The organism is Janthinobacterium sp. GW821-FHT03C08 (assembly GCF_059420905.1).
This window is the reverse complement of sequence record NZ_JBWKUP010000014.1, coordinates 57,672-113,984: the sequence shown is the minus strand read 5'-3', so window position 1 is coordinate 113,984 and position 56,313 is coordinate 57,672. Positions and strand designations below refer to the sequence as shown.

Sequence of the window (56,313 nt, the reverse complement as noted above, 5' to 3'; positions counted from 1 at the left end):
CCTGTGGATCGCCGAAGACATCAGCTTTGCCGACCTGAAGGGCATCTACCTGAACTTCGTCAAGGCCTTCTTCGAGACGGACGACCTGCAGGTGCGCTTCCGCCCGTCGTACTTCCCGTTCACGGAACCGTCGGCCGAGATCGACATCGCCTTTGGCTCCGGTCCCTTGAAAGGCCGCTGGCTGGAAGTGTCGGGCGCCGGCCAGGTGCATCCGACCGTGGTGAAGAACTTCGGCCTCGATCCCGAGAAATTCATCGGTTTTGCTTTCGGCTCCGGCCTGGAACGCTTGACGATGCTGCGTTATGGCATCAACGACCTGCGCCTGTTCTACGAAGGCGATTTAAGGTTCCTGAAGCAATTCAACTAAGCGTTGTTCCGTTTGATTCATGGCGCTGGAGCGCCTGTGCGCTCGCGCTGTGAGCTTTGACCATTTGAAGGCTTGATTATGCAATTTTCCGAAAACTGGCTCCGTACCATGGTCGATCCGAAGATGACTTCGGACGAACTGGCCCATCTGCTGACCATGTCCGGTCTCGAAGTCGAGGACGTCGATCCCGTCGCGCCCCCGTTCTCGAACGTGGTGGTGGGCCTGGTCCTGGAGATGGAGAAACATCCGAACGCGGACCGCCTGAACGTGTGCCAGGTCGATGTGGGCACGGGCACCATGCTCAACATCGTCTGCGGCGCGCCGAACGTGCGCCCGGGCTTGAAAGTCGTGTGCGCCATGGCCGGCGCCGTGCTGCCGCCGGGCGCCGATGGCAAGCCGTTTGAAATCAAGGTGGGCCAGCTGCGCGGCGTCGAGTCGCAAGGCATGCTGTGCTCCGCGCGCGAATTGAAATTGTCGGAAGAAAACGCCGGCTTGATGGAATTGCCGGACGACGCGCCCATCGGCCAGAATTTCCGCGATTACTTTGCCTTGAACGACTTGAAATTCACCATCAAGTTGACGCCGAACAAGGCGGACTGCCTGTCCGTGCTGGGCGTGGCGCGCGAAGTGTCGGCCTTGACGGGCGTGCCCCTGAATGCGCCGCAATTTGGCACCGTGCCCGTCACCAGCGATGAAATCCTGCCCGTCAAAGTGAGCGCGCCGGACCTGTGCGGCCGTTTCACGGGCCGCGTCATCCGCGGCCTGAACGCCAAGGCAGCCACGCCGGACTGGATGAAGCAGCGCCTCGAGCGCAGCGGCCAGCGTCCGCTGTCGGCCCTGGTCGACATTTCCAACTATGTCATGCTGGAACTGGGCCGTCCCAGCCACGTGTTCGACCTGGCGAAGATCCACGGTAGCCTCGACGTGCGTTGGGGCAAGGCGGGCGAATCCGTCAAGCTGTTGAACGGCAACACCGTCGCCGTCGACGAGTGGATCGGCGTCATTGCCGATGAGCAGGAAATCGAATCCTTGGCCGGCATCATGGGCGGCGACGCCAGTTCCGTGTCGGACGATACGGACAGCATCTACCTGGAAGCGGCTTTCTGGTGGCCGAACGCGATCCAGGGCCGCGCGCGCCGTTTGAATTTCTCCACCGATGCGGCGCACCGCTTCGAGCGCGGTGTCGACTTCGCCACCACCGTCGAGCACATCGAGCGTATCACGGCCCTGATCGTGGAAATCTGCGGCACGCCAGCCACCACCGTCGGCCCCGTCGACGACCACGTGGTGAACCTGCCGCAACGCCAGCCCGTGACCATACGCACGGCGCGCGCGCAAAAAGTCATCGGCGTGCCCCTCAACGATGAGCTGATCGCCGACATCTTCACGCGCCTGGCGCTGCCGTTCACCCTGGCGGACGGCGTGTTTTCCGTGACGTCGCCCAGCTACCGTTTCGACATCGAGATCGAGGAAGACTTGATCGAGGAAGTGGCGCGCGTGTACGGCTTTGAAAACATCCCGACCCTGCCGCCCGTGGCAGCGAACGTGATGCAGATTGCACCAGAAAATACCCGCTCCTTGTTTGCGGTACGTCATGTGCTGGCCGACCTGGGATTCCAGGAAGTGGTTAACATGAGCTTTGTCGATATGGCATGGGAGCGCGATTTCTCGGGCAACACGCAGCCGATCAAATTGCAGAACCCGATCGCCAGCCAGATGAGCGTGATGCGTTCCTCGCTGATTGGCAGCCTGATCGCCAACGTGCGCTACAACCTGAACCGCAAGACGAACCGCGTGCGCATCTTCGAAGTGGGCGCCATCTACCAGCGCGACGACAGCGTGGAAAACGGCCCCCTGTCGGTAGCCGGCTACGCCCAGCCGAAACGCGTGGCGGCCATGGCCTACGGCGCCGTGGCGGAAGAGCAGTGGGGCCAGCCGTCCCGCACCGTCGATTTCTTCGACGTGAAGGCGGACCTGGAAGCGCTGTTCGCGCCGCTGGTCCTGCGTTTCAGCAAGGCGGAGCATCCGGCCCTGCATCCGGGCCGTTCGGCCAACGTGGAACTCGATGGCAAGGTCATCGGTTTCATCGGCGAATTGCACCCGCGCTGGATGCAGAAGTATGACTTGCCGCTGGCGCCCGTGGTGTTTGAAGTCGATGCCGCGGCCCTGACGCAACGCAAGGTGCCCGTGTACCAGGAAATCTCGAAATTCCCTGGCGCCAGCCGCGACCTGGCCGTGGTCGTCAAGCAATCGGTGGCCGTGCAGGATGTGCTCGACAGCTTCCACGCCGCCGCCAAGGCTAGCGCGGCAGCACGTATCGTGCAAGCCATTGTTTTATTTGATGAATATCGTGGAAAAGGGCTGGAAGCGGATGAAAAAAGCCTTGCTTTCCGGATTAGCTTGCAAGATACTCAAAACACCCTGCAAGACGATGTCGTCGATGGCCTGATGGCTGTCCTGATCGATGCCGCGAAGCAGGGCCACGACGCGAAACTGCGTTCGTAATTACCGGACTGGCCGTCGCCTTGGGTGACGGCCTTTCCGTCGTCAACCGTAGACGGGCCTGCCATGTGGCGGGTTCGGGCGCACAGAAAAGGCAGGGCAGGAAAATTAATAATAGCGACGTTGATTCCGCCGTACTGCAATCCGCACTGGCCGCCGATCTGCATCGGGCCATGCTGGTTGCCAAGGTGCGCCAGGAAGCGGAAAAAGATCTACCCACCTTGACCAAGGCGGAACTGGCCGAACTGCTGTTCGAACAGGTGGGACTGAACAAGCGCGAAGCAAAAGATATGGTCGAGACCTTTTTCGACGAGATCCGCAATGCGCTCGAGCGGGGCGAGGCCGTGAAATTGTCGGGCTTCGGCAACTTCCAGCTGCGCGACAAGCCGCAGCGGCCGGGCCGCAACCCGAAGACTGGCGAAGAGATTCCCATCACGGCACGCCGTGTCGTGACCTTTCATGCCAGCCAGAAGCTGAAGAGCATGGTCGAAGAGACCAGTCCGCTGGCCCGTGCTGCCTGAGTGAGTGGCGATGAACGAGCGCATCAGTAAAACCGAGTTGATCGCCTTGCCGCCCATTCCGGCGAAACGCTATTTCACGATCGGCGAGGTGAGCGAGCTGTGCGGCGTCAAACCGCATGTATTGCGCTACTGGGAGCAGGAGTTTTCCCAGCTCAAGCCGGTCAAGCGGCGCGGCAACCGCCGTTACTACCAGCACCACGAAGTGCTGCTGATACGGCGCATCCGCGAACTGCTGTATGAACAGGGTTTCACCATCAGCGGCGCGCGCAACAAGCTCGACAGCCGTGGTGCAGCGCATGCCGTCATCGACGATGTGCCGCTGTTGCCTGCCGCGCCAGTGCCGCCACAGGAAGCGCCGCTGGACCGCCGGTGGATACGCAATGAATTAATTGCGATTTTGAACTTGCTAAAATAAGATTTGTACCAATATAGGCCGGGTTGTGCGATACCGGCAGATTATACTGGGTGCTTGCAGCGCCGCTAACGTACGGCGCGCCGCATTTTGAATATAATGTTAATGTTGCGTTTTTGTTAGTAACGCTGAACCGGAGCAGCGTTCAGGTTCCGGTAGTCTTTCCCAGGCCAGGAAAATTTAAGGGGAAACAATGATACGCGTTGCCATTTGTGATGATCACCAAATAGTACGAGCTGGATTCAAACAGATTTTTTCGTCGTCAGGCGATTTCAGTGTCGTGGCGGAAGCCGGCACGGGGCGCGAGGCGCTCGATATCGCCCGCCGCGAGATATGCGACGTGCTGTTGCTCGATATCGCCATGCCCGACCAGAGCGGCATCGATACCTTGCGCACGATCCGCCAGGGCCAGCCGGAATTGCCCGTGCTGATCCTCAGCGGCTATCCTGCACAGCAATATGCGCTGAACCTGTTCAAGATGGGCGCCAATGGCTACCTGAACAAGGAATGCGAGGCGGACGAGCTGATGACGGCCGTGCGCACCGTGTTCCAGGGCCGCCGCTATGTCAGCTCCACCGTGGGCGAATTGTTGGCCCAGTCCTTCGACCGCGATACGAATGCCGCGCTGCATACGGAATTGTCGGACCGTGAGTTCCAGGTCTTCCTGCGCCTGGCGCGGGGCGCCACCGTGTCCGATATCGGCGTCGCCTTGTCGCTGAGCATCAAGACGGTGAGTACCTACCGTACGCGCATCATGGAAAAAATGGGCTTGCAATCCAACAGCGACTTGACCTATTACGCAATGAAAAACAATTTGCTTGACTAGCGCGGCGGTGCGATCATGGATTCATGATCGCCAGGCATGCCAGCCAGGCACAACTTGATGTTGTGCAGTGCAGCAGTTTGTGGCGAGGATTATAATTGGCCGGCGCCGGCGCTTTCTCCCGCGCCGAACCTTGCTAAGGATGCACATCAGGATGTATTTCACCGTTGAACCGGCCCCGAATCACCGCCTGCCCCTGTACAAGACGATACTGTGCATTGTTTGCGCCTTGCTGCTTGTACTCAATGGTTTCAGTCTCTTCCATAATCTGCAGTCGCTGAAGGGCACGAATGCCTTGCTCAGCCAGAGCGCCCGCGTGGCCGACCGCCTGCAATATCTGAACGTGCTCGTGCTCGATGCGGAAAGCAGCTTGCGCGGCTATTTCATTTCCGGCTCGGAAACCTACCTGGGACCGTCGAAAACGGCGGCCACGGAAATCGAGAATGAATTCAATGAGCTGCAGACCTTGCTGGCAGGCAGCCCCACGCAGCTGAAGAACCTGGCCCAGCTGAAAACCTTGATTCGCCGAAAGATGTCGATGTTGCAACAGTCGATCGAGGTCTACAAGCAGGGCGGGCTGGCAGAGATCGTCAATATCTCGCGCGTCACCGATGACCGCGCCACCATGGACGAGATCCGCCTGCAGGTGGTCATCATGACACGCGAACAGAATGAAGCGCTGTCGTCCGGCAGCGCCGCCTTTTACCACGAGTACCAGAAGGCCGTGCTGTTGGGCATCGGCATCAATGCGCTGGCCATCCTCGTGCTGATCATGTTTTACCAGCTGGTGCGGCGCAGCTTCCAGAACCGCGCGGCCGTCGAGTATGCCTTGCAAAATGCCAACGACACACTGGAATCGACGGTGACCAAGCGTACGGAGCAGCTATCCGTGCTGTCGCGGCATTTGATCAGCGTCAATGAAGTGGAGAAGGCGCGCCTGGCGCGCGAGCTGCACGACGAGCTGGGCGCCAACCTGACGTCCATCAGCATGGACCTGGGCGCGGTCACGCAGCAGCTGGCGCACGCACAGCCTGAACTGGCCGCGCAATTGCGCCGCGCCAAGGCGACCCTGCTGGAAACGGTGGAGTTGAAGCGGCGCATCGTCGAGGACCTGCGCCCCAGCTTGCTGGACAACCTGGGCCTGTGCGCCGCCATCGAAAGCTATTGCGAGGATTTTACGCGCATGAGTTCCGTGCGTTGCGATACGGACGTGGCCATCAATATCGACAACCGCGAAGCGACCCTGACGATTGCCCTGTTCCGCATCGTGCAGGAGTCGCTGACCAATATCCTGAAATATGCGCGCGCCGGCATGGTCAGCGTCACCCTGAAGCGCAACGAGCACGGCCTCGTGCTGCGCGTCATCGACGACGGCATCGGCATCACGGAAGAGGCGCTGCAAAAGCCTATGTCGCACGGCTTGCTGGGCATGCGCGAGCGGGCCCTGTTGCTGGGCGGCACCCTTACCGTGCGCCAGGGACCGGATGGCAAGGGTACGTGCGTGGAAGCCGTGATTCCCTTGCCGCTGACACCGGAGCCGGAAGAACTCGACGAAGACGCCAGCGTTTGAGTCGTGACGGGCAAAAAAATGGCCGGGCATGCAGCCCGGCCATTTTTTTATCCATGCCGCCCGGTCAGGGGCGGTCCCGCATCAGCAGCGCGACACGTCGCGCAGCAAACGGTCGTATTCCGTCTTGGCGACCTTGTAGCACTCGCCCGCGTAGCACTCGAGGCCGGCGCGGTCCAGTACCGTGATGTTGCCGCGGCGATAATGGATCAAGCCTTCTTCCTGCAGCTTGCCGGCGGCGGCCGTGATGCTTTCGCGGCGCACGCCCAGCATGATGGAGATCAGCTCCTGCGTCACTTTCAATTCGTTCGATGGCGAACGGTCCAGGCGGTCCAGCAGCCAGCGGCACAGTTTTTGCTCGATCGAGCTGTGGCGGCCGCCGACGGCGTTCTGCGCCATCTGGGCGAACAGGGCATTCGTGTAGCGCATCAGCAGCTGGGGCAGGGCGCCGCCTTGATTAAAGGCATCGCGCAGGCTTTGCGTCTTCAGGCGGTAGCCGTAGCCGGCGCTTTGCACGACGGCTGTGCACATGGCCCGTTCGCCTGCCAGCAGCGAGGCACCGGCCACGCCTTCATGGCCGACGACGGCGATTTCCGTCGTGGCGCCGTCTTCCATGACGTACAGCAGCGAAATGATGGCGGTGGTGGGGAAGTAGCTGTATTCCAGGTTGTTACCGTAGGCATACAGTTCCTTGCCGAAGGGCAGTTCCACCAGTTCCAGGTCCTGGAACAGCGATTCGAGCGCGGCGCGCGGCAAGGCGCCCAGCAATTCATTCTGTTGAGCACTACTGAGGCTGACCCGGGACGCAAGCTTGATCTCCCGGCCCGCCGCCGGCATGGCGCGTGGCAGCAACTGGTTCTTCTGGACCGGGGTGCTAAGTTGAGTATGGTTCATAGTATTCCTCGCAGGCTTTTTTACATCGGAGTGCGACTGCTGCGTTGCTGGCCGGAGCTGACGCCATCTCCATCGGTGAAGGGAGGCAACAGCGTTTTTTCCGGCCGCGCGGTGCAGATCGCGATGTAGCTACTTTAAAAGCTTATGTAAGTGGCGAACATAAGATTAGCAGTCGCCGCTTTGTAGTCTCTTTTGAGGTGGAATTGTAGTCCTTGTCCTACATGAGCACGGTTGCCTGTCAAGCCTTGCGCCGTTCCCCGCGATTTTGTGATATTACGCGCGGTTTATTGGCGCTCCACAGGCCTGCCGGACGCACGCTGGGCAGGCTGTCGCGCGCCGCCGGCGCCGCTGCCTGGCGCATGGCGGCGGCCCCATTGTCGCCCAGGCGGAAGCGGCTGACGGCCTGCGTCAGCGCCTCGCCTTCCTCGTGCAGGCGCAGCGAGCCGGCGCGGGCTTCGTCGACGAGGCCCGCGTTCTGGCGCGTCATGTCGTCGATCTGCGCCAGCGCCACGTTGATCTGCGCAATCTCGCCATTCTGCTCGGCGCCGGCGCTGCTGATGCGCCCGATGACCACGGCCACCTGCTGCACCGCGTCGACGACTTGCCGCATGGTGCTGCCCGCTGCGTTGACCAGGTCGCCGCCGGCGTCCACCGTGGCCACGGAATCGCCGATCAGGCGCTTGATCTGCTGCGCCGCTTCGCTGGAGCGCTGCGCCAGGCTGCGCACCTCGGCCGCCACGACGGCAAAGCCGCGCCCCTGTTCCCCCGCGCGCGCCGCTTCCACTGCCGCGTTCAGGGCCAGGATATTCGTCTGGAAGGCGATGCCGTTGATGACGCCGATGATGTCGACGATCTTGTGCGAGCTGGCCTTGATCGAGGCCATGGTCTCGACCACGGCGCTGACGGTTTCGCCGCCGCGCAGGGCCACTTCGGCGGCCGACGCCACCAGGGTGCGTCCCTGTCCTACGTGGGCTTCGTTGCGGCCCACGGTGGCCGTCAGCTCGCGCATGGAGTCCACGGTGGCGCCCAGCGCCTCCGACTGCGTGGCCGTATGGCCGGACAGGGCCGCGTTGCCCTGCGCGATATCGGCGCCGGCCGCCGCGATGACGGCTGCGCCGCCGCGGATTTCCTGCACCAGCGTGGCCAGGCCATGCGTCATGGCGCCAAAGTCGCGCACCAGGTCGCCGATCTCGTCGTGCGCCTGCGAGGTGATGCGCTGCGACAGGTCGCCCGCCGCCGCCGCGGCCACGGCCGTGCGCAACTGTCCTACATCGCGCGCAAAGGCGGCATAGAAGCCCGCGCACAGGTAGGCGGCGGCCAGCAGCACCAGCAGCATGGCGGCCAGGATCAGGGCGCGGCGCGCCTCGTCGCGCGCGATGCGCTCCCGCAGCAAGCCGTCCAGGGCATTGGCCGAGGCGCCGGCGAGCGCGTGCAGGGCATCGATGGCCTGCATGCCGGCCGCGTGGAATTGCGCGCCCGACGTCTGGTCGTAGGAGTTCGTCACTTCATTCTTCGTGCGTTCGAGGAAGGCCAGCGCGGCCGGCACGGCTTTCAGGGCTGGCTGCAGGCTGGCGGCCAGTTCCGGCTTGGCGGCGATGATTTCCGCATAGCGGGCCGGCAGGCGTTCCAGTTCGTGGCGCGCGATCAGCGCCGTGGCGTTGACCAGCTGGTCTTCATTGGCCTCGAACAGGCCCGTGTCGATGTAGGCGGCGCCGCGCCCGGCGATGTCGGCCAGGCTCTCGGCCAGGTCGGGCAGGGTGGCGGTAAACACGGCGCTCAGGTGGTTGGCGCCCGCATCCGGGTCCAGGCTCAGGTGCGAGCGGTCGGCCACCAGCTGGCCCAGCTTGCCCGCCTGGCGCAGCAGCGCCGTGTGCGCCGCGTAGCTGTCGCGCGCCGCCAGGCCCGCCTGCCGGCCCAGCAAGGCTTGCCACTGCTTGTTCAGTTCGGCCGCCTGCGGCAGGCCCGCGCCGGCCGGCAGGCGCGCCAGGGCGGCCAGAGAAGCCGTGATGCGCGGCGCCAGGGCCGCGTTGTCCATGCCCGCCTTGCCGCTCAGGCGCAAGTGTTCCAGGCCGCGCCGCTGCTGCAGCAGGCGCGTGGCCTCCTGCAACTGGCGCACATAGGCCACGCCCCGCTGCGCATCCTGCGCCTGCGCCAGCGACTTGCCCAGTTCCGAGATCAGCAGGGTGGTCGCCAGCGCCAGCGGCAGCAGGAAGACGAGGCAGACGAGCATGAACTTGGGCAGCAGGCGCAGGCGCTGCATGAGGCGGATGGCGGGGGTGAGGAGGATTTTCATCGGATTTCCAGGGTAGGGTGGCAACATTTCTGCAGCGCAATGTTGCCTGCGGATTGTGACCCCTTGATGAAGTGGCGGGTACGCAGGGCCGATTTTGCCGTCCGCCAGAGTGAAGCAGTTCACACGGAAGGCCGATCCTTCTGTAAAATCGAGGGTTTTTTGCGAGGGCCATATTATGGTCACCAATATGGCCAACGAGAACGACAGCAACACCCCCGATTCCACCGACAGCGCGGACAACGCCGCGGCATCCGTCAGCAGCAAGGCGCCGGCCGTGATCGCGCGCGAAGTGCAGCGCCGCCGCACCTTCGGCATCATTTCCCACCCGGATGCGGGCAAGACCACCTTGACGGAAAAGCTGCTGCTGTTCTCGGGCGCGATCCAGATGGCCGGTACCGTCAAGGCCCGCAAATCGGGCCGCCACGCGACGTCGGACTGGATGGAGATCGAGAAGCAGCGCGGCATTTCCGTCGCCTCCTCGGTGATGCAGTTCGAATTCCGCGACCACGTCGTCAACCTGCTCGACACCCCGGGCCACCAGGACTTCTCGGAAGATACCTACCGCGTGCTGACGGCCGTCGACTCGGCGCTGATGGTGATCGATGCGGCCAAGGGCGTGGAAGCGCAGACGATCAAGCTGCTGGCCGTCTGCCGCATGCGCAATACGCCCATCGTCACCTTCATGAACAAGATGGACCGCGAGACGCGCGATCCGCTGGAACTGCTCGACGAACTCGAATCGGTGCTGAAGATCCAGTGCGCGCCCGTCACCTGGCCGATCGGCATGGGCAAGAACTTCCGCGGCGTGTACCACCTGCTGAACGACGAGATCATGCTGTTCAAGGCCGGCGAGGAAAAGGCCGACGGCGCCTTTGAAATCATCAAGGGCATCGACAATCCGCGCCTGCAGGAGATGTTCCCGCTGGAGATGGATCAATTGCGCATGGAAGTGGAGCTGGTGCACGGCGCCTCGCATCCGTTCAACCTGGAGGAATTCCTCTCCGGCGTGCAGACGCCCGTGTTCTTCGGCTCGGCCATCAACAACTTCGGCGTGCGCGAGATCCTCTCCGCGCTGGTCGACTGGGCGCCGGCGCCGCGCGAGCGCGACGCCACCGTGCGTTCCGTCGATCCGACCGAGCAGCCGTTCACCGGCTTCGTCTTCAAGATCCAGGCCAACATGGACCCGGCCCACCGCGACCGCATCGCCTTCCTGCGCGTGTGCTCGGGACGTTTCGAGCGCGGCATGAAGGTCAAGCACCTGCGCCTGGGGCGCGAGATCAAGGTGTCGAACGTGGTGACGTTCATGGCGTCGTCGCGCGAACAGGTGGAAGAGGCGTACGCCGGCGACATCATCGGCTTGCCAAACCATGGCAACATGCAGATCGGCGACAGTTTTTCCGAAGGCGAGATGCTGACGTTTACGGGCATCCCGTACTTCGCGCCGGACTTCTTCCGCTCGGTGCGCATCCGTAATCCCTTGAAAATCAAGCAGTTGCACAAGGGCTTGCAGCAGCTGGGCGAAGAGGGCGCGGTACAGGTCTTCAAGCCCGTGCAGGGCGGCGAACTGGTGCTGGGCGCCGTCGGCGTGCTGCAGTTCGAGGTGGTCGCCAGCCGCCTGCTCAACGAATACGGCGTCGATGCCGTCTTCGAAGGCACCAGCATCAGCAGCGCGCGCTGGGTCAGCTGCGACGACAAGCGCATCCTGCAGGATTTCGAGAACGCGCTGGGCCACAACGTGGCCTACGATGCGGCCGGCAACATGGCCTACCTGGCCACGTCCGGCGTCAACCTGCGCCTGACGGAAGAGCGCTGGCCGAAGCTGAAGTTCCACGCCACGCGCGAGCATTCGGCGAAACTGGCTTGATGGACATGCACTAGGTGCGAGGGAGGGCGGAACCGGCGGTTCTGCCCTTTTTTTTACACCGGCAGGATCGTGCGCGTGCTCCAGTCGCGCCGCTCCAGCAGCAGCGCCGTCAGCTGCGCCGCGGTCATGGGGCGGGCGAAGAAGAAACCCTGCACGTTGTCGCAGCCCGCTTTGCGTAAGAATTCCACCTGCTGCAGCGTTTCCACGCCTTCGGCCACCACTTTCAGATGCAGGCTGTGCGCCATGGCGATGATGGCCGTGACGATGGCCTCGCCCTCGCCGGGCAGGTCGTGCACGAAGCTGCGGTCGATCTTCAGCTGGTCGATGGGCAGGCGCTTCAGGTAGGACATCGAGGAATAGCCGGTGCCGAAATCGTCGATCGACAGGTGGATGCCCGTGTCCTGCAGGCGCCGCATCAGTTCCACGTTGGCGTGGACATTGTCCATCAGGACCCCTTCCGTGATTTCCAGCTCCAGCAAGCCATGCGGCAGCTGCGTTTCGTGCAGGATGGCGTGGATGTCGTCCATCAGGCCCGGGTCGCGCGCCTGGCAGGCCGACAGGTTGACGGCCACGTGCTCCAGCGAGTCGAGCAGGCCCGCCTTGCACCAGCTGGCCGCCTGGCGGCAAGCGCTTTGCAGCACCCAGCGCCCCAGGTCGACGATGATGCCGCTTTCCTCGGCCACGGGGATGAATTCGGCGGGGCTCAGCTGCCCCATCTCGCGGCAGTGCCAGCGGATCAGCGCTTCCACGCCGACGATGCGGCCGCTGCGCAAGTCGATCTGCGGCTGGTAGTGCAGATACAGTTCCCCGTTCTGCAGCGCGCGGCGCAAATTGGCCTCCATGCGCAGGCGGCGCTGGGCGCGCAGCTCCATCTCGGACTGGAACACGGCGTAGCGGTTCTTGCCCTGGTGCTTGGCGTGGTACATGGCCGTATCGGCATTGCGCGTCAGGGTGGCCACGTCGTGCGCGTCGAACGGATACAGGCTCACGCCGATGCTGGCGCTGACGTACAGCTGGTGGCCTTCGAGGGCGAACGGCTCGGCCAGCACGGCGAGGATCTTGCGTGCCACGCTGGCCATTTCCGAGGCGTCGTCGGCCGGTTCGACGATGACGACGAATTCGTCGCCGCCGATGCGGCAGATGATGTCGGTGGTGCGCAGGATGGCCACCAGGCGCTCGGACACCAGTTTCAGCAGCTGGTCGCCGCAGTGGTGGCCCAGCGTGTCGTTGACCACCTTGAAATTGTCCAGGTCCAGCAGCAGCAAGCCCACGCTGCTGTCCTGGCGGTCGGCGCGCGCCAGCGCGTAGGCCAGCGCATCGTTGAACTCATGCCGGTTTGGCAACTGCGTGACGGGATCGACGTGGGCCAGGTAGTGCAAGTGGTTTTCCGCCTGCTGGGCGGCGAGGCGCGTGCGGCGCACCAGCAGGGCCGTCAGGCCGAAGGCGCACAGGCTGACGAGTAGGGTGAAGGCGGCGAAGTGCGCCAGGCTGCGGTATTGCTGCGCCAGGCTGGTGCGCAGGAGCAGCGCGCCCCCGCCAGGCAGGGGCTGGACGAAAGTAGCGTTGCCGGTCAGAAAATCTACCTGCATGCCCGCGTGCGGCGCGGCGGGCGCGGCACCGGCAGCGCTGCGCGCATAGCGGGCAAATGGCTGGCCTCCCGGCTGGTACAGCAGCGCCTGCTCAATGTGGGGGGCGGCGGCAAGGGCAGCCAGCGTTTGCTCTGCGGCAAGCAGATTGTCCTGGCGCAAGGCCAAGGTGGCTGCCGGGGCCAGCATGCCGGCCTGTATCTGCAGGTTGCGCTGCAGCGATGCTTGCAAGAAAAACCATTGGAACAGCACCAGCAGCAGGCTGGCGGCCGCCAGCATGGCCGCCGCGGCCAGCAGGTTCAGCCTGGCTACCTTGTCCCCGCGCAACTGTGCCGAGGGCAGCATCAACGGCGCCATCATGGCGCCCTTCCTTGCCGGCCCCGCCTGCCGCCGCCCCGTGTCATCCCGCCTAGCCCTGCCATACTTTACGTTCCAGTCTGATGAAAACCGATGTGAGCCGGAACTCTCAACGTTGTGTTAAGGCCGACATATTGTCATTTTGCAGCGTGAAAGTACAGGGGATGCAGCCATGCGCGTGCCACGGCGTCCGGATGGCCGGCAACACAACCACGGTTGCCGGAAAAAACGGCGGCGCCAGCCTGCGGTACGGACGTGTCTTTCTAATAATAATTCATCCTGATTTTAATCCTTTTTTTGGCAGCATGTTTTTCCCCCTCAAAAATATGCTCACCGTAAATACAATGCCGCATGGAATATCTCGCCCCGCCCTGCGGGAATGTGCGGGCATTGCCGCATTTTTTGGCGGAGATAAATATTACATTGCAAGTCATTGATTTTTATAAATTTTAATGGGGAATGTGCAAACGCTATGGCCTTGCTCCGCGAGTTCGTCCATAATCCGCTGATGATGGACGTCCTGATGCTGTTTGTTTTGTCTGTTGCGGCCAAGTCAGCTGCCGCCAGCAAAACCGGACGCCGCCCTAATGATCAATAGTGAGGATATCTTGGAAAAAATACCAAAAATTATTTTGTCGTCACAAGACCTGGAACGACTGGAAGCGTTGTTGTATGCCTTGGGAAATAATCTGTCGCCGGACAAGGCCGCTTTGCTCGATGAGCTGGGCCGCGCCGAGGTGCTGGAACCGCAGGAGATTCCACCGACCGTCGTGACGATGAATTCCACCGTGCGCTTCACGGTGGAAAACAAGGAAGAGTTTTGCCTGACGCTCGTGTATCCGAAGGACGTGGAAGGCCATGCCGACCGCATTTCCGTGCTGGCCCCGGTCGGCAGCGCGCTGCTGGGCTTGTCCGTGGGCGACAGCATCGCCTGGCCCATGCCCGGCGGCGTGGTGAAAGTGAAGATCGAGGAAATCGTTTATCAGCCTGAACGGGCCGGCGAATACCACCGCTAAGCAGTGATGGCGGACGGCGCCTGCCGTTCGCCTGCCAGGCCGTGTTGCCAATAGTCAACTATTGCGTTGCACGCGCACCACCAGCCATCCGGCCACGACTGTAAACGTGACGATGATGGCGACGATGATCCAGAAGCCCTGCGGATGCTGGGCCAGCGGAATCCCCCCCACGTTCATGCCCAGCATGCCGGCGATGATATTGATCGGCAAGGCCAGCACCGTGACGATGGTCAGCACGAACAGGCTGCGGCTGTTTTCCTCGTTGACCCTGGCGGCAATCTCTTCCTGCAGCAGCTTGATGCGTTCCTGCAGGGACGACATATCGCTGAGCACCACCGAAAATTCCTCCGTCGACTGGCGCAGTTCCAGGCTGTCGAGCTCCGATACCCAGGAAGGCGGGCGCTGCAGCAGGCGGAACAGGGCCGCCGGTTCCGGCGCCAGCAGGCGCTGCAGCCGTACCAGCACGCGGCGCATGGCGCCCAGGTCCTCGCGCTTCGGCACCAGGCGCCCGGCCAGCAAGTGATCCTCGATATCGTCGACCCGCGCCACGGCGTCGCGCACGATGTTGACCAGCACGTCGGCCTGGTCGCGCAGCAGGTGAATCAGCAGTTCCACCGACGAGCGGATCGGCTCGTGGTTCTTGATGACGGCCTGGCGCAGGCGCTCGATCGATTGCAGCGGCGCGCGCCGCGCCGTGATGACGAGGTTTTGCGCCACGCTGGCCCACATGGTGGAAATATCGGACGCTTCGAACGAAAAATTGTGCACCACATCGTTGACCACGGCGATCAGGGTGTTTTCCGCCTGTTCGATGCGCGTGGAGCGGGAACCCTGGTGCAGGGTTTCATAGAATTCGTCGGCCAGCTGCGTATGCGCCGTCAGCCATTTTTCGCTGGCCGCATGCGACAAATTGAAATGCAGCCAGACGAATTCGTGCGCCGGGTGGGCCGCGCCATCGGCCAGCCAGGCCAGGGCGGCAGAGGAGTCCAGCGCCAGCGGCTGCGCCGCGCGGCCAAACAGGAAGCCCCAGACGAGGCCCGAGGTGTCCGAACCGTAGGTAAAGCCGGCATTGTCCATCGCCATCGTGAATCTTTCTCGCGCAGTGTGATTGATCGTCGCGCGATTTTAATACACGGATGTGTCCGGAAAATGACAAGGCCACCGCGATGGGTGGCCTTGGCGGGGACTACAGCCGCGTATTAATTGCGATGGGGATTATCGGGACGGCGGTCGTCGCGGTTCGGGATGCCGTCGCCGTCGCGGTCATGGCGGTTGCCATTGTCGCGGTCATAGCGGTTGGGGATGCCGTCGCGGTCACGGTCGCCGTTCGGGCCCCGTGGCGACCAGCGGCCCTGCTCCATCTGCCAGCGGCCATCGCGCTGGTTCCAGGCGGGCGGCGCATACACATAGCCGGGACGTTCGGCGATCCACACGCCCGGGGTCCAGGCGTAGCGCTGGCTGCGCCATTCCCAGTGGCCGGGCGCCCAGATGTAGCCGTGGCGGGCGCGCGGGATGGCTTCGCGGCGCGGCGGCGGCGGGGCGATGCGGATCTCGTCATAGCGCACGGGCTGCACCTGCGCGGCGACCCAGCCGCCACGGTCCAGGCGCCAGCGGTTGTTCTCCTGTATCCAGGCGGCGCGGCGGTACTGGTTGCCGCCCCGTTCGCGCAGCCATTCGCCGCCTGTCCAGACGTGGCGCTGGCCGTTCCAGTTCCAGTAGCCGGGCGCCCAGACATAGCCGGCGCGCGGTGCGGGCACGCTTTCAAACCGTGGCGGAGGCGGGGCGTTGCCGACGACAATGCTGACGCCGAGCTGATTCTGTGCCATGGCGTGCACGGGCAGGAAGGCTGCGGTGCTGATGGCCAGCATGGCTGCTGCGTAGAGTGCGATGGGTTTCATGATGTGCTCCATTTCGGTGATTGCGTGAAATGGACTATAGGCGCTTGCGGGCGTGCTGATCGCCTTTGATTCAACTTATTACAATTGACACAATGCTGTGTGTCCGTGTATCCGCGGCAGATACAATGAGATGCAAATGGCGGCCTGGCGCGGCGGTCTTCAAACTGGCGCCAGGCGGCATAGGGTCAGCATGGACGGCTCACAGGGTGCTGGCGGTGGCGTTGCCCAGCAAGGCCTGGCGTTCCTCGATCAGCGAGATTTTCTTTTCCTGTTCCGTCAGGCGCTTGGCGCTGACGACGACGACGGGGATGGCGTTCGCCTGCGCCGTGGCGGCGGCCTTGGCGGTCGATGGCTGCATGAAGCTGGCGTAGCTGGCACCGCAGGCGATGGCGACGGCGACGGTGAAGATGGCTTCCATGTTTTTCAAGGCTTTCATGATGATTCCTTTCGGGTGGCGGGTGGCGATGTGTGTACTGTAGCTATGCGCATGCCGGCGCGCCATGCGCATGCGACCAGCCGTGGTTTTGGCGGGACGGCCTGCAAAAAAACGGCACTGAAATGCCGCTGCCCCGCTCCGGCGAGCCGACCGCTTGAATTGAGGCCTAAATAGCCCTGTATCCGGGCATATGAATGTAATTGCCGCATGGCATTATTTGACGCTGCACCATGCCGTGCCCATGCCGTGCGCGGCCAGTGCTGCGTCAGCTGTCCTGCTAGAATCGGCATGGCGGCACGCTCGCGTGCACAATCATTCTCATCAGGAGTCACACATGTTCCAATTGTTTGGTTTTGGCGGCGCCCGCTGTCCCCGTTGCGAGCACAGGAATGGCGCCGCCGCCAGCTACTGCGCGCAGTGCGGTCTGTCGCTGGGCGCGCCCGACAGCGATGCGGTGCTGCATGCCAACCAATGGCGCCTGGCCGACGAGCAGCTGGCCCTGTTCTTTGGCGTGCGCGAACTGTCTTCCCTGTTCGGCAGCGCCGCGCGCCGCCTGCAGGTGCCCGCCGAATCGCGTGCCTGGATCGTGCAGACGGATGCTTTCACCTTGATACCGCCCGGCGACTACGACAGCGCCGCCTTCTTTGCCCGCCTGCCGGCCCTGCTGCCGGCGCGTCCGGCCGAAGTGCTGATCGCCCGCGCCGATGCGCTCGGCCTCGAATTCGACTTGCCCGACCTGGCCAGCACGGAAATGCTCGGCGTCGCCGCTGCCCTGCGCATCGACGTCGCCCTGGGCCAGCCCGATGCGTTTGCGCGCCAGTTCATGCGCGCGCCGGGGGCCGTCACGCGCGCCCACCTGCACGCCTTGCTGCTGCCGTCCGTGCGCCAGATCGCGCTGGAATTCATCGGCAGCCGCGCGCTGCGCGAGATGGAGGCGCATGCCGACCTGCGTCCCGAATTGAACGAGCGCCTGCAGTCGGCGCTGATGCAGCGCCTGGCGCCGTCCGGCCTGGCCGTGGCGCGCGTGGAGACCCTCAGCCTGCGCCACGACAAGCGCGCAAGCGGTGCGGCAGAGAGCATCGGCACCCTTTGGCTGGGCGGCGTGCCGGCGCAGGAACTGGAACGGCACAGCCTGGAGCGCATGCAGCAGCTCGACCAGCTGTATGACGAGGAAGAGTGGCAGCGCATCCGCCGCGAGGAAATGGCGGCGCGCCACGCGCAGCGGCGCGCCGAGCTGCAGCAGGACGCCACGGTCGGGAAGGCCGAGCTGGGCCACCAGGAAGCGGAGCGCCTGCAGGCGCTGCGCGGGCGCCAGATCGACCTGTATGGCCGCATCCTGGAAGCGAAGTCGCGGCGCCAGGCGCTCGACCACGGCGCCGCGCTGGCGCTGGGCGAGCTGGAACAGGAACTGGCGCAGAAGGGCGCGCAGCGGGCCGACGAGGCTGCCAACTGGGAGCACGTGCGCGCGCTGGCCGCCATCAAGATGCGCAGCGAGCTGGAACTGTCGCAGCTGAACGGGCGCGAACAGATCCAGATGGCGCAGCAGCGCTTCACGCACCAGGTACATTTGCAGTCCATCGCGCAGCAGATCGAGAGCGCGCTGCTGATCGACGACGAGGCGGGCCGCCGCGCCCAGCTGGCGCGCCTGCGCCAGGCCGAGATGGAGGCGGCGCAGCGCGAGGCGCAGCTGGAAGCGGAACAGCACAAGGCCGCCTGGCAGGGCCTGATGCTGGCGAATGCGGCGCGCAAGCGCGAGGCGGAGCGGGTGCAGGAGTGGGAAGAGCAGATGCAGCTGGCGCGCCAGCGCGAACTGCTGCGCGCCGAGGCGCACAAGGACGAGGCGGCGCAGGTGCAGGCGGCGGAAATCGCCGAGAAGGTCGCGGCGCTGCGCCGCGGCGGCGCGCGCGAAGACGCCATCGCGCAGCAGGAAAAGCTGCTGCGCACCATCGAGGCAGACGGCGTGCACGCGCGCCAGCTGCAGCAGCAGGCGCACCTGGCGCAGCTCGACGCGCTGGCCGTCGAGGAACAGCGCCAGCAGCTGCGCCAGCTGGAACAGGAAGCGCAATGGCAGCGCGACTTGCTGGCCATGGCGCAGCAGCGCGAAAGCGATTACGCGCGCTGGAAGGGAGAATATGAAGCCTTGCTGGCGCAGCAGGCGCATGCGGCCGAACTGGCGCGCATCGACATCGACCGGATCGAGAAAATCGGCACCCTCAGCGACACGGGCAAGGTGGCCATGGCCCCCGGGCAGAACGCGGCCGCGCTGGCGCAGGTGCTCAGGGTGCAGCTGCAGGCGGGCATGAGCGCCGAGCAGATCCACGCCTTGGCGGCCCTGGCGGCGGCCGAGAACAGCATCGCGCCGCTGGAGGCCATGCGCATGGCGCAGGACAGCGTGGCGCAGGAGCGCGGCTACCTGGAAGGCCAGGCGGAGCGCGAACGGCGCCAGCAGCTGGACCTGATCAACCTGCAGAACGCGGCGCATGCGCATGGCCTGTCGGCGCAGGCGCAGGTGGGCGTGGCCGTGGCGCAGGCGCTGCAGCCGGCATTTGCAAGCGCCGCGCCGGCGCGCTGCAAGAACGGCCATGCGCTGCGCGCCGGGCATCCGGAAGACAAATTCTGCGCTGCTTGCGGCGTCCCCCTGCAGCCTTGATTGGGAAGCGTTTCGCCTTAGATGATGCAAAAAGCACGAGACAAGCTGCGTGAACTGCGCGCCCTGCATGACGACGGGTTGCTCAGCGAGCAGGAATTCGAACGCCGCAAGAACGCCATCCTCGACGCCGAGTATGCGCCGCCCGGCGCCGCTCCCGCGCCCGCGCCGCTGCCCGTGCGCCAGGGCACGGAGCTGGGCTTCATGGCGGGCCAGGAAATCGGCCCGCAAAACCGCCGCTACCGGCTCGAACGGCTGATCGGCACGGGCGGCATGGGGCAGGTATGGCAGGCCACGGACCTGGCCACGCATGCGGAGCTGGGCAGCAGCGAAATGGTGGCCCTGAAGATCCTGCCGCCGCAGCTGACGCAAAGCGCCACGCATGCCAAGCTGCTCATCGAGGAAGCCACCCAGGCGCGCAAGCTCGCGCATGAAAACATCGTGCGCGTCTACGAGTGGGCGCAGGACCCGGCCACGGCCAGCTATTTCATCATCATGGAATGCCTGGACGGCGAAGACCTGGAACATTACCTGGGCCGCCAGGGCGCGCTGCCGCTGGCCACCGTGCAGGAGCTGCTGCGGCCCGTGGCCGACGCCCTCTCGTATGCGTGGGAAAAGCACAAGCTGGTACACCGCGACATCAAGCCGGGCAACGTCTTCCTGACGGCCAGGGGCGACGTCAAGCTGCTCGACTACGGCATCGCCTCGCGCGTGCGCAATGCCGGCAGCAGCCTGGCGCTGGAAACGCCGAACGCGGGCACGCAGGGCTACCGCGCGCCCGAGGCGGGCGCGCACCAGCGCCAGCCCAGTCCGCGCCTGGACGTGTATGCGGTGGCCGTGATGATCTACCAGATGCTCGAAGGGCGCATGCCGTTCGACGACGCGCGCAGCGCCAGCTATCTGCCCTCGGCACCGCAGGCGCTCAACGCGCCGCAGTGGCAGCTGCTGCAGAACGGCTTTTCGCTGACGGCCGAACTGCGGCCGCAGTCCGTGCAAGCCTTGCTGGAGGGCTTGGAACGGGCCGCCGGCCCGTCGCCCGAGGAACTGGCGGAACAGGCGCGCCAGGATCAGGCACGCGTGGCGCAGCAGCAAAGACAGGCGGCGCTGGCGGCCGAGCAGGCGCGCGAGGAAGAACTCAAGCAGGCGCGCCAGCGCCAGGAAGAGCTGGACCAGCGCCGCAAGGCCGAGATCCAGGCGGCCGCGCTGGAAAAGCAGCGGCAGGACAAGCTGCGCCGCGAGCAGGAGGCGCAGCGCCATTTCGAGGCGGAAGAGGCGCGCAAGCTGCGCAAGGAAGCGTTGCGCGGCCAGCTGCGCGCGCGCCGCGAGGCCGATGCGGCCACCGCCTTGCAGGAGCACCAGGAATTGCAGCGCAAGGCCATCGTCGCCAAGGCGGAAGCAGCCTACCGCGCGGAGCAGGAGCGGGCGCGCCGTGAAGAGGCCAGCCGCGCCGCAGCGCAGCAGCAGGCGCCCGCGGCCCCGGCACCGGCTGCGGCAGCGGCGGCCGACCATGCGGAACCGGTGGCCAACGCCGAAGGTATCCTGCGCGACGACTTTCTCGACGGCGCGGGCCAGGGGCCGGAACTGGTGCTCATCCCCAGCGGCCGTTTCCAGATGGGCGCGCACGAGCAGGAGCACAAGGCCGCCCTGCAGGCCGGCTCGCAGCAGACCTGGCTGGACCGCGAGAAGCCGCAGCACTGGGTCGGCATCGAGCGCTCGTTCGCCCTGGCGCGCCACCCCGTCAGCGTGGGCGAATGGCGCGCCTTCGTGACGGCGACGGGCTGGGAAGCGGGCGGCGCGGAGACGGACTGGGATAATCCCGGTTTCGTGCAGACCGACCAGCACCCCGTCGTGGGCGTCAGCTGGAACGACGCGCAGCTGTACCTGGCCTGGATGAGCGAGCGCACAGGCCGGCAGTATCGCCTGCCCAGCGAAGCGGAATGGGAGTACGCCTGCCGCGCCGGCACGCGCACGGCCTTCAACGTGGGCGACACCATCAGCACGGAGCAGGCCAACTACGACGGCCTGTACGTCTACAACGGCGGCCCGCGCGGCGTCTACCGGGGCGGCACCAGCCCCCTGGGCACATTCGCGCCGAACTCCTGGGGCCTGTTCGACATGCATGGCAATGTGTGGGAGTGGGTGCAGGACGTGGTGCACGACAATTACGAAGGCGCGCCCGTCGATGGCAGCGCCTGGGAGGCGGGCAGCGACAGCAGCCGGCGCATCCTGCGCGGCGGCTCCTGGCTGTACCACCCGCGTTACCTGCGTTCGGCCCTGCGCAACGGCTTTTCCACCGTGCTGTCTAACGACATCGTGGGCTTCCGCGTGGCGCGCACGCTCGATTGATTTATTGTTAAATATGTCATCTTGACGGATACTCCATGCACCTTAACCGTGCCGGAGTGTCCGTGTTCAAACGCCGCCTGCTGTCCATCGTGTTCGCCTGCCTGCCCATCTGCGCCCTGGCCGGCGACCTGCCTGCCTACCCCTTCATCCATGCGACGGGTACGGCCTACAGCTTCTTCCTGCCGGACCTGGGCGAGATCGACTTCGAAGTCAGCGCCTTCGATCCCGCGCCGGAGGCGGCCACGGCCCTCGTGCAGACGCGCATCGCGCAAGTCAGGGCGCTCCTGCTGGAGCAGGGCCTGGCCGAGGCGGCGGCCGGCATCGAGGTGCGCGACGTGCGCAAGGAAATCCGCAAGGGCGCCGAGCAGGACCCCGCCAGCCCGCAGTACCTGATCAAGGCCGGCGTGCATATCAACGTGGCGGACCTGTCGAAGTGGTCCGCCGTCATGCGTCCGCTGCTGGCCATGCCCAATCTCGATGCGTTTGCCACCACCTTCGGCAGCACGCAGCGCGTCCGCCTGGAAGAGGAGCTGATGGGCGAAGCCGTCAAGGACGCGCAGCGCAAGGCCGACGCCATGGCGCGCAGCTTTGGCAAGCGCGTGGGCGCCGTGGCCGGCATCTCGTCGGAGCAGCTGAAAAACCTGGGCAATGCGGTGGGCCTGGTGCCGTCCGACCGCTACAGCCGCGCCAACAGCCGCGAGCGGCAAAACCCCGACGACATGCTGATCGTTACCAGCATCAAGATGGCGCAGACGGTCGATGCCTTGTTCCGCATCAAATAGCCAGGTACCCCGGGAGCGGGCTGCGCAAAGCGGGCAAACGGTGTAAATTGTGGCTTTCCACACGCACCAAGGAACGCCATGACCATCAAAGCCATCCGCGACCAGTCGCAGCCCATGCGCCACATCGTGCACGTGCGCGACCACATCATTTCCGCCGACGCCTCGGTGGAGGAGGGCGGCGGCGATGCCGGCCCGTCGCCGCACGACCTGTACGACGCGGCCCTGTCGGCCTGCAAGGCCCTCACCGTCGTCTGGTACGCCAAACACAAGGGCATCCCGCTCGAGCACGTGGAAGTGAGCACGGAGCGCGATGCCAGCGAGGAGCGCAAGGGCGTGTACCGTCTGGCCGCGACCCTGCACCTGACGGGCGAACTGACGGACGCGCAGCGGCAGGAATTGCTGGCCGCGGCCGGCAAATGCCCGCTGCACAAGCTGATGACGGCCGTGACGACCGAAGTGACGACGGTGCTGGCATGAGCGCGGCCATCCTGAAAAGCCACGAAAAGGACCTCGGCGGCGGCTTCGTCGTGCGGCGCCTGCTGCCTTCCGCATTAAAACAGGCCGTCGGCCCCTTCATCTTCTTCGACCATTTCGGCCCCATCGACGTGGCACCCGACGCCAACCACGACGTGCGCCCCCATCCGCATATCGGCCTGGCCACCGTCACCTATCTGTTCGAGGGCGCGATCGACCATCGCGACAGCATCGGCTCGTACCAGCGCATCGAACCGGGCGCCATCAACTGGATGACGGCCGGGCGCGGCATCGTGCATTCGGAGCGCACGCCGCACGACCTGGCCGGCCAGCCGCACCGCACGCATGGCTTGCAGCTGTGGGCCGCGCTGCCGAAGGCGCACGAGGAAGATGAACCGAGCTTCACGCACACGCCGCAGGCCGACATTCCCGTCGTGCCGCTCGATGGCGCCGTGGTCAAAGTGTTGATCGGCACGGCCTTTGGCCAGACCTCGCCCGTGCGCACCTACATGCAGACCGTGTACCTGGACGTGGAGCTGGAAGCCGGCAAGGCGCTGCGGCTGGAAGGCTTGCCGGCGGAAGCGGCCATCTATCCCATCAGCGGTGAGGTGCTGCTCGATGGCGTGGCGCTCGTGCCGCACACCATGGCCCTGCTTGAGGCGGGCGCCGTGCAAGCGGGCGCCGTGCCAGTGGTGACGGCAGGCAGCGGCCCGGTGCAGTTCGTGGTGATCGGCGGCGAGCCGCTGGACGGCCACCGCTACCTGTTCTGGAACTTCGTCTCGTCGAGCAAGGAGCGTCTGGCGCAGGCGGCCGACGACTGGAGCGCACAGCGCATGGGGCAAGTGCCGGGCGAGACGGAATTCATCCCGCTGCCGAAATCGCCCCTGCGCCCGGCGACCTGAGTCTTCCTTAGAAACGCGCGCGCAAGGTCAGTTGCGCCTTGCGCGGCTCGCCATAGAAATTGCCCCACGCAGGTGCGCCCACCGTCTGGTAGTAGCGCTTGTCGAGCAGGTTCGTCACGGACAGCGCCGCCGTCCAGTTGCGGTCGATCTGCCAGGCGGCGCGGGCGCTCCACAAGGCATACGCGCCCTGCGCCACCGTGACGGCCTGCGTCACGCGCGAGCTCTCCGTCTGGAAGTTCACGCCGCCGCCCACGCTCCACTGCTGCAAGGCGCCGGGCAGGCGGTAATCGCTCCACGCGCGCAGCATGTGGCGCGGCGAGTAGGTGCTGGCAAACATCACGCCCGCACTCGACGTCTGTTCCAGATATTTAAAATTGTTCAAGGTGTAGCCGGCGAACAGCTGCCAGCCGCGCGCCACTTCGCCGCTGATTTCCGCATCGACGCCCTCGCTGCGCACCTTGCCCGTCGAGAAATAGCATTCCGTGCCGGACGAGCAGGTATTCACCAGGTCGAGTTCCGCGCGGTTGCGCTGTTCGATGCGGAACAGCGCCAGCGAGGCATTCACCTTGCCGTCGAAGAGTTCCCCTTTCACGCCCGCTTCCAGGTTGCGGCCCTTGAGCGGGTCGAGCAGGGCGCCGCCGGCCGTGCGCTGGTTCTGCGGCTGGAAGATGTCGGAGACGCTGGCATAGCCGGACCAGCGCGGATCGAAGGCGTAGATCACGCCGCCGTACGGCGTGACGACGCCGTTTTCGCGGTAGGGATCGATGTACACCTCGCCCGTGTCGCGGTACACGCTGCTCCATTTGTAGTTCGACACGCGCGCGCCCGCCACCACGGTGAGCGGATCGCTGACGCTGAAGCGCGCCACGCCGTAGGCGCCCGTCTGCGTCATTTTTGTCACGCTGGGATCGCCCCGGTAGCTGTGTTCGCGGAACCAGGCGTCGCCCGGTTCGGCCACGCCGTGGTTGGGCTGCAGGGGGGTGTTCGGCTGCTGCAGCAGGGCCAGATTGAAATCGCTGTCGCTTTCCAGGCGGTTCGTGCTGATGCCGGCGCTGAAGCCGTGGCGCCGGCCGAAGGCGTTGAATTTGCCATCGAGCGACAGGTCGATGCCCTTGTTGGTGCTGCCGTAGTCGAACACGCCGCCATACATCATCATGCCGGCCAGGGTGGCGGGATCGAGCGCGCCCTGGCTGAACATGTATTTCACGTCATGCCGCTCGCGCGTGTAGTTGGCGCTGGCCTTGAACAGCCAGTCGGCGTCGAAGCGGTGCTCGAATTCGGCGAAGACGGCCGTCTGGCGGCTCTCCCAGCGGTTCCAGTCGGCGCCCAGGAAGGTCGAGCGGGGCAGGTGCGGGTCGCTGCCGTCGCGGTAACGGGGCATGCCGGAAAAGAACGGCGTGGACTTCAGCTGTTCATGGCTGGCGCCCGTCGTCAGCTTGCTGCCCGGCGCCAGGTCGAATTCCAGCACGCCATACAGCACGTCCGTGCGGCTGTCGGCCACGTCGTAGAAATAATCGCGCTGGTCATGCGCGGCCACGGCGCGGCCGCGGACGCTGCCCGACTCGTTCAGGGGGCCGGTGACGTCCACTTCGCCCCGTACGTCATTCCAGCGGCCCGCGCCCAGCGCCAGCTGCACCTGTTTTTCCGCCAGCGGGCGCTTGCGCACCATGTTGATGGCCGCGCCGGGCGAGCCCGTGCCCTGCAGCAGGCCCGTGGCGCCGCGCACGATCTCCACCCGGTCCAGCATGGCCGTATTGCTGGTAAAGCTGTTCGCCTGCGGGTAGTACATGGCGCGGTTCACGCCGTCGAACTGGTAGGTGTCCACCATGAAGCCGCGCGAATACACGTAGCGCCCGCCCATGGGGCTGTCGTACATGGTGATGCCGGTGGTATTGGCCAGCACGGCGTCGATGGTGTTGAGATTCTGGTCGTCCATTTTCTGGCGCGTGACGACGCTGACGGACTGGGGAATCTCGCGCAGGGTCTGCACGCCCTTGCCGACGGTGACGGCGCGCGCCGCATACGAGTTGCTGTGCTCACTGACGGGATCGCGCTCCATGCTGGCGCTGACCGTCACGGGGGCCATGGTCTTTTCCACGCCGGCCGCCGAGGCGGCGGGGAAGGCCGCCTGGCGCAGAACGTAGGCGCCGTTGGCCAGCTGCACGGCTTCCAGGCCGCTGCCGGCCAGCACCTGGGCAAAACCCTGGGCTACGCCAAAGCTGCCGCGCACGCCGGGCGAGCGCAGGCCGCGCGTCTGCGCGGGATCGGTGGACAGGCTGACGCCGGCGGCCACGGCAAAATCGTTGAGGGCGGCGGCCAGGGGGCCGGCTGGAATGGCGTAGGCTTGCGGCGCGGTGGCGGCGGCCTGGCCCTGCGCCAGCGCGGGGGCGGCGAGGAAGGCGGCTGGGGCGGCGCAAGCCATGGAGATGACGGCCAGGCGGATGGCGCGCGCGGCGGGATGAGGGACGGGGGTGGTCAATGGCATGCTCGGTCTTTCTGCTCAGGGTAAGGGCTATGGTGGATGAATCGGCTTCTTAACTATGAAGCCGAAGCAGCGCGCCGAAACAGCAACCCCTGACGCAAAAAAACTGAAAATAATTATGCCGCCCGGGCCGATACGGTGGCCCAGTAGCGCGTGAAGTAGGTCACCTGCAAGCCATGCGAGGCGCACAGGCTTTCCAGCACGGCGTCGATATCGTCGAGCCGGTAGGTGCCCGTGACGGGGCGTTGCGCCACGCTCGCGTCGCAGGCCAGGCGCCCGCGCCGGTAGCGCGCCAGTTCCTGCACCAGCTGTTGCAGCGGCCAGTCGGCCGCCACCAGCATGCCGCGCAGCCAGCTGTCCTGGTGCGCCGGCATGGCCTGTGCGTTATCGGCGCTGCTTGCCGTGAAGCGCAGCTGTTGCCCCGCCTCCAGGCGCCGCACGGCGTCAGGACGGGCCGCGCAGCGCACTTCCACCGCGTGTTCGAAGACGCTTACGCTGCTGCCCTCTGCATCGCAGCGCACGGAGAAGCGCGTGCCCAGCGCGCGGATCACGCCATGCGGCGTGTCGACGAGGAAGGGGCGCGGATCGGCTTTTGTCGCCAGCATGATTTCGCCATGGTGCAGGCGGATGCGGCGCTGCGTGGCGTCGTAGTCGACGTCGGCGGCGCTGTCCGTGTTCATGTCCATGCGTCCGCCGTCGGCCAGCGTCACGTGGCGGCGCTGGCCAGGCGCCGTGCGCAGCGCCGCCGTCCATGCCTGCCACGGCGCGGAACGCAGGCCGGCCTGGCCCAGCGCGATGCCACCGCCGGCCGCCACCAGCACGGCGAGGATACGGGCCGCCGCGCGCCGGCGCTGCTGCGCCGCCTGCAGGGCGGGCAGGGCCAGCGCTGGCGGCAGCGTGCTTAGTTGGCCATCCATGCGCTGCAGCAGGTCCCACGCCCGTTCATGTTCGGCGCTGGCGTCGCGCCATGCCTGCAGGGCGGCCGGGTCGGCGCTGCCGCATCTGAGTTCCACATGCCAGTGGGCGGCGGCGGTCAGCACCTTGCGGGGAATTGGGGCTGGATGCGGGGCGGAAGGGGAAAACATCAGCCGGCCGCCAGCAGCAGGCATTCCGTATAGGCGCGCACCAGGTGCTTCTTGACGGTCGGCAGGGAGACGCCGAGGCGCCGGCTGATCTCCATGTAGCTCAGTTCCTCGATCTGCGCCAGCAGGAAGATGGCCCGCGTGCGCGCGCCCAGGCGGTCCAGCAGGCGGTCGACGGCGAGCAGCGTCTCGATGATGATGGCGTGCGTCTCGGCGCTGATGCTTGTCGCTTCGGCCTGCTGCGCCAGCGCTTCCATGTAGGCTTGCTCCAGCGCCTGGCGCCGGTAGCGGTCGATCAGCAAGCCGCGCGCGATGGTCGCCAGGTAGCCGCGCGGCTCGCGCAGGGGCGCCAGCGGTGTCATCTCGCGCTTGCCCAGCAGGCGCAAAAAGGTGTCCTGTGCCAGGTCGGCCGCCTCGGCACGGTTGCCCAGCTTGCCGCGCAGCCAGGCAAACAGCCAGCCGTGGTGCTCGCTGTACAGGGTGGTCAGGGGAACGGCGTGGATGGGATGGGCGGTGCTCACTGCGGACTCCAGGCAAAGAATGAGCTGGGCTGACGGAGCGCGTGGCACCGGCTGGCTAGGCTATTGAGAATGATACTCATTATCACATTGCCATGGCGACGGCGTCAATTACTGCCCGCCGCCCAGGCGCCAGCGTTCCTGCCACTGTTGCAGATCCGCCCAGGCCGTCTGGAGTGCGCTGGCGGACCAGTGCAGCAGGCTGTCGAGCGCCAGCAGCGTGCGCCGCAGGTGGATGCCGTCAAAAAACACATGGTCGGCCACGACGGTGGCGGCCAGCCAGGCGGCGATAATGACGATGATGTCGTGGCGGCCGCTCTTCCACCAGCGCAGCGAGTGGCGGCGGAAGATCCACGGCACGCCGAGCGGGTTGGGCCAGTCGGCCAGCAGGTGCATGATGCCGCCCGCGGCAAAGCCGAACAGGGGCGGCGCCCACAGGTGGTACGGCAATTGCAGATACGTATAGACGAGCAGGGCGATCCAGGCCAGGCCCCAGTGTGTCCACGTGCGGTGCGTGATCCACAGCCGGTGCGTGCGCGCCCACCAGGCCACTTCCAGCCAGTCCGGCGCCGTGCCGCCCAGCGCGCCCATGACAAAGGCGAGCATGCTCAGCACTTGATACGGGCCGCCGGCGCCAGCGTGCGCGACGAGGGCCGCGGCAATCACGCCGGCAGCCCAACCTGTCGCATGGTGCGCTTTGTTGGAGGCCATAGGAAATGTAAAACGCCATGCTGGCGCTGTGTGAGGTGCGGGAAATATTAACTGGATGAATATACAGTATGCAGGGGCGTCGATGGGCGCTATTTGCGAAATTTCTGCCGATAATTTGTTAAATTGTGTGTCGCGGCGGCATTTCCAGCGAACGCGGCACCTCATGCCTGGCGGTCAAGTATGTTGTGTTGTTGATAATGCATTTGGCGCGCGGCGCGCTATGCTGATAGCAGTCGCATGATTTGAGGAGGTATCGCCATGAAAATCCCGCGCGAATTGCAGATTCCCGCCATCGTGTTTACGCTCGAAGCGGTGTTTATTCTGGGCCTGTCGATGATTTTTCTCGTACTGGTGCCCCGCTAAGTAATCCTCGGGAATGCAGTGTGAATTGATGAAGAACAGAACCGGCTGCTATGCAAGCACTGCGAACAGTGAGCACGCCTCGTCGGCCACCTTGCAGAGTGTCGGTTATGCAAGTCAGAAATCACCATCATTTATTGGGGGGGACTTAGCGCCTATCCCAGTAGATGAATACATCCTCCGCTGGCGCCCCGCCGCAGCGGGGACTGCGTTGCTTGTCGTCGCGTGGTTCGCCACGCGTCCTCCTCACGCCTTGTCCGTGCTCCGGCTGAACTGCCAGCAGAAGCAGCAGAAGACGCGCCCTACTGGCATAGGTTCTTCACACCCGAAAAAAGCCATCGCGGCGTTGCACAGCTTCGCCGTACCATGCGGCCAGTCGATGAGTGCTTTGCGTACAAGTGCCTCGGTGTGCCTTGCGGATAACGACACATTGACAACACTGAACAAAACCGTAGCGAGCGGAAAGGGAGAGATGCTCGAGAAGCGCAAGCGTGCTGGAGTACGGGGCGCATCGCAGGCGGCCTATGCCGACGCGCAGCAGGTTCGCTTGAGCGTTACTATGCAGTTTGCACGCTGTCGCACAGGGCCGCGCCCTCGGTGCGGATGATCCAGCATTCCGGATACGGTTCGCTGGCAAAACGGTTGTGCCGGGCAAATCCGGCGAGCTTGTCGAGGGCCGTGGCGGGCGCCAGCGGCGTTTCCTTGCCGCTGGCCGTGTCCAGGTGCCAGAAACCGCCGTTGCGGTGGAAGAGCACGGGCAGCGAGGCGGCCTGTGGCGTGGTCAGGTGGCTGGCCGGCGCGGGCCGCGCTTCGGGCAGCAGCAGGTAAAAACACTCGGCGCGGGCGCCGTGGTCGATGCGGTGCAGGATCACGCCGTGCGCCAGCAGGGCCGTGACACTGAGCACGACGATGCCCTTGATGCTGGCGGACAACTCGATGCGCATGCCCAGGCGCAGGGCGACGGGCTTGTGCTTGCCGGGCCAGACGCCGTCGAGCAGCATGCCGTAGCGCGACACGTCCTCGATTTCAAAGCCTTGCGGGCCGCGCCGGATGATGGCGTGGCGTCCCGACAGGCGGCGCGTCAAGCCGTTGTTGTCCTGGCCGTCGGGGCTGAAATGGCTGAGCAGGACATCGGCTTCCGGATCGACCAGCTCGAAGCGCCCCAGCATGCACTCTTCCAGCGCGAACAGGCGGATCTGGCGCTGTTCGCCCGTTTCCGGCGCCGCGTTCACGAGGCAGGCGGCCTGGCTGGGATGCGGGTGGCACTGGCTGGCGGCAGGCAGGTCGACCTCGATCAATTCCTCGTCCCAGGCGATGGTGGCAAAGCCCATGTCGATCTTGCCTTGCGGCGCGGACAGGTCCACATGGGCGATGCCGGCATTGCGCGCCGTCACGTCCAGGTTGCAGCCGTCGCCGCCGGTGACCCTGGCGATGGAGGCGTCGTCGGCCATCACGCGCACATTCTTGTGCGTGCTGAGGAAGATCTGGTGGATTTCCGTCAATGTGGCATCGCGGCGCGGCACGAGGATGACGAAGGTGCACACCCATTTTTGCGCCACGGCGCCATCGATGTGGCTGTGCACTTCCACGTCGATCTGGTATTGCCCGTGTTCCTTGTTGCGGGAAGAAAATTCGACAAACACGGGGCGCCAGTCGCCGCGCGTCGTGCGCACGAAGTCATGCTGTACGGCGCCACGGGGAATCAGGTCCGAGCGCAGGCGCAAGGTCAGCTGGGGCGCGCAGGCGGCGCTCATGCCGCGCAATTCCATTTTCAGGGTTTGCCGTCCGCCCGCCGCGCGGGGGTCGAAGCCGCTGATGTGCAGATGGGCCTGGACCAGCTGGTAGGCGGCGCGGGCAGCCGTTGCCGGCGCAGCAGCAGGCATGGCAGCGTGTGCCAGTCCTGGCGCGTGGGCCTTGGGCGGCAGGGATGCGCCAGCGGACATGGCGCTGCCCGTACCCATGGCGGGAGCGGTCAGGGGAGGAGCGGTCATGCCGGCAGCGGTATCGGCCGGAGTCGCAACTGCCGGGACGCGCGGAAGCGCCGTTGCCGATGGCTCGGAACGGGCGCTGCGCAGTGCGGTCAACAGGTCGTAGCTGCTGGGAGCAATCGTCGCTTGCGGGTGGCTGGCCGCGCAGACGTTTTCCCCAGGCAAGACCCAGAACGTACAGTGCGGGTGCTCCGGGTTGCTGCATTTTTTCATGACATTCTGACTCGAATCGAGCGGGGGCATTTTGCCCTCTGTTATACATGAGAGCTTACGCGCTTTTGCGCCCGCTTGGCAACTCTTGCAGCGCGCCGGCGCCCTGTTTTTGTGCGAATTCATGCCATTGATGACAGGCGCTCATGCTTGCCATGGAAACAATTGCCTTAAATCACATTTTATATCTTTTCGGATATGTTATTTTGCTATCGGCGCTCACGCTCGCCGCTTGTCGACGATCACCTCCAGATATTCGCCCGGCACCACCAGCGACTGGGGGCCGGCCGTATTCAGGCGCTCGAGCAGGGCGCGCACTTCCTGCTCCAGCGCGTCGGCGCCGGCCGGGTCCAGTGCGGCGAAGGCCTTGTGCACGGGGCCGTAGTACTGGCGAAACACGTGCAGCCAGTGCCTGGCGGAGGCGTAGCGGAAGTTGAAGAACTTGCGCTGCGCGTGGATCTGTTCCGCCGCCGGGCCGAACAGGTCGCGCAGGTAGCCTTCTTCGCCCCAGCGGGCGGGCGAGATGAGGCCAGCCGGTGGCGGCACGTGCTTGCCGACGATCCGGAAGAGCTGGCCGATGAAGCCGTCCGGCGTCCAGTTGGCCAGGCCGATGCGTCCGCCGGGCCGCAGCACGCGCAGCATTTCGGCGGCGGCGCGCCGGTGGTCGGGGGCGAACATCACGCCAAAAGTGGACAGTGCCGCGTCGAAGCTGGCATCGGCAAACGGCAGTGCTTCCGCATCTGCTACCTGGAACGTCACGGCGAGGCCTTCCGCCTCGGCGCGTGCGCGGCCTTTCTCCAGCAGGGCCGGCACGTAATCGGTGGAAACGACGCGGGCAAAGCGGCGGGCCGCGGCCAGGGTGGCGTTGCCATTGCCTGCGGCAACGTCGATGACGTCTTCATGGGCGCGGATGTCGGCCGCCTCGGCCAGCGACTCGCCCACCAGTTGCAGGGTGACGCCGATGACGGCGAAGTCGCCGCTGGCCCAGCCGGCCTGCTGGCGCTGCTTGACGGCGGCATAGTCGGGGCCGCCAGGCGGTACTGGCGCAGGGGAAACGGGATCGCTCATGGCTTGCTCCTGAGGCGAGGTGGATGCTGCTCACGCTTGAGCATCAGACCGCGCGCCGTGGCGGTGGTTCACTTGCAGGCGGCCTTTTGCCGTATGCTGGCGCTACAGTTCCCCTCGCCCTTGACCAGGAGCACAATCATGCCGACGCAACGCCCGTTTCAGCTCGCCCTTGCCTACGGCGCAGCCCTGCTTGCCTTCCTGCTCCTCGATGCCCTGTGGCTGGCGGTGCTGATGGGTCCCGTCTACGCTGCCGCACTGGGTCCCTTGCTGGCGGCGCAGCCCCGCTGGGCGCCGGCCGCCGTGTTTTATGTGCTGTATGTGCTGGGGCTGCTGGTGTTTGCCATCGTGCCCGGCTTGCGCGCGCGCCGCTGGCGCACGGCGGTGGTCCTGGGCGCACTGCTGGGCCTGGTAGCCTATGGTACGTATGACTTGAGCAATTATTCGACCTTGCAGGGCTGGCCGCTGGCCCTGACGGCCATCGACATGGCCTGGGGCGCCGTCCTGTCAGCCGTGGCTGCCTTGGCCGGTTACCTGGCCGCCAGCCGTGCCGGCCGCTGAGCGGGGCGCAAAGCGCAGGGCCAGGACGGTGATGTTGTCGCTATACAAACCTGCGGGCGGGCGGTTGTGGAAATCGCCGAGCAGGGCGCTGACGGCCTGTGCTGCGCTCTTGCCTGCGCACAAGCTGGGCCAGCGGGCAACGAGGGCCAGCGGGTCGGCGCAGGCCCAGAAACCGTCGCTGGCCAGCAGGTAGCAGGCGTCGCGCCGCACTTGCAGCACGCGCCGGTCGCCCAGGTGGGCCAGGAAGGGCGGCAGGTTGCCCGCATCGAGGGCGCGCAGCGGTGTGTCGAGCTGCAGCGCGTCGCCCAGGGCATTGCCCAAAATAAATGCCTGCGAGATTTGTGGATGGTGTTCGCCATGCACGCTGGCGCGCCAGCGGGTCTCGTCCAGCGCGCCGCGCATGGCGTACACGGTGGCGGGCACGTGGTCGACGGTGAGCACGCTGGCCGTCCCGTCGCTGATTTCATACAGGCGCGAATCGCCCACGTGGTACAGCAGCGGCGCCTGGCCGACCGGGATTTCCAGCAGGGTCAGCGTCGTGCCGGGCGGACGCGCCTGTGACGGACCCGCCGTGGCGAAGTCCGCTTGCAGGCGGGCATGCAATTGATCGAGGTGCGCGGACAGGCTGGCCGTGTCGTGGCAGGCAGGGATGCCCAGCAAGCCCTGCACGGCTGCCTCGGCCGCTTCGCGCCCGTTGCCATGGCCGCCCATGCCGTCGAGCACGGCAGCGCGTGCATGGCCCCGGGGCCAGTTTGGCACCTGGCAGTGGAAGGGCGCCTGCTGCGACAGGCAGACGGCGTGGCCGCTGGCGTCGATCAGCAGGAAATTGTCCTGGTTCTCGCGCCGCAGCAGCAGGCCGGCGCCCACGCTGCTGCCGGCGGCAGCGTCGAGCCAGGGGCCGAAGTCGAGCTCGTCTTTGATTAAATGCATCGTTTGCTGCGGTCCAGGCGGCCCAATGTTGATCATGGCACACAGCTTAGCCGATATTGTACGTGGGCGATACCTTGCATATTCATTAAAAAAACCTGCGGCAGCAGGCTGGCGCAGGTTTTTCAAGGGAGCCGGGCAAGGCTTAGCGGCGGTGGCCCCAGCCGTGACCGCGGTCATAGTAGTCGCGGCGGCCATGGTCGTGGTAGTAGCCGCGGCCTGGTTGCACGTAGACGACGGCTGGCGGGCCGTAGTAGCGTGGCGGCGGGGCATAGTACACGGGCTGCGGCGCTGGCGCGTAATACACGGGCTGCGGTGCAGGAGCGTAGTAGGTCTCGCGGTAGCCGCCGCGGTAGCCGCCACGGTCGTAATAGCGGTCATTCGTATCGATGCTGTTGCCAACGGCGGCGCCAATGACGCCACCGACGATCGCGCCGTTCCGGCCGCCAGTGCTGTTGCCAATGGCTGCTCCGACGACGGCGCCTGCAACGGTATTGAAGTCGCGGTCACCGGCGACTGCGGCCGAAGACACCGCCACTGCCGCTACCATTACCGCACCCAGGAGTTTCTTGTTCAACATGGCATTTCCTTCCATTCCGGCGAGATCACAATGATCTGCATGGAGTGGACTATATCTGCTGCTGGCGGCTTGATCCATGTCTAATACAACTTATTACATTCATGCCCGGGCGGTAACAAGTCAGCGCACGCGCGCCTGCCACTCGGGGCGCAGCAAGCTGTATATTTTGACATCGTGCATGCTGCCGTTGATGAAGAAGGCCTGGCGCATCAGGCCTTCCTGCGTAAAGCCGCTCTTTTGCGCGATGCGCTCGGACGCCGTGTTGTGCGGGTCCATCAGCAGTTCCAGGCGGTGATACGGGTAGGCGTTGAACAGGTAGTCGACCAGCAGGCGCGTGGCCTCGCTGATGTAGCCGCGCCCGCCCCGTTGCGGATCGAACAGGCGGTAGCCGATCTCGCGCGCGGCCGGCGTGCGGCTCTTGAAATGCGTGATCGTGCCGATGATGTTCTGGTGGTGGTCTTCAATCAGGAACAGTTCGCTGTCCTCGCTCACAAAGCCCGATTGCAGGAAGTCGCGGCGCATCGCCTCGGGCGACTTGAACTGCATGGAAAAGAAGGCGCCGCGCGAGGGCAGGTCGTTGACCAGCGCGATAAAGGCGCTGAGGTCGGCGGCAAGCACATGCCGGACGGTACACAGTGTTCCCTTGAGCATGACGGCTTCCCGTGGCGATCGTAGCTTGCATGGTAATCCAGCATCCCCGCCGCAGGCAATCGCCGTCTGGCAAAAGTTGCTGCAATGACAGAATAAATGCGTTATCGTAGAAAGCTGCGCCGTGCCCCTGGCCACGGCGTATCCGCCCCGACCCTGTTGACTGGATTTGACACCCTATGATTACCGTTCCGACTGGCGCACCGCTGCGCCGTTCCCTCGTCTCCCTCGCCCTTGGCTGCCTTGCCGGCACGGGCGCCCTGGCCGCCGCGCCGGGCAATGCGCCGCAGGCGCTGGCGCAGGTGCGCGATACGGCCCTGCAAAGCGACTGGGCGTATGCCCGCCTGGCCGACATGACAGACCTGATCGGGCCGCGCCTGTCCGGCTCCGCCGGCGCGGCGGCGGCCGTGCAGCAGGTGGCCGAAGCCATGCGCCAGCTGGGCGCCACCGTCACCCTGCAGCCCGTGAAAGTGCCGCACTGGGTGCGCGGCGTGGAAACGGCGGAAATCGTCGACTACGCGGGCCGTCCGCAGGGCGTCTCGCAGCGCGTGGTGCTCACGGCCCTGGGCGGCTCCGGCGCCACCCCGGCCGCCGGCCTGACGGCGCCCGTGATCATCGTGAAAAGCCTGGAAGAACTCAAGGCGCGCGCAGCGCAGGTGAAGGGCGCCATCGTGCTGATCGACACGCCGTTCGACCAGGAGATGGCCGAGCGGGGACTGGCCGGCGTCACCTACGGCCAGGGCTCGCGCTTGCGCTTCAACGGGCCGAAGGCGGCGGCGGAACTGGGCGCGGCCGCCGCGCTCGTGCGCTCGATCGGCGGCGCCAACTTCCGCATCCCGCACGCGGGCGCCACGGGACTGGAAGAGGGCAAGCGCATTCCCGCCGCCGCCGTCACCGTCGAAGACGCCCTGCTGATCGGCCGCCTGGCCGCGCGCGGCCCCCTGACCATGCACCTGACGCTGACGCCGCAAAACCTGCCCGACGCCGACAGCTACAACGTCATCGCCGACTGGCCGGGCACGGACAAGGCCGACGAAGTGGTGGTGGTCTCGGGCCACCTCGATTCCTGGGACCTGGCGACGGGGGCGCACGACGACGGCGCCGGCGTGGTGGCGGCCATGGGCGTGGTGGAAACCCTGAAAAAGCTCGACTACCGCCCGCGCCGCACCATCCGCGTGATCGCCTGGATGAACGAGGAAAACGGCGGCCGCGGCGGCCAGGCCTACTTCGAGGCCCACAAGCTGGCGCTCGGTAAACAATATGCGGCCATCGAGATGGACAGCGGCGCCGGCCGCCCGTTCGGCATCCTCGCCAGCGTGGGGCCGAAGGCGGAAAAATTGTTCGCGCCGCTGCGCGCCGCCCTGCAGCCCATGGGCGCGCACGCGTTTACGCGCCGCGACGCGCTGGGCACGGGTGACCTGCACCGCCTGGAAACGGCCGGCGTGCCCAGCTTCGAGCCGCTCGTCGACAGCCACAGCTACTTTCACTACCACCACACGCCGGCCGACACCCTGGACAAGGTCGAGCCGGAAAACCTGAAGCGCAATGTGGCGCTGATGTCGTCGCTGGCGTGGTTCCTGGCCAATCTCGATGGCGAGATCGGGCGGGCACCGGAGCAGGGCGAGTAAGCTTCCCGCGAACGGCCGTGCCGCCTGACTGGCGCGGTCTCTTGCCGGCATGCCGGCCATTCCTCACTGTCAACGCAGAGAACTCTTATGGCGCAACCATCTTCCGACATCGAGCACGCGGCAGTCGACGCGATCCGCAGCTATCTGCACCGGTATCCAAACAGCGCCGATACGCTCGAAGGCGTGGTGCAGTGGTGGCTGGGCGGTGATTTCCCGCAGGAAATCACCGCCGCCGCGCTGGAGCACCTGCTGGCGTCGGGCGAGCTGGAACGGCTCAGCTTCGGCCAGCACCAGCTGTGGCGGCGCGCGCGGTCCGCGTAGCGTCGCAGCGCCTTATTGCGAATAGCCCTGCATAGCGTCCGCCGCATCGTGGCGGATGCCCCACCACGGCAGATAGGCATGGTTTTCGCCGCGCGCGCGGAACCATGGCTGGTCGTGGGCGATGGGGCGGACCTTGTCCGGCGGTGAAACCAGCACGCCCGTGACGCTGTCCGGATCGCTGGTGCCCGCCACCAGCACGGGCTGGCCGACGTGGTTGGCATGGGCGATGGCGAGGGCGACGTTGGTCAGCGCCGTGCCGGCGCCCATTTCGCCCAGCAGGGCCGGGGTATTGAAGGTTTGCGGCAGGAAGTCGAAGCCCGGCACTTCCAGGTTCAAGGCATGCGCCAGCTGGCCCAGGCGGTCGGAGGAGGCGGGCAAGGTCTTGTTGGCGTCGTGGATGACGTAGCCGATCTCTTCTTCCGTCTTGCCGCCCTGGCGCGCCGCCTCGGCAAATGTCGCCTGCCACGCCTGCACGGCGCGCGGCGGCTTGTCCCGGGTAAGTTCAAAATCGGCCACATTCTGCGTGGCCGGATAGCCTATCCACGCCAGCGCCGCCCGCTCCGTTCTGTAGCCTGGGCCGGCCAGCACCAGCAGCACCAGGTTTTCATTGATCTGCATGGGCTTGGGCCGGCTTGGCGCGTCCCAGTTCATGACCCACACGGTTTCCTGCGGATGCGCTTCCAGGTAGGCCAGAGCGGCTGTCAGGGAGACGAAGCCCGCATTGTTGCCGCCCAGGGTGATGCGCACGTCGGGCCGAGTGGCGCGGGTCCAGAGGGTGGGGAAGTGGGTGTTGCCGATACTGAAGGTGTCAGTAATGGTTTGCTGAGTGAATTGGTGTACTTCTGTCAGATCGAATTTTCCTTCAGGCAGGGCATATTCGACGCGGATGCCAGCCAGCTCGCGCCAGTTCTGTTTCTGATCCTTGGGATAGACGTGGTAGAAGTAGGTGGGGCTGGAATAGTAAATGTCGTGGAAATTGGTCATCAGCTCGCGCAGATATTTATGGTGATAGCCCTTGAACGTTTCCCTGCCATCGATATCGTGGGCAATGGGGGCGACGGCCTGCAAGGTGCTGAAACCCCTGGGGTCCGTCCTGACCATATCGTCATTCTTGTTGGGTTTGGCCAGGCCTAGCGTCCAGAGCAGTTGCCACTCGGTCGGATAGTCGAGCCGTTGCAGCGGATTGAGCCACTGCAGGCCCACCACTTGTGCCCGGAAGGGAACGTGGGCCGTGATTGTTGGGAGATCGTCTTCTTTCTGCGCAGGTTGTACGGCACAGGCTGTCAACAGCGCAAACATGGCAAAAGCGGTGACGGTGGCCAATGTGCGCAGCTCGCGTTGATTTATTACGTAAGCCATTAATCCACCTCATTGTGAGTAGCCCTGCATGTCGTCCGCCGCATCATGCCGGATGCCCCACCACGGCAGATACGCATGGTTTTCGCCGCGCGCGCGGAACCACGGCTGGTCGTGATTGATGGGGCGTACTCTGGCTGGCGGCAAGACCAGCACGCCCGTGACGCTGTCCGGATCGCTGGTGCCCGCCACCAGCACGGGCTGGCCGACATGGTTGGCATGGGCGATGGCGAGGGCGACATTGGTCAGCGCCGTGCCGGCACCCATTTCGCCCAGCAGGGCCGGCGTATTGAAGGTCTGCGGCAGGAAGTCGAAGCCCGGCACTTCCAGGCTCAAGGCATGCGCCAGCTGGGCCAGCCGGTCGGAGGAGGTGGGCAAGGTCTTGTTGGCGTCGTGGATGACGTAGCCGATGTCTTCTTCCGTCTTGCCGCCCAGGCGCGCCGCCTCGGAAAATACGGCCTGCCACGCCTGCACGGCGCGCGGCGGCTTGTCTTTGGCCAGTTCAAAATCAGCTACGCTTTTCGTGGCCGGATAGCCTATCCACGCCAGCGCCGCCCGCTGCGTCTTGTAGCCGGGGCCGGCCAGCACCAGCAGCACCAGGTTTTCATTGATCTGCATGGGCTTGGGCCGGCTCGGCGCGTCCCAGTTCATCACCCACACGGTTTCCTGCGGATGCGCTTCCAGGTAGGCCAGCGCGGCGTGGAGGGAGACGAAGCCCCCGTTGTTGCCGCCCACGGTGATGCGCACGTCGGGCGGGGTGGCGCGGGTCCAGAGGGTGGGGAAGTGGGTGTTGCCGATGTCGAAGTTGCTGCTAATTTCGTCTTTTATTGTCTGATGAACTTCTGCCAGATCGAATTTTCCTTCAGGCAGGGCATATTCGACGCGGATGCCAGCCAGTTCTCGCCAGTTCTGTTTCTGATCCTTGGGATAGACGTGGTAGAAGTAGGTGGGGCTGGAGAAATAGATATCGTGGAAATTGCTCATCAGTTCTTGTAAGTACTTCTGGTGGTAACCCTTGAACGTTTCCCTGCCATTGATATCATGGGCAATGGGGGCGACGGCCTGCAAGGTGCTGAAGCCCCTGGGGTCCGTCCTGACCATATCGTCATTCTTGTTGGGTTTGGCCAGGCCGAGGGTCCAGAGCAGCTGCCACTCGGTTGGATAGTCGAGCCGCTGCAGTGGATTGAGCCACTGCAGGCCCACGACTTGTGCCCGGAAGGGAATCTGGACAGTGGCTTTTGGGAGACCTTCTTCTTTCTGCGCTGGCTTCGTGGCGCAGGCTGTCAATAGCGCAAACATGGAGAAAGCTGCGAGCATGGGCAGCGCGAGGAACTGTTTCATGAGGTCTCCAGGTGTATGGGCATTCTGGTGGCCGGCATAGTCCGGCCAGATGGACCAGAGTGCCAGGAAAATGACGAAGAGAAATGTGGTGAGCGCCCAGGCCAGTCGCCGGCGCGGCGTGGCAATGAAATTACGCACCGTCAGTCCTCAGTGCAAAGTTGGTGGACGGCTCGGCAGGCCTGGCATTCTGGCGCTCGTCAATGATGTTTTCCGGCTTTTTGGCGGGGCTATCTTTATCATTTGCCCATTCAAATAGAGGCACGCCTTTAAATTTTCCCTTGTTGTAGTACTCGAAAAATTCTTTGTTTTTGTCGGTATTCTCCAGTCCTCCTAGTATTTGCCAATCCGCCGCCACCCTTAATTCGCGCAACGCCTCCTGCCTGATCGTGCACACCCCCACCGCCACGTCATACGCCAGCGCCTTTTCCGCATGCTCGGGATTGGTCATAATGGTCGAGTGGTCGGTGGCGTGGGTGTCGATATTGGCGGCCAGGTAGCTTTGGATTTCGTTCTTGCACCAGGCATTGAATTCCTTGCTAGCCTCCTCCGGCTTGTCCACGGCCGTCACGGGCCTGCCTTTTTCGGCCCAGCCGTCGCGCCTGGCCTGCATGCGCAGCATGCCATTCTGTTCGTAGCGCAGCGCCGCCTCGGTCTGCGCATCGCCCTTGCCCTGGGATCGGTAAGGCGCATACGCGTCATCGGCTTCGGCGGCGCGGTCCTTGTGCAGGGAGTCGGCGGGGGCATCGCAGCCTTCGTCAAATTGTTCGCTCGTATCGGAAAAGCGTTTCGAATGCGGCAGGAAGGGTTCGGGCAGCCTGGGCGCCTTCATCGGCAGCCGCCAGGTCTTGGGCGGCAGGGCGTTGATGCGCGTGCCGGCAGTCTTGGCGAGAATGATGACGATGGGCGCAAACAAAAAGGTCAGTATCTTGCGGCCGATACCTTTGCTGGCCCGCATGCCCTTTTCGATCGAGTACTCGGCGACCAGCGAGCGCGGGTGCCAGAAATCGAGGCTGTCCGGCGTCAAGGGCTGGCCATTGCGCTGCCAGATATCGTAGTCCTTTTCATTTTCCTGGCCGACAAGGTGATTTTGCGCAAACACGCGCTGGGTAAAGACGCCTTCGCCGCCCGTATCGGCAATTTCCTGTGCCGACATGCCGCGCCAGCCTATGCCTTGCACGGGCGTGGCGGAAATCACCTGGTCGTGCGGGTTGAAATACAGGGTAACCCGGCCATAGGTGGAGCCCTGCAAACCGTAGTCTGCCCGGTCGAACTCGGCCGTATAGCTGTCCTTGCGCGCAGGCTTGCGATTGGCGCTGCACTCGTCGACAAAGGCGGCATCCTGCTGCATGGCCGGGCGGGTGCGCAGGATGTTGAAAAACGCTTTCAGGGTTTGCGTGCGCGCCTCATACTTTTGCCGGCCCGTATTGCCATGCTCATCCTTCAGGTGGCCGCTGATCCAGTTTTCCGTGAAGTTACTGTCGAGCAGGCTGTAGGGCGGGTTGCATAGCACATAGGAGTCGGCCACGGCGGAGGCGCCCAGCGTTTCGCCGAGAAAGGCGGCCGCCATGGCGACCATATTGCCCTGGCTATGGCAGACGATGGTGACGGGCGCGTCGTGCTGGCGAGCGCGTATCGATTGTACGAGCCGCGCCAGGCGCCAGGCGGCGAACACGAAGTACGGGCGCGGCGGGCAGGCATACACTTGCCGGTCATTCGTCGGGTTCATGTGCTGGATATGCATCCACAGGAACAGTTCCTCGGACAAGCCCTGGCCCCACAGGTCGGGCAGGGCGCTGCAGCCGTTGGCGAACGGCCCGCCGCCCCAGTAATTCTTTTCGTTGAGATAGATGCCGTCGCCGAATGCCTGCAACTCTTCGCCGTTGGCCTTGTAGCCCCAGCGAAAGCGGATCACGGGTGAATTGCCATGGTCCGCCAGCAGGAAGGTGGTGGCATTGCGCTTGGGGTTGAGGAAACCGTCGTCCGTCAGTTCGCGCGCGTAAGTGGCGGCCTGCATCTGTCCGGCGGCCGGACCAGGTATCGCCAGATCCTCATCGCGGCGCTTCAGGCGGGCATTCAGCCCGGCGCACAGGCCTTGCTCGGCCTGTTCATACCATTCGCCGTCGGAATTGACGCCATGCACGAAGATGACGATGCCTGGACGCGGCAGGCGCGTGACGGCCTGGAGCAGCGCGTGGCTGAACAGGGCCGTGCCTTCGGCTTCGGCGAGCAGGATGCAATGCGTATCGAGCGTAGGGTCGGGCGACATGCGGGCGCTCCGTCAGTGTCAAGCAGGATAAGGCGGCGCCAAAGTGAACTCGGGCAATCTTCACTGTATGCGGATTGCCCGGAGTGGGACTTGCGTGACGTCAAGAATGACGTGCGGGGGAGTCAGATGGCGTTGAGCGGTATCTTCAGATAGCGCACGCCGTTGTCTTCCGGCTCGGGCAGCTTGCCCGCGTTGATGTTGACCTGGATGGCGGGCAGGATCAGGGTCGGCATGTCGAGGGTGGCATCGCGCCTAGTGCGCATGGCCACGAACTGTTCTTCCGTGATGCCGTCGTGCAAGTGGATATTGCTGGCGCGCTGTTCCGCCACCGTCACTTCCCAGCGCGGGGCGCGGCCGTTGGGCGGGTAGTCGTGGCACATGAACAGCCGCGTCTGCGGCGGCAGCGACAGCAAGCGCTGCACGGAGCGGTACAGCAGGGAAGCGGAACCGCCGGGGAAATCGCAGCGGGCCGAGCCGACGTCCGGCATGAACAGGGTATCGCCGACAAACACGGCGTCGCCGATCTGGTAGGCCAGGTCGGCCGGCGTGTGGCCGGGCACGTGCAGGGCGCGCACTTCCAGCTTGCCGATATGAAATACCTGGTCGGGCGCGAAGAGCTGGTCGAACTGCGAGCCGTCGGCCCGCGCGCCGTCCTGGTGGTAGACCTGGGCAAACGCCTGCTGCACCGTCTGGATGGCGGCACCGATGGCGACATCGCCGCCCAACTGCTGCTGCAGGTAGGGCGCGGCGGACAGGTGGTCCGCGTGCGCGTGGGTTTCCAGCAGCCAGCGGCACTGCAGGCCGTGCTCGCGCACGAAGGCGATGACCTTGTCGGCCGACGTGGTCGAGGTGCGGCCCGCCTTCGGATCGTAGTCGAGCACGGAATCGATGATGGCGCAGTCGCGGCCATCGGCTTCGTAGACGACGTAGGTGACGGTGGCGGTGGCGGGGTCGAAGAAAGCTTGGATTTGTGGAGTCATCACGGCGGCAAGGGACGGGCAAGGAAGGGCATTATATCGCCAGAGTTCGCTAAAAAAATGCTGCAAATTGACATTTGACATGCGAAAAACAGATATGCGGGCATGCATGCGCCCGTCACAGTCGTGCGCACCCTGACGCTTGCAGCATGGTAACCTCATTCTTCCAAGGAGGAATTCATGAACGATACCATTGCACGCAGCGAACAGTACCGCGGTTTTACGATTTCCGTGACCCCGCAAAAGGATAACGACGATTTATGGGATTTCACCTACCGCCTGCAGCGCGAAGGGGAGTCGGAGGTGCAAGCCATCACGCGCAGCCGCACCCTGGGCGGCTATGCGGCCCCCGAGACGGCCTGCGCGGCAGGCCTGGAAGTGGCGAAGACGGAAGTGGACAATCTGCTGCGCCCTTGAGCCAGCGTAAATCGTTTAGCCTGATTGCAGGGCGGCGCGTGAAACACGTCGCTGCCGGCCGCGCTTCATGCTACGATTTCCACTATTGAGTCAGTCACCGAGGAGGCACCCATGGATAGCAGTTCTAAAATTCACTATAAAGGCTGGGAAATCGTTCCCCTGGCCGTGCCCACCACCGACGGCAAATGGTCGGCCAGTTGCGACATCGAACGCGCCACGGCGGAAGGCCTGGAAGTCTTCGAAGGCTCGACCATGCAGTTCGTGCGCGATGATGAGGACGGCGCCATTGCCGCCGCCTGCGAGGAAGCCGTGCGCCAGATCGACAACATCATCGCCAATCCGCTCGTACGCCTGGCCTAGCGTATTGTTTTTTCATCTTGCAGCCGGCGCCCGCCGGCTGTTTTGCATGCGGCGCCTTGCCGCCTGCCCGTTCCTTTCTCCTGTTCCTCCCCTGCCTGATGGCCTGCCGGGCCAGCGACCCGCGTGGCGGGGCAGGCATGCTCATGTGTTTCGTGTTTCAATTCGATGTTCCAAATGGAATGATTGAAACAAATTTGAAACATTGTGGACAGCAAACGTGACATCGCTGTTCCTTGGCGTGACAGCGGGCGGGATGCGGCTGCGTGGCCATTTTCCCTGGTTTTCATAGTGGCGCGGTGGCGTTGCCGCAAGCTTGCGCGCTGCTGGCACGGCATTTGCACTACCAGTGTCCATAGCCACTCCGTGAAACATTCGGGACCATCCGAAACCCATAAGGTGAACACATGACTCAATACTCCGCAGGTGCCGCATTCCGCAAGGCCGTCCAGGAAGAATCCCCATTGCAAGTCGTCGGCGCCATCAACGCCAACCACGCCTTGCTGGCCAAGCGCGCCGGCTATAAAGCCATCTACCTGTCCGGCGGCGGCGTCGCGGCCGGCTCGCTGGGCTTGCCCGACCTGGGCATTTCCAGCCTGGACGACGTCTTGACCGACATCCGTCGCATCACCGACGTGTGCGACTTGCCGCTGCTGGTCGATGCCGACACGGGCTTCGGCGCGTCCGCCTTCAACGTGGCGCGCACGGTGAAATCGATGATCAAGTTCGGCGCGGCCGGCCTGCACATCGAAGACCAGGTGGGCGCCAAGCGCTGCGGCCACCGTCCGGGCAAGGAAATCGTGAGCAAGGAAGAAATGGTCGACCGCATCAAGGCGGCCGTCGATGCGCGCACGGACCCGAATTTCGTCATCATGGCGCGCACCGATGCGCTGGCCGTCGATGGCCTGGAAGCGGCCCTCGAGCGCGCCGTCGCCTGCGTCGAGGCGGGCGCCGACATGATCTTCCCGGAAGCCATCACGGACCTGGACATGTACGCCACCTTCGCCAAGGCCGTCAACGTGCCTATCCTGGCCAACATCACGGAATTCGGTTCCACGCCGCTGTTCACCCTGGACGAACTGCGCAGCGCCCACGTGGGCCTGGCGCTGTACCCGCTGTCGGCTTTCCGCGCCATGAACAAGGCGGCGGAAAACGTCTACCAGGCGCTGCGCCGCGACGGCACGCAAAAGAATGTCGTCGACACCATGCAGACGCGCATGGAACTGTATGAATCGATCAACTACCACGACTTCGAGCAAAAGCTCGATGCGCTGTTCGCCGCGCAAAAGAAATAAGTAAAGACGCAGGGGCCGCATGCCGGTCCCGCAGTGACGCACCCGAGACTAGTCAATTTTTGGAGAAACCTATGAATGCACCGCAAGCCGCCACTTTCAAGCCTAAAAAATCCGTCGCCCTGTCCGGCGTCACCGCCGGCAACACGGCGCTGTGCTCGGTCGGCAAGACCGGCAACGATTTGCACTACCGCGGCTATGACATCCTGGACGTGGCCGACAGCTGCGAGTTCGAGGAAATCGCCTATCTGCTGGTGCACGGCAAGCTGCCCACCGCCGCCGAACTGAAAGGCTACAAGGCCAAGCTGAAATCCCTGCGCGGCTTGCCGTCGGCCGTGAAACTGGCGCTGGAAGCGCTGCCGGCCGCCGCCCACCCGATGGACGTGATGCGCACGGGCGTGTCCGTCCTCGGCTGCACCCTGCCGGAAAAGGACGACCATAACGCGCCGGGCGCGCGCGACATCGCCGACCGCCTGATGGCCTCGTTCGGCTCCATGCTGCTGTACTGGTACCACTACAGCCATAACGGCAAGCGCATCGAGGTGGAAACGGACGACGACTCGATCGGCGGCCACTTCCTGCACCTGCTGCACGGCGAGAAACCGTCGGCGTCGTGGGAAAAAGCCATGCACACCTCGCTGATCCTGTACGCGGAACATGAGTTCAACGCGTCGACCTTCACCAGCCGCGTCATTGCCGGCACGGGCTCGGACATCCATTCGGCCATCACGGGGGCCATCGGCGCGCTGCGCGGCCCGAAACACGGCGGCGCGAACGAAGTGGCGCTGGACATCCAGAAGCGTTACGACAATGCCGACGAGGCGGAAGCGGATATCCGCGAGCGCGTGGCCAACAAGGAAGTGGTGATCGGCTTCGGCCACCCCGTCTACACGATTTCCGACCCGCGCAATGTGGTGATCAAGGAAGTGGCGCGCAAGCTGTCGCTGGAAGCCGGTTCCACGAAGATGTTCGACATCGCCGAGCGCCTGGAATCGGTCATGTGGGAAATCAAGAACATGTTCCCGAACCTGGACTGGTTCTCGGCCGTGTCCTACCACATGATGGGCGTGCCGACGGCGATGTTTACGCCGCTGTTCGTCATCTCGCGCACTTCGGGATGGGCCGCCCACATCATCGAGCAGCGCATCGACAATAAGATCATCCGCCCGAGCGCCAATTACGTGGGTCCGGAAGACCTGGAATTCGTGCCGATCAAGGACCGCAAATAATGAGCACCGCCATGAATACCTTGCACCGCAAACGCTTGCCAGGCACCCAGCTGGACTACTTCGACACGCGCGCCGCCGTCGATGCGATCCAGCCAGGCGCCTACGCCACCTTGCCCTACACCTCGCGCGTACTGGCGGAAAACCTCGTGCGCCGCTGCGACCCGGCCACCCTGGACGCTTCGCTGGGCCAGTTCATCGAACGCCGCCGCGACCTGGACTTTCCGTGGTTCCCCGCCCGCGTCGTCTGCCATGACATCCTGGGCCAGACGGCCCTGGTCGACCTGGCCGGCCTGCGCGACGCCATCGCGGCCCAGGGCGGCGACCCGGCCCTCGTCAACCCCGTCGTGCCCACGCAGCTGGTGGTCGACCACTCGCTGGCCGTCGAATGCGGCGGTTTCGATCCCGATGCCTTCGCCAAGAACCGCGCCATCGAAGACCGCCGCAACGAAGACCGTTTCGATTTCATCGACTGGACCAAGAAAGCCTTTAAAAATGTCGACGTGATCCCGCCGGGCAACGGCATCTTGCACCAGATCAATCTTGAGCGCATGTCGCCCGTGATCCAGGTGCAGGACGGCGTGGCCTACCCGGATACGCTGGTGGGCACGGATTCGCACACGCCGATGGTCGATGCGCTGGGCGTGATCGCCATCGGCGTGGGCGGCCTGGAAGCGGAAAGCGTGATGCTGGGCCGCGCCTCGTGGATGCGTTTGCCCGACATCATCGGCGTCAAGCTGACGGGCAAGCCCCAGCCGGGCATCACGGCCACGGACACGGTGCTGGCGCTGACGGAGTTCCTGCGCAAGCAGAAGGTCGTCTCGTCCTACCTGGAATTCTTTGGCGAAGGCGCTTCGCACCTGACCCTGGGCGACCGCGCCACGATTTCCAACATGGCGCCGGAATTCGGCGCCACGGCCGCCATGTTCTACATCGACGAACAAACCATCAAGTACCTGAAGCTGACGGGCCGCGACGACGAACTGGTGAAGCTGGTGGAGCTGTACGCCAAAGAGACCGGCCTGTGGGCCGACAGCCTGGTGGACGCGCAGTACGAGCGCGTCCTGAGCTTTGACCTGTCGTCCGTCGTGCGCAATATCGCCGGGCCGTCGAACCCGCACAACCGCGTGCCGACGTCGGAACTGGCCGCGCGCGGCATTTCCGGCGTGGTGGAAAACGAGCCGGGCAAGATGCCGGACGGCGCCGTCATCATCGCCGCCATCACCAGCTGCACGAATACGAACAACCCACGCAACATGATCGCCGCCGGTTTGATCGCGCGCAATGCGAACCGCCTGGGCCTCACGCGCAAGCCCTGGGTGAAATCGTCGCTGGCGCCCGGCTCGAAAACCGTGGAACTGTATCTGCAGGAAGCGGGCCTGATGCCGGAACTCGAAGCATTGGGCTTCGGCGTGGTGGCGTTTGCCTGCACCTCGTGCAACGGCATGTCGGGCGCGCTCGACCCCGTGATCCAGGACGAAGTGGTGTCGCGCGACCTGTACGCCACGGCCGTGTTGTCGGGCAACCGCAATTTCGACGGCCGCATCCACCCGTACGCGAAACAGGCCTTCCTCGCCTCGCCGCCGCTGGTGGTGGCGTACGCGATTGCCGGCACCATCCGCTTCGATATCGAGAAGGACGTGCTGGGCCATGACGCTGACGGCAAGCCTATTCTGCTCAAGGATATCTGGCCGTCCGACGAGGAAATCGACGCCATCGTCGCTGCCAGCGTCAAGCCGGAGCAGTACCGCAAGGTGTACATCCCCATGTTCGCCGCGCAGGCGGACGATGGCATCAAGGTCAGCCCCCTGTACGACTGGCGTCCGCAGACGACGTACATCCGCCGTCCGCCGTACTGGGAAGGCGCGCTGGCCGGTGCGCGTCCGTTGAAGGGCATGCGTCCGCTGGCCGTCCTGGGCGACAACATCACCACCGACCACCTGTCGCCGTCGAACGCCATCATGCTCGACAGCGCGGCCGGCGAGTACCTGGCGAAAATGGGCCTGCCCGAGGAAGACTTCAATTCCTATGCCACGCACCGTGGCGACCATCTGACGGCGCAGCGCGCCACGTTCGCCAACCCGACCCTGAAGAACGAGATGGTCGTCGAGGACGGCAAGGTGAAGGCCGGTTCGCTCACGCGCATCGAGCCGGAAGGAAAAATCTCGCGCATGTGGGAAGCCATCGAGGTGTACATGGAGCGCAAGCAGCCATTGATCATCATCGCCGGCGCCGACTATGGCCAGGGTTCCTCGCGCGACTGGGCTGCCAAGGGCGTGCGTCTGGCTGGCGTGGAAGCCATCGTGGCCGAAGGTTTTGAACGCATTCACCGCACCAATCTGGTGGGCATGGGCGTCTTGCCGCTGGAATTTTTGCCTGGCGTGAACCGCAAGACCCTGGGCCTGGACGGCAGCGAAACCTACGACGTCGTGGGCGAGCGCACGCCGCGCTCCACCCTGACCTTGTTGATCCATCGCAAGAACGGCGACACGGTCGACGTGCCCGTCACCTGCCGCCTCGATACGGCGGAAGAAGTGTCGATCTACGAGGCGGGAGGCGTTCTTCAACGATTCGCGCAGGATTTCCTCGAATCGTCCAAGGCAGCGTAAGCAGTTCGTCATTCACCGGGTGGCGCGCAGGCGCGCGCCGCCCGGCTTTTCAGGAAATTTCATGACCCACGTACCCCAAATCAAGATCCCCGCCACCTATATGCGCGGCGGCACCAGCAAGGGCGTGTTCTTCCGCCTGCAGGATTTGCCCGCCAGCGCGCAAGTGCCGGGCGCGGCGCGCGATGCCTTGCTGCTGCGCGTGATCGGCAGCCCCGACCCCTACGGCAAGCAGATCGACGGCATGGGCGGCGCTACCTCCAGCACCAGCAAGACGGTGATCCTGGCGAAAAGCAGCAAGCCGGAGCACGACGTCGACTACCTGTTCGGCCAGGTGTCCATCGACAAGCCCTTTGTCGACTGGAGCGGCAACTGCGGCAACCTGTCGGCCGCCGTCGGCTCGTTCGCCATCGCCAGCGGGCTGGTGGACGCCGCCCGCGTGCCTGCCAATGGCATCGCCACGGTGCGCATCTGGCAAGCCAATATCGGCAAGACCATCATCGCCCACGTGCCCATGACGCATGGCGAAGTGCAGGAAACGGGCGACTTCGAGCTCGATGGCGTGACCTTCCCGGCCGCCGAAGTGAAACTGGAATTCCTCGACCCGGCCGCGGAGGAAGAGGGCGGCGATGGTGGCAGCTCGGCCATGTTCCCTACTGGCAACCTCGTCGATGAGCTCGACGTGCCCGGCATCGGCACCTTGAAAGTGACGATGATCAACGCGGGCATCCCGACGATTTTCGTCGATGCGGACGCCATCGGCTACACGGGCACGGAACTGCAGGACGCCATCAACGGCGATGCGGCCGCGCTGGCCCGTTTCGAGACCATCCGCGCGCACGGCGCCCTGCGCATGGGCCTCATCGCCCACCTTGACGAGGCGGCGAAGCGCCAGCACACGCCGAAAGTGGCGTTTGTCGCCGGGCCGGCCAGCTATGTCTCGTCCAGCGGCAAGCGGGTGGAGGCGGGCGACGTCGACCTGCTGGTGCGCGCCATGTCGATGGGCAAGCTGCACCACGCCATGATGGGCACGGCGGCCGTTGCCATCGGCACGGCGGCGGCCATTCCCGGCACCCTGGTGAACCTGGCGGCCGGCGGCGGCGAAAAAAGCAGCGTGCGCTTCGGCCACCCCTCCGGCACCCTGATGGTGGGGGCGGAAGCCGAACTGATCGACGGCGACTGGAGCGTCACCAAGGCCATCATGAGCCGCAGCGCGCGCGTGCTGATGGAAGGTGCCGTGCGCATTCCCGGCGACGCCTTTAACGCATAAGCCATGCAGGCCGTGCCGCAGTCGGTCCGGTCATTCAGGCATGAGGGGCGTTCGTCATCGCCCTGATGCCGGCCCTGCACATGGTGCCGCCGATCGGCACCAGCCGGCGGGCCGCGCCCGACCAGATCAGCAGAACAGGAACAAACAGAAAATACGACAACAGATGGCACGCCTACCGGAGGAGACATGAATTTCGCAGCATTTTATCAGCGCTCGATCGACACCCCAGAAGCGTTCTGGCGCGAGGAAGCGGCAAGGATCGCCTGGAATACCCCGTTTTCGCAAGTGCTCGATTATTCCCGCCCGCCGTTCGCCAAATGGTTCGTCGGCGGCACCACCAATCTGTGCCACAACGCCGTCGACCGCTGGGTCGACAGCCAGGGCGACGCGCCCGCGCTGATCGCCATTTCCACCGAGACGAACACGGAACGCACGTACAGCTTCCGCGAGCTGCAGCGCGAAGTGGAGCGCTGCGCCGCCATTCTGCTGTCGCTGGGCGTCGCCAGGGGCGACCGCGTGCTGATCTACATGCCGATGATCGCCGAAGCGGCGTTCGCCATGCTGGCGTGCGCGCGCATCGGCGCCGTCCACTCCGTGGTGTTTGGCGGCTTTGCCGCCAACAGCCTGGCCAGCCGCATCGACGACGCGCAGCCAAAACTGGTGTTTTCCGCCGATGCCGGTTCGCGCAATGGCAAGGCGATTGCCTACAAGCCGCTGTTCGACGAGGCTATCCGCATCGCCGCGCACAAGCCGCAGCAGGTGCTGCTGGTCGACCGCCACCTGGTGCCGATGCAGCTGGTGCCGGGCCGCGACGTCGATTACGCGGCGCTGCGCGAGCAGCACATCGACGCGCAGGTGCCCGTCGCCTGGCTCGAATCGAACGAGCCGTCGTACGTGTTGTACACCTCGGGCACGACGGGCAAGCCCAAGGGCGTGCAGCGCGACGTGGGCGGCTATGCCGTGGCGCTGGCCGCGTCGATGCAGTACACGTTCTGCGGCAAGCCCGGCGAAACCTTCTTTGCCACCTCGGACATCGGCTGGGTCGTGGGCCACTCCTACATCGTCTACGGTCCCCTGATCGCCGGCATGGCCACCATCCTGTACGAAGGCTTGCCCATCTGTCCCGATGCGGGCATCTGGTGGAGCATTGTCGAGAAATACAAGGTCACGCGCATGTTCTCGGCGCCGACGGCCATCCGCGTGCTGCGCAAGCATCCGGTCGAACTGCTGCGCAAGCACGACCTGTCATCCCTGAAAGCGCTGTACCTGGCGGGCGAACCGCTCGATGAAACCACCTCGCAATGGATCGCCGATGAACTCAAGGTCGACATCATCGACAACTACTGGCAGACGGAGACGGGCTGGCCTATCCTGTCGGTGGCCAAGGGAATCGCGGACACGCCGACGCGCCTGGGCAGCCCCGGCCTGGCCATGTATGGCTACAAGGTCAAGCTGCTCAACGAGGCCACGGGCGAGGAGTGCGGCGCCAACGAGAAGGGCGTGCTGGTGCTGGAAGGCCCGCTGCCGCCCGGCTGCATGCAGACCGTGTATGGCGACGACGAACGCTTCGTCGACACCTACTGGTCCACTTTCAGCGACCGCCAAGCGTATTCCACCTTCGACTGGGGCATGCGCGATGCGGACGGCTATTACTTTATTCTGGGCCGCACGGACGACGTGATCAACGTGGCCGGCCACCGCCTGGGCACGCGCGAGATCGAGGAAAGCATCAGCAGCCACCCGAACGTGTCGGAAGTGGCCGTGGTGGGCGTGGAGGACAAGCTCAAGGGGCAGGTGGCGATGGCCTTCGTGATCCTGAAGAACCCGCAGGGTGTCGACAGCGCCGACGCGAAAGCGGCGCTGGAGCGCGAGGTGATGGCCGTGGTCGACCGCCAGCTGGGCGCCGTGGCGCGGCCCGCGCGCGTGCTGTTCGTCGGCCAGTTGCCGAAGACCCGCTCGGGCAAGCTGCTGCGCCGGTCGATCCAGGCCATCTGCGAAGGGCGCAGCCCGGGCGACCTGACGTCGATGGACGATCCGGCTGCGCTGCAGCAGATCCAGGCCGCGCTGGCTTAAACGGCGTCACTTTACCGAAGTTTATCAATCGATAAACTTTGGTGTCAAATCCGGTCGCTTTCCTTGCGCACGACGCGGCCCACGATCAGGCATTCGTTGCCGCGGCATAGCTTGCGGTGGTATTTGCGCTGGTCGGGGTTGTCCGACGTCAGCCACCATTCGCCGATATCGCGCGCCATGCGCTTGACCACCGGCTCGCCTTCATAGTTCACGGCGAATACCACGCCGTCGGCGGGACGGTTGTCGGCCGTGTTGATGATCACCACGTCATCCTCGTACAGGGCCGGCTCCATGCTCTCGCCCTTGACCTTGATAGCCACCAGTTTTTCAGGGTGGTAGCCATTGCGCTCGACCCAGCTGCGCGGCACGCTGATGGTGCTGCCGTCGTGCGTTTCCGGCTCGATGGCAAAGCCCGTGATACCGGCCGACAGTCGCAGTTTGACCTTGCGGATCGGGTAGAAGCGCTCATCCTCGCCATCTTCCACGACCACGGGCTGCACGCCGGCCAGGGCGCGCGCGGCCAGCGCCGCCTGGTCGGGTGCCGCACCCTGGTCGAAATACATGCCCTCCAGGCGCAGATCCGCTTCCAGCCTGCGCGCGATCTTTTCGCTGAAGGCGCGTCCCTCGCGGTAGGTGGGCGAGAGGATTTGCGAGATGCGCGCCTCGCTCCAGCCGCTGGCGTCGGAAATTTTCTTGCGCGTGTTGTCGTAGCGGTCGCGTATCAGGGCCAGCAGGCGGTCGCGTCTGTATTGATACATATTCATCTCCACATTAAACCTGAAATTTACCGTTTGATAAATTACCAAATGCTTGACTTTAACATTAGCGATTGATAAAGTCCATTCGTTGCCTGTCGCAAACGTACTACAGCGTTTGCCGGCTGGCGACACCACGGGAGGTCAGGCAGATGTTGAACAGCAGTCAGATGGTCGGAAGCAGGGCGGCGCCGCGGCAGGGACGCCAGTTACAGGGACGCAGCAGGAAGTCGCAGCTGCATATTGCCCGCATCGCGCAGTACATCGGCGAGCAGGGCCAGGCCAGCGCGGCGCAGTTGTCCGCCTTGCTGGGACTCGATGCGGGCACCATGAGCCGCTATCTGCGCCACATGTGCGGCCTGGGGCAGATCCACCTGGCGCAGCGCCATTGCACGGAACCGGGACGCCAGCGGCCCGCCCTGTACGCGCTGGGCGAACAGGACGAAGAAGTCGACGGCTGGGCCGAACTGCCGCCACAGGTGTGCCGCACGTCCAGCTGGCCACGCGGCACGGCGCATCGCGATCCGCTGGTGGCCGCGCTGTTTGGCCCGGCACGCAACAACGATTAGTATCAACGAGGAGAAATCATGGGGTTTGCAGAAAAATTCATCGCATCGCTGTCATCGCAGAACCTGCGCGACGATGCCGTCCACCACGACCTGGATGTCATCGCGGCCGCCGCGCTGGCCGGCGACATGGGCGCCTTGCTGTGCCGCGTCAAGTACGCGGATGGCACCGTCAGCCGTCTGTTCGAGGGCAACGCGGGCAACCTGGCCCAATTGCTGCGCGCCTGGACCGCGGCCGTGACGCACAAGGGCAAGGCACGGCGCTGGGTCAGGGCGCACACGGCCTGGGATGCGCAGGCGGCCAACACCTTGTACCGCCGCGTCGCCGAGGCGTCGCTTGCGCATTGGCTCGACAGCAAATGCAAGGTTTGCCACGGCACGGGCGTGGTGGCGGCCGACACCCTGGGCGCGCCGGCCATCTGCAAGGGCTGCCAGGGCAGCGGCGAGGCACCGATCACCTGTTCCGGCGGGTTTGAGCTGGAGCGCATCAAGGATATGGTCAGCGAGCTCGAAGGCATCTTCCAGTCGCACGGTGCCCGCGCCATGCGCCGCCTGGGTCACTAAATTTTTTTTGCAATATGCCTGGGGATGAAAAAAAGCCCCCTACAATAGAGTCTCGATCAGGCAGCAACAGTCATCGCAACAGCAGCACCGCAGGACCACATGCTTCTCCACTCGTAATAGGCGCGCCGCTGGCGTGCCACCGATAGGGGAATTCAGCGCAGCGAACCGCCTTCCTGGCGCTCTTCGCCCAACTTCCGTCCGGCGCGGCCCCGCGCCGCCCGGACGCACAGACGCCAGCCCGCCGCCTCACCGCGCGCGGGCTGCGTCGTTTTTCCTTCCGATTTTCAGCAGTTCCACCCCAAGACCGCAGCTGCGGTCTTTTTTTTCATCCCACGAAAGGCATTACCTATGGCATCGACAGCAAACGGCATCGACAGCGTGATCGTCATCAGCAAACAAAGCGCGGAAGGCAGCAAGGCCGCCGCCGGCGGCGGCCAGATTTATCCCCGCGTCACCGCCACCTTTGACACGGAAGCGGACAAATACGCCAGCGCCGAAATCGACGCCAGCCAGCAGCAGGGCGATACCCGCCTGGGCAATTTCCGCACCACGGGCGCCATCAAGGCCGAAGCGGCCTGCGGCACGTATGCGCCGCTGATGGCCGCGCTGCTGCGCCGCGACTTTACGGCCGGCGGCGTGGCCGCCGCGCAAACCACCATCGCCGCCGCCGCCACGGGCCTGACGCGCAGCGCCGGCTCCTGGCTGGCGGACGGCTTCCGCGCCGGCAGCGTGGTGCGCATCACGGGCTTGACGGCGCCGGCCGCCGCCAACAACGCGAAGAACTTCTTCGTCACCTCGGTGACGGCCACCAACCTGAATGGCCAGTTCATGGACGGTTCGGCCATGATCGTCAAGGCGGCCGGCGACTCGGTCGGCGTGGCGGCGGTGGGCAAGCGCAGCTTCACGCCCCTGACGGGCCACACCACCGACTGGTTCACGGCCGAAGTGCAGGACCCGAAGATCGGCGTGCACCGCAGCTTCGTCGACCAGCTGGTCAGCAAGATGGATATCGCCGTGCAGCCGAATGGCATCACCAGCCTGGACTTTACCCTGATGGGCAAGGCGGAAGGCCCGACCACCGCCGTGCCGTACTTCCCGACGCCGCTGGCCGCGCCTGGCTCGGGCAAGTTTTCGGGCGCCACGGCGATGCTGTCCGTGAACGGCATCCCGTCGCAGATCTGCACCGGCATGTCTGTCTCGCTGGACGGCCAGGTCAAGGTCGACCCGGTGATCGGCTCGAAGTACGCCACGGCAGCCTCGCGCGGCAAGGTGATGGGCTCGGGCCAGTTCACCGTGCTGCTGCAGGACGCCACCTACCTCGACTACTTCAAGTCCGAGACTGAAATCCCGCTGGCCTACGCCATGGCGTCGGGCACGGCACCGGCAGCCGACGTGCTGGCACTGGCCATGGGCCGCATCAAGATCACCTCGGCCAAGATCGACGACGGCGAGAAAAACAAGATCGTCACCTGCGCCTTCGACGTCCTGCGCTACAAGGGCGGCGACGCGCAGCACGAAGCGACCACCCTGACCATCCAGGACAGCGCACTGTAAGCGTTTGATGCAGGTCAAGGCCGCCACCGTGGCGGCCTTTTTTACTTTTACTTCATCCAGAAAGCAGCACACATGAACAACGCACAAAAAATCCAGGCAGGTTTCGACATCGGCAACCTCAATGCGGTAGCCGCTCCTGTCACCTTCGACGTCCCCATCATTTTCGACGCCGATGGCGAAGCCGTGGCCGGCCTGACCATCGTCGGCAAGAACAGCGAACAGTACCGCGTGGCCAACAACGCCGTGCGTGCCGAAGGCTACAAGAAGTCGGCGCGCCGCAAGACGGCCATCGATGCGTCCACCGACGAAGGCGCGGAACTGCTGGTGCAAGCCATCGACGGCAACCAGAAGCGTCTGGCGCTGGCCGTGGTCACGGGCTGGTACGGCTTCACCAGCAATGGCGCGCCCGTGCCGCTTGATGCGTCCCTGCTGGAAGCGGCGTTTGAAAAATACCCGACCTGGCAGGAAAAAGTCACCACGGCGCTGGAAAACGAGTCGAATTTTTTGAAACTCTGACGGCCAGCCTGCTGCGCTACGCCGGGCACCAGTTCGAGCGCGGCGCGCGCGCGGCCGATGGCCATGCCAAGGGCGAGCATATCGATGCCGCCCGGCGCCATCCCCTGTACCGCGCGCCGCCCGAACCGGAGGCGCCGGCCATGCCGTTCGAGCTGGCCCACGTGTGGGAATGGTTCGCGCAATTGAACCGCAAGCGGCAGAACGGCATGGCCGTCAATCCCATCGCCAGCATGGAAATCCTCGCCTGGCAGGCGCGCCACGGCATCGCCATCGAGCCGTTTGAGCACCACCTGCTGGACCAGCTCGACGCGCTGTTCCTGTCGCACCAGCATGCGGCGGGCTGACCCGCATTTTTCAACCCGGCCGCCATGCGCGGCTTTTTTTATGGGCCAACCATGCCAGAGATAAC

At 64.8% G+C, this 56,313-nt stretch carries 51 protein-coding genes (2 of these 51 running past the window's edge); 30 read left to right on the top strand and 21 right to left on the bottom strand.

From position 1 onward, the window contains the following. The 6 genes from pheS to AC07VL_RS20675 form a co-directional block, all read left to right on the top strand. Positions 1-367, top strand: partial view of a phenylalanine--tRNA ligase subunit alpha gene (gene pheS / locus AC07VL_RS20700; protein WP_494807501.1) — the final stretch only. The gene continues 650 nt to the left of window position 1, outside the view; 367 of the gene's 1,017 nt are visible here — the last part of the coding sequence; the start codon falls outside the window, past its left edge; the stop codon is at positions 365-367. A 78-nt stretch (positions 368-445) separates the two neighbouring features. After that, on the top strand, positions 446-2,872 hold the full coding sequence (pheT, locus tag AC07VL_RS20695; RefSeq protein ID WP_494807500.1) for a phenylalanine--tRNA ligase subunit beta: 2,427 nt from the start codon (positions 446-448) through the stop codon (positions 2,870-2,872). Positions 2,873-3,042: 170 nt separating this feature from the next. Continuing rightward, positions 3,043-3,390 (top strand): integration host factor subunit alpha, encoded by a 348-nt coding sequence (locus AC07VL_RS20690; RefSeq protein WP_010399205.1) that lies wholly within the window; start codon positions 3,043-3,045, stop codon positions 3,388-3,390. A gap of 10 nt (positions 3,391-3,400) precedes the next feature. Continuing rightward, positions 3,401-3,805, top strand: coding sequence for a MerR family transcriptional regulator (locus AC07VL_RS20685; protein WP_494807499.1), 405 nt, complete (start codon positions 3,401-3,403; stop codon positions 3,803-3,805). 190 nt (positions 3,806-3,995) lie between these two features. Further along, positions 3,996-4,628, top strand: a complete 633-nt coding sequence (locus AC07VL_RS20680; protein ID WP_176384676.1) for a response regulator — start codon at positions 3,996-3,998, stop codon at positions 4,626-4,628. Positions 4,629-4,779: 151 nt separating this feature from the next. Continuing rightward, positions 4,780-6,195, top strand: a complete 1,416-nt coding sequence (locus AC07VL_RS20675) for a sensor histidine kinase (RefSeq protein ID WP_494807498.1) — start codon at positions 4,780-4,782, stop codon at positions 6,193-6,195. 81 nt (positions 6,196-6,276) lie between these two features. Here the strand turns inward: AC07VL_RS20675 and AC07VL_RS20670 are convergent, their stop codons facing one another. Together AC07VL_RS20670 and AC07VL_RS20665 are read right to left on the bottom strand one after the other, a co-directional pair. Next, entirely contained in the window at positions 6,277-7,086 is an 810-nt protein-coding gene (locus AC07VL_RS20670) for a Crp/Fnr family transcriptional regulator (RefSeq protein WP_290606249.1), read from the bottom strand. Positions 7,087-7,324: 238 nt separating this feature from the next. After that, positions 7,325-9,379, bottom strand: a complete 2,055-nt coding sequence (locus tag AC07VL_RS20665; RefSeq protein ID WP_494807497.1) for a methyl-accepting chemotaxis protein — start codon at positions 9,377-9,379, stop codon at positions 7,325-7,327. Between the two features lie 175 nt (positions 9,380-9,554). Here AC07VL_RS20665 and AC07VL_RS20660 point away from each other — a divergent pair, with 175 nt between their 5' ends. Next, on the top strand, positions 9,555-11,243 hold the full coding sequence (locus tag AC07VL_RS20660; protein WP_494807496.1) for a peptide chain release factor 3: 1,689 nt from the start codon (positions 9,555-9,557) through the stop codon (positions 11,241-11,243). A gap of 53 nt (positions 11,244-11,296) precedes the next feature. Here the strand turns inward: AC07VL_RS20660 and AC07VL_RS20655 are convergent, their stop codons facing one another. Next, complete coding sequence (locus AC07VL_RS20655; protein ID WP_494807495.1) at positions 11,297-13,189, bottom strand: putative bifunctional diguanylate cyclase/phosphodiesterase; 1,893 nt, start codon at positions 13,187-13,189, stop codon at positions 11,297-11,299. Positions 13,190-13,380: 191 nt separating this feature from the next. On the opposite strand from AC07VL_RS20655, the gene AC07VL_RS20650 reads away from it, so the two are divergent. Both AC07VL_RS20650 and rnk read left to right on the top strand, forming a co-directional pair. Beyond that, positions 13,381-13,623 (top strand): hypothetical protein, encoded by a 243-nt coding sequence (locus AC07VL_RS20650; protein ID WP_494807494.1) that lies wholly within the window; start codon positions 13,381-13,383, stop codon positions 13,621-13,623. Between the two features lie 171 nt (positions 13,624-13,794). Further along, positions 13,795-14,202 carry a nucleoside diphosphate kinase regulator gene (rnk, locus tag AC07VL_RS20645; RefSeq protein WP_494807493.1) on the top strand — a complete coding sequence of 136 codons (408 nt, stop codon included), beginning with the start codon at positions 13,795-13,797 and terminating at the stop codon, positions 14,200-14,202. Positions 14,203-14,256: 54 nt separating this feature from the next. Here the strand turns inward: rnk and AC07VL_RS20640 are convergent, their stop codons facing one another. The 3 genes from AC07VL_RS20640 to AC07VL_RS20630 all read right to left on the bottom strand — a co-directional run bounded on the left by AC07VL_RS20640 (position 14,257) and on the right by AC07VL_RS20630 (position 16,536). Further along, entirely contained in the window at positions 14,257-15,279 is a 1,023-nt protein-coding gene (locus tag AC07VL_RS20640) for a transporter (RefSeq protein WP_494807559.1), read from the bottom strand. A 122-nt stretch (positions 15,280-15,401) separates the two neighbouring features. Then, positions 15,402-16,100 carry a YXWGXW repeat-containing protein gene (locus AC07VL_RS20635; RefSeq protein ID WP_494807492.1) on the bottom strand — a complete coding sequence of 233 codons (699 nt, stop codon included), beginning with the start codon at positions 16,098-16,100 and terminating at the stop codon, positions 15,402-15,404. A gap of 199 nt (positions 16,101-16,299) precedes the next feature. Continuing rightward, positions 16,300-16,536, bottom strand: coding sequence for a hypothetical protein (locus tag AC07VL_RS20630; protein WP_494807491.1), 237 nt, complete (start codon positions 16,534-16,536; stop codon positions 16,300-16,302). 334 nt (positions 16,537-16,870) lie between these two features. Between AC07VL_RS20630 and AC07VL_RS20625 the strand changes: the two genes are divergently transcribed. The 5 genes from AC07VL_RS20625 (at position 16,871) to AC07VL_RS20605 (ending at position 23,687) form a co-directional block, all read left to right on the top strand. Next, on the top strand, positions 16,871-19,186 hold the full coding sequence (locus tag AC07VL_RS20625; RefSeq protein ID WP_494807490.1) for a coiled-coil domain-containing protein: 2,316 nt from the start codon (positions 16,871-16,873) through the stop codon (positions 19,184-19,186). Between the two features lie 21 nt (positions 19,187-19,207). Continuing rightward, positions 19,208-21,529, top strand: a complete 2,322-nt coding sequence (locus AC07VL_RS20620; RefSeq protein ID WP_494807489.1) for an SUMF1/EgtB/PvdO family nonheme iron enzyme — start codon at positions 19,208-19,210, stop codon at positions 21,527-21,529. Between the two features lie 62 nt (positions 21,530-21,591). Then, positions 21,592-22,311, top strand: a complete 720-nt coding sequence (locus AC07VL_RS20615; protein WP_494807488.1) for an SIMPL domain-containing protein — start codon at positions 21,592-21,594, stop codon at positions 22,309-22,311. Between the two features lie 78 nt (positions 22,312-22,389). Then, entirely contained in the window at positions 22,390-22,788 is a 399-nt protein-coding gene (locus tag AC07VL_RS20610; RefSeq protein ID WP_493043863.1) for an OsmC family protein, read from the top strand. Beyond that, the gene (locus AC07VL_RS20605; protein ID WP_494807487.1) at positions 22,785-23,687 is read left to right on the top strand and encodes a pirin family protein; all 903 of its coding nucleotides are present in this window, start codon (positions 22,785-22,787) and stop codon (positions 23,685-23,687) included. Before AC07VL_RS20610 ends, AC07VL_RS20605 begins: the two co-directional genes overlap by 4 nt. Before the next feature lie 7 nt (positions 23,688-23,694). Here the strand turns inward: AC07VL_RS20605 and AC07VL_RS20600 are convergent, their stop codons facing one another. From AC07VL_RS20600 to AC07VL_RS20575, 6 genes are all read right to left on the bottom strand, one after another. Next, a complete protein-coding gene (locus AC07VL_RS20600; protein ID WP_494807486.1) occupies positions 23,695-26,172 on the bottom strand; it encodes a TonB-dependent siderophore receptor in 2,478 nt (825 codons plus the stop codon). Positions 26,173-26,285: 113 nt separating this feature from the next. After that, positions 26,286-27,254 carry a FecR domain-containing protein gene (locus AC07VL_RS20595; RefSeq protein WP_494807485.1) on the bottom strand — a complete coding sequence of 323 codons (969 nt, stop codon included), beginning with the start codon at positions 27,252-27,254 and terminating at the stop codon, positions 26,286-26,288. Next, positions 27,254-27,772, bottom strand: a complete 519-nt coding sequence (locus tag AC07VL_RS20590) for a sigma-70 family RNA polymerase sigma factor (protein WP_494807484.1) — start codon at positions 27,770-27,772, stop codon at positions 27,254-27,256. The genes AC07VL_RS20595 and AC07VL_RS20590 overlap by 1 nt, the downstream gene beginning before the upstream one ends. A 108-nt stretch (positions 27,773-27,880) precedes the next feature. Beyond that, entirely contained in the window at positions 27,881-28,480 is a 600-nt protein-coding gene (locus AC07VL_RS20585) for a metal-dependent hydrolase (protein WP_494807483.1), read from the bottom strand. A gap of 917 nt (positions 28,481-29,397) precedes the next feature. After that, entirely contained in the window at positions 29,398-31,041 is a 1,644-nt protein-coding gene (locus AC07VL_RS20580) for an FHA domain-containing protein (protein ID WP_494807482.1), read from the bottom strand. Positions 31,042-31,257: 216 nt separating this feature from the next. Next, positions 31,258-32,106, bottom strand: coding sequence for a class I SAM-dependent methyltransferase (locus AC07VL_RS20575; RefSeq protein ID WP_494807481.1), 849 nt, complete (start codon positions 32,104-32,106; stop codon positions 31,258-31,260). A gap of 138 nt (positions 32,107-32,244) precedes the next feature. Here AC07VL_RS20575 and AC07VL_RS20570 point away from each other — a divergent pair, with 138 nt between their 5' ends. Then, positions 32,245-32,664 (top strand): DUF2177 family protein, encoded by a 420-nt coding sequence (locus tag AC07VL_RS20570; RefSeq protein ID WP_494807480.1) that lies wholly within the window; start codon positions 32,245-32,247, stop codon positions 32,662-32,664. Here AC07VL_RS20570 and AC07VL_RS20565 read toward each other — a convergent pair. The 3 genes from AC07VL_RS20565 to AC07VL_RS20555 form a co-directional block, all read right to left on the bottom strand. Further along, positions 32,611-33,594 (bottom strand): PP2C family protein-serine/threonine phosphatase, encoded by a 984-nt coding sequence (locus AC07VL_RS20565; RefSeq protein WP_494807479.1) that lies wholly within the window; start codon positions 33,592-33,594, stop codon positions 32,611-32,613. The genes AC07VL_RS20570 and AC07VL_RS20565 overlap by 54 nt on opposite strands. A gap of 142 nt (positions 33,595-33,736) precedes the next feature. Further along, positions 33,737-34,171, bottom strand: coding sequence for a glycine zipper 2TM domain-containing protein (locus AC07VL_RS20560; RefSeq protein ID WP_494807478.1), 435 nt, complete (start codon positions 34,169-34,171; stop codon positions 33,737-33,739). A gap of 120 nt (positions 34,172-34,291) precedes the next feature. Continuing rightward, positions 34,292-34,822: a GNAT family N-acetyltransferase gene (locus tag AC07VL_RS20555; RefSeq protein WP_494807477.1), complete on the bottom strand. Its 531-nt coding sequence runs from the start codon at positions 34,820-34,822 to the stop codon at positions 34,292-34,294. 176 nt (positions 34,823-34,998) lie between these two features. Here AC07VL_RS20555 and AC07VL_RS20550 point away from each other — a divergent pair, with 176 nt between their 5' ends. After that, on the top strand, positions 34,999-36,447 hold the full coding sequence (locus AC07VL_RS20550; RefSeq protein ID WP_494807476.1) for a M20/M25/M40 family metallo-hydrolase: 1,449 nt from the start codon (positions 34,999-35,001) through the stop codon (positions 36,445-36,447). An 87-nt stretch (positions 36,448-36,534) separates the two neighbouring features. Beyond that, positions 36,535-36,768 carry a hypothetical protein gene (locus AC07VL_RS20545; protein ID WP_494807475.1) on the top strand — a complete coding sequence of 78 codons (234 nt, stop codon included), beginning with the start codon at positions 36,535-36,537 and terminating at the stop codon, positions 36,766-36,768. A gap of 12 nt (positions 36,769-36,780) precedes the next feature. Here the strand turns inward: AC07VL_RS20545 and AC07VL_RS20540 are convergent, their stop codons facing one another. The 4 genes from AC07VL_RS20540 to AC07VL_RS20525 form a co-directional block, all read right to left on the bottom strand. Beyond that, on the bottom strand, positions 36,781-38,127 hold the full coding sequence (locus tag AC07VL_RS20540; protein WP_494807474.1) for a hypothetical protein: 1,347 nt from the start codon (positions 38,125-38,127) through the stop codon (positions 36,781-36,783). 9 nt (positions 38,128-38,136) lie between these two features. Next, positions 38,137-39,465 (bottom strand): hypothetical protein, encoded by a 1,329-nt coding sequence (locus AC07VL_RS20535; RefSeq protein ID WP_494807473.1) that lies wholly within the window; start codon positions 39,463-39,465, stop codon positions 38,137-38,139. 130 nt (positions 39,466-39,595) lie between these two features. Then, a complete protein-coding gene (locus AC07VL_RS20530) occupies positions 39,596-41,731 on the bottom strand; it encodes a T6SS effector phospholipase Tle3 domain-containing protein (RefSeq protein ID WP_494807472.1) in 2,136 nt (711 codons plus the stop codon). A 122-nt stretch (positions 41,732-41,853) separates the two neighbouring features. Further along, positions 41,854-42,711, bottom strand: a complete 858-nt coding sequence (locus AC07VL_RS20525) for an MBL fold metallo-hydrolase (RefSeq protein ID WP_494807471.1) — start codon at positions 42,709-42,711, stop codon at positions 41,854-41,856. A gap of 177 nt (positions 42,712-42,888) precedes the next feature. On the opposite strand from AC07VL_RS20525, the gene AC07VL_RS20520 reads away from it, so the two are divergent. Next, positions 42,889-43,125 carry a hypothetical protein gene (locus AC07VL_RS20520; protein WP_494807470.1) on the top strand — a complete coding sequence of 79 codons (237 nt, stop codon included), beginning with the start codon at positions 42,889-42,891 and terminating at the stop codon, positions 43,123-43,125. Positions 43,126-43,236: 111 nt separating this feature from the next. Continuing rightward, positions 43,237-43,485: a hypothetical protein gene (locus AC07VL_RS20515; RefSeq protein ID WP_100873472.1), complete on the top strand. Its 249-nt coding sequence runs from the start codon at positions 43,237-43,239 to the stop codon at positions 43,483-43,485. Here the strand turns inward: AC07VL_RS20515 and AC07VL_RS20510 are convergent. Continuing rightward, positions 43,482-43,709 (bottom strand): hypothetical protein, encoded by a 228-nt coding sequence (locus AC07VL_RS20510; RefSeq protein WP_494807469.1) that lies wholly within the window; start codon positions 43,707-43,709, stop codon positions 43,482-43,484. The genes AC07VL_RS20515 and AC07VL_RS20510 overlap by 4 nt on opposite strands. A gap of 180 nt (positions 43,710-43,889) precedes the next feature. On the opposite strand from AC07VL_RS20510, the gene prpB reads away from it, so the two are divergent. The 5 genes from prpB (at position 43,890) to AC07VL_RS20485 (ending at position 51,949) form a co-directional block, all read left to right on the top strand. Continuing rightward, on the top strand, positions 43,890-44,777 hold the full coding sequence (gene prpB / locus AC07VL_RS20505; RefSeq protein WP_070220951.1) for a methylisocitrate lyase: 888 nt from the start codon (positions 43,890-43,892) through the stop codon (positions 44,775-44,777). Between the two features lie 71 nt (positions 44,778-44,848). Further along, positions 44,849-46,003 carry a bifunctional 2-methylcitrate synthase/citrate synthase gene (prpC, locus tag AC07VL_RS20500; protein ID WP_494807468.1) on the top strand — a complete coding sequence of 385 codons (1,155 nt, stop codon included), beginning with the start codon at positions 44,849-44,851 and terminating at the stop codon, positions 46,001-46,003. 11 nt (positions 46,004-46,014) lie between these two features. Further along, a complete protein-coding gene (acnD, locus tag AC07VL_RS20495; protein ID WP_494807467.1) occupies positions 46,015-48,609 on the top strand; it encodes a Fe/S-dependent 2-methylisocitrate dehydratase AcnD in 2,595 nt (864 codons plus the stop codon). Between the two features lie 61 nt (positions 48,610-48,670). Then, entirely contained in the window at positions 48,671-49,876 is a 1,206-nt protein-coding gene (prpF, locus tag AC07VL_RS20490; protein ID WP_494807466.1) for a 2-methylaconitate cis-trans isomerase PrpF, read from the top strand. 186 nt (positions 49,877-50,062) lie between these two features. Further along, positions 50,063-51,949, top strand: a complete 1,887-nt coding sequence (locus tag AC07VL_RS20485) for a propionate--CoA ligase (protein ID WP_494807465.1) — start codon at positions 50,063-50,065, stop codon at positions 51,947-51,949. Positions 51,950-51,993: 44 nt separating this feature from the next. Here the strand turns inward: AC07VL_RS20485 and AC07VL_RS20480 are convergent, their stop codons facing one another. Then, on the bottom strand, positions 51,994-52,707 hold the full coding sequence (locus AC07VL_RS20480; RefSeq protein WP_494807464.1) for a S24 family peptidase: 714 nt from the start codon (positions 52,705-52,707) through the stop codon (positions 51,994-51,996). A 167-nt stretch (positions 52,708-52,874) separates the two neighbouring features. On the opposite strand from AC07VL_RS20480, the gene AC07VL_RS20475 reads away from it, so the two are divergent. The 6 genes from AC07VL_RS20475 to AC07VL_RS20450 form a co-directional block, all read left to right on the top strand. Next, on the top strand, positions 52,875-53,273 hold the full coding sequence (locus tag AC07VL_RS20475; protein ID WP_494807463.1) for a hypothetical protein: 399 nt from the start codon (positions 52,875-52,877) through the stop codon (positions 53,271-53,273). A gap of 18 nt (positions 53,274-53,291) precedes the next feature. After that, on the top strand, positions 53,292-53,834 hold the full coding sequence (locus AC07VL_RS20470; RefSeq protein WP_494807462.1) for a hypothetical protein: 543 nt from the start codon (positions 53,292-53,294) through the stop codon (positions 53,832-53,834). A 348-nt stretch (positions 53,835-54,182) separates the two neighbouring features. Next, on the top strand, positions 54,183-55,388 hold the full coding sequence (locus AC07VL_RS20465; RefSeq protein ID WP_494807461.1) for a phage tail tube protein: 1,206 nt from the start codon (positions 54,183-54,185) through the stop codon (positions 55,386-55,388). A gap of 72 nt (positions 55,389-55,460) precedes the next feature. Further along, the gene (locus tag AC07VL_RS20460) at positions 55,461-55,904 is read left to right on the top strand and encodes a hypothetical protein (RefSeq protein ID WP_494807460.1); all 444 of its coding nucleotides are present in this window, start codon (positions 55,461-55,463) and stop codon (positions 55,902-55,904) included. Then, positions 55,838-56,248, top strand: coding sequence for a phage tail assembly chaperone (locus AC07VL_RS20455; RefSeq protein WP_494807558.1), 411 nt, complete (start codon positions 55,838-55,840; stop codon positions 56,246-56,248). The genes AC07VL_RS20460 and AC07VL_RS20455 overlap by 67 nt, the downstream gene beginning before the upstream one ends. 51 nt (positions 56,249-56,299) lie before the next feature. Further along, positions 56,300-56,313, top strand: the 5' end (the start) of a protein-coding gene (locus AC07VL_RS20450; protein ID WP_494807459.1) for a phage tail length tape measure family protein. 4,627 nt of this gene lie beyond the right edge of the window; 14 of the gene's 4,641 nt are visible here — the first part of the coding sequence; the start codon lies at positions 56,300-56,302; the stop codon falls past the right edge of the window.

Excerpts from the sequence above, each read along its gene's own strand:
- AC07VL_RS20610 (WP_493043863.1), top strand. The coding sequence starts at position 22,390 with ATGACCATCAAAGCCATCCGCGACCAGTCGCAGCCCATGCGCCACATC.
- pheT (WP_494807500.1), top strand. The coding sequence starts at position 446 with ATGCAATTTTCCGAAAACTGGCTCCGTACCATGGTCGATCCGAAGATG.
- prpC (WP_494807468.1), top strand. The coding sequence starts at position 44,849 with ATGAATGCACCGCAAGCCGCCACTTTCAAGCCTAAAAAATCCGTCGCC.
- AC07VL_RS20650 (WP_494807494.1), top strand. The coding sequence starts at position 13,381 with ATGGCCGGCAACACAACCACGGTTGCCGGAAAAAACGGCGGCGCCAGC.
- AC07VL_RS20620 (WP_494807489.1), top strand. The coding sequence starts at position 19,208 with ATGATGCAAAAAGCACGAGACAAGCTGCGTGAACTGCGCGCCCTGCAT.
- AC07VL_RS20515 (WP_100873472.1), top strand. The coding sequence starts at position 43,237 with ATGGATAGCAGTTCTAAAATTCACTATAAAGGCTGGGAAATCGTTCCC.
- AC07VL_RS20530 (WP_494807472.1), bottom strand. The coding sequence starts at position 41,731 with ATGTCGCCCGACCCTACGCTCGATACGCATTGCATCCTGCTCGCCGAA.
- AC07VL_RS20655 (WP_494807495.1), bottom strand. The coding sequence starts at position 13,189 with ATGATGGCGCCGTTGATGCTGCCCTCGGCACAGTTGCGCGGGGACAAG.
- AC07VL_RS20570 (WP_494807480.1), top strand. The coding sequence starts at position 32,245 with ATGCCGACGCAACGCCCGTTTCAGCTCGCCCTTGCCTACGGCGCAGCC.
- AC07VL_RS20670 (WP_290606249.1), bottom strand. The coding sequence starts at position 7,086 with ATGAACCATACTCAACTTAGCACCCCGGTCCAGAAGAACCAGTTGCTG.
- AC07VL_RS20595 (WP_494807485.1), bottom strand. The coding sequence starts at position 27,254 with ATGTTTTCCCCTTCCGCCCCGCATCCAGCCCCAATTCCCCGCAAGGTG.
- AC07VL_RS20640 (WP_494807559.1), bottom strand. The coding sequence starts at position 15,279 with ATGGACAATGCCGGCTTTACCTACGGTTCGGACACCTCGGGCCTCGTC.
- AC07VL_RS20470 (WP_494807462.1), top strand. The coding sequence starts at position 53,292 with ATGGGGTTTGCAGAAAAATTCATCGCATCGCTGTCATCGCAGAACCTG.
- AC07VL_RS20660 (WP_494807496.1), top strand. The coding sequence starts at position 9,555 with ATGGTCACCAATATGGCCAACGAGAACGACAGCAACACCCCCGATTCC.
- AC07VL_RS20535 (WP_494807473.1), bottom strand. The coding sequence starts at position 39,465 with ATGAAACAGTTCCTCGCGCTGCCCATGCTCGCAGCTTTCTCCATGTTT.
- AC07VL_RS20525 (WP_494807471.1), bottom strand. The coding sequence starts at position 42,711 with ATGACTCCACAAATCCAAGCTTTCTTCGACCCCGCCACCGCCACCGTC.
- AC07VL_RS20555 (WP_494807477.1), bottom strand. The coding sequence starts at position 34,822 with ATGCTCAAGGGAACACTGTGTACCGTCCGGCATGTGCTTGCCGCCGAC.
- AC07VL_RS20475 (WP_494807463.1), top strand. The coding sequence starts at position 52,875 with ATGGTCGGAAGCAGGGCGGCGCCGCGGCAGGGACGCCAGTTACAGGGA.
- AC07VL_RS20625 (WP_494807490.1), top strand. The coding sequence starts at position 16,871 with ATGTTCCAATTGTTTGGTTTTGGCGGCGCCCGCTGTCCCCGTTGCGAG.
- AC07VL_RS20580 (WP_494807482.1), bottom strand. The coding sequence starts at position 31,041 with ATGAAAAAATGCAGCAACCCGGAGCACCCGCACTGTACGTTCTGGGTC.
- prpF (WP_494807466.1), top strand. The coding sequence starts at position 48,671 with ATGACCCACGTACCCCAAATCAAGATCCCCGCCACCTATATGCGCGGC.
- AC07VL_RS20545 (WP_494807475.1), top strand. The coding sequence starts at position 36,535 with ATGGCGCAACCATCTTCCGACATCGAGCACGCGGCAGTCGACGCGATC.
- AC07VL_RS20510 (WP_494807469.1), bottom strand. The coding sequence starts at position 43,709 with ATGTCACGTTTGCTGTCCACAATGTTTCAAATTTGTTTCAATCATTCC.
- AC07VL_RS20485 (WP_494807465.1), top strand. The coding sequence starts at position 50,063 with ATGAATTTCGCAGCATTTTATCAGCGCTCGATCGACACCCCAGAAGCG.
- acnD (WP_494807467.1), top strand. The coding sequence starts at position 46,015 with ATGAATACCTTGCACCGCAAACGCTTGCCAGGCACCCAGCTGGACTAC.
- AC07VL_RS20630 (WP_494807491.1), bottom strand. The coding sequence starts at position 16,536 with ATGAAAGCCTTGAAAAACATGGAAGCCATCTTCACCGTCGCCGTCGCC.
- AC07VL_RS20605 (WP_494807487.1), top strand. The coding sequence starts at position 22,785 with ATGAGCGCGGCCATCCTGAAAAGCCACGAAAAGGACCTCGGCGGCGGC.
- AC07VL_RS20520 (WP_494807470.1), top strand. The coding sequence starts at position 42,889 with ATGAACGATACCATTGCACGCAGCGAACAGTACCGCGGTTTTACGATT.
- AC07VL_RS20560 (WP_494807478.1), bottom strand. The coding sequence starts at position 34,171 with ATGTTGAACAAGAAACTCCTGGGTGCGGTAATGGTAGCGGCAGTGGCG.
- AC07VL_RS20575 (WP_494807481.1), bottom strand. The coding sequence starts at position 32,106 with ATGAGCGATCCCGTTTCCCCTGCGCCAGTACCGCCTGGCGGCCCCGAC.
- AC07VL_RS20565 (WP_494807479.1), bottom strand. The coding sequence starts at position 33,594 with ATGCATTTAATCAAAGACGAGCTCGACTTCGGCCCCTGGCTCGACGCT.
- AC07VL_RS20460 (WP_494807460.1), top strand. The coding sequence starts at position 55,461 with ATGAACAACGCACAAAAAATCCAGGCAGGTTTCGACATCGGCAACCTC.
- AC07VL_RS20600 (WP_494807486.1), bottom strand. The coding sequence starts at position 26,172 with ATGCCATTGACCACCCCCGTCCCTCATCCCGCCGCGCGCGCCATCCGC.
- AC07VL_RS20480 (WP_494807464.1), bottom strand. The coding sequence starts at position 52,707 with ATGTATCAATACAGACGCGACCGCCTGCTGGCCCTGATACGCGACCGC.
- AC07VL_RS20665 (WP_494807497.1), bottom strand. The coding sequence starts at position 9,379 with ATGAAAATCCTCCTCACCCCCGCCATCCGCCTCATGCAGCGCCTGCGC.
- AC07VL_RS20680 (WP_176384676.1), top strand. The coding sequence starts at position 3,996 with ATGATACGCGTTGCCATTTGTGATGATCACCAAATAGTACGAGCTGGA.
- AC07VL_RS20585 (WP_494807483.1), bottom strand. The coding sequence starts at position 28,480 with ATGGCCTCCAACAAAGCGCACCATGCGACAGGTTGGGCTGCCGGCGTG.
- AC07VL_RS20690 (WP_010399205.1), top strand. The coding sequence starts at position 3,043 with ATGCTGGTTGCCAAGGTGCGCCAGGAAGCGGAAAAAGATCTACCCACC.
- AC07VL_RS20465 (WP_494807461.1), top strand. The coding sequence starts at position 54,183 with ATGGCATCGACAGCAAACGGCATCGACAGCGTGATCGTCATCAGCAAA.
- AC07VL_RS20675 (WP_494807498.1), top strand. The coding sequence starts at position 4,780 with ATGTATTTCACCGTTGAACCGGCCCCGAATCACCGCCTGCCCCTGTAC.
- AC07VL_RS20635 (WP_494807492.1), bottom strand. The coding sequence starts at position 16,100 with ATGAAACCCATCGCACTCTACGCAGCAGCCATGCTGGCCATCAGCACC.
- prpB (WP_070220951.1), top strand. The coding sequence starts at position 43,890 with ATGACTCAATACTCCGCAGGTGCCGCATTCCGCAAGGCCGTCCAGGAA.
- AC07VL_RS20550 (WP_494807476.1), top strand. The coding sequence starts at position 34,999 with ATGATTACCGTTCCGACTGGCGCACCGCTGCGCCGTTCCCTCGTCTCC.
- AC07VL_RS20685 (WP_494807499.1), top strand. The coding sequence starts at position 3,401 with ATGAACGAGCGCATCAGTAAAACCGAGTTGATCGCCTTGCCGCCCATT.
- AC07VL_RS20540 (WP_494807474.1), bottom strand. The coding sequence starts at position 38,127 with ATGGCTTACGTAATAAATCAACGCGAGCTGCGCACATTGGCCACCGTC.